The organism is Campylobacter showae (assembly GCF_004803815.1).
Lineage (GTDB): Bacteria > Campylobacterota > Campylobacteria > Campylobacterales > Campylobacteraceae > Campylobacter_A > Campylobacter_A showae.
In genome coordinates this window covers 57051-112734 of sequence record NZ_CP012544.1, presented here as the reverse complement: position 1 = coordinate 112734, position 55684 = coordinate 57051, and the positions used below count along the sequence as shown (strand labels likewise).

Annotated in this window: 61 protein-coding genes and 1 tRNA gene (1 of these 62 running past the window's edge); 31 read left to right on the top strand and 31 right to left on the bottom strand. The window is 46.9% G+C overall.

Annotation, left to right across the window (positions count from 1 at the left end):
• Positions 1-3: 3 nt before the first annotated feature.
• Positions 4-723 (bottom strand): class I SAM-dependent methyltransferase, encoded by a 720-nt coding sequence (locus CSHOW_RS00600; RefSeq protein ID WP_002949452.1) that lies wholly within the window; start codon positions 721-723, stop codon positions 4-6.
• Between the two features lie 51 nt (positions 724-774).
• Here CSHOW_RS00600 and CSHOW_RS00595 point away from each other — a divergent pair, with 51 nt between their 5' ends.
• Entirely contained in the window at positions 775-1170 is a 396-nt protein-coding gene (locus CSHOW_RS00595) for an acyl-CoA thioesterase (RefSeq protein ID WP_002949453.1), read from the top strand.
• Between the two features lie 156 nt (positions 1171-1326).
• Here CSHOW_RS00595 and CSHOW_RS00590 read toward each other — a convergent pair whose 3' ends face one another.
• On the bottom strand, positions 1327-1701 hold the full coding sequence (locus tag CSHOW_RS00590; protein WP_002949457.1) for a Fur family transcriptional regulator: 375 nt from the start codon (positions 1699-1701) through the stop codon (positions 1327-1329).
• A 112-nt stretch (positions 1702-1813) separates the two neighbouring features.
• Here CSHOW_RS00590 and CSHOW_RS00585 point away from each other — a divergent pair, with 112 nt between their 5' ends.
• From CSHOW_RS00585 to CSHOW_RS00570, 4 genes are all read left to right on the top strand, one after another.
• Positions 1814-2740 (top strand): metal ABC transporter solute-binding protein, Zn/Mn family, encoded by a 927-nt coding sequence (locus CSHOW_RS00585; protein WP_002949462.1) that lies wholly within the window; start codon positions 1814-1816, stop codon positions 2738-2740.
• Complete coding sequence (locus CSHOW_RS00580) at positions 2741-4306, top strand: nickel/cobalt transporter (protein WP_002949464.1); 1566 nt, start codon at positions 2741-2743, stop codon at positions 4304-4306.
• Complete coding sequence (locus tag CSHOW_RS00575) at positions 4303-5058, top strand: metal ABC transporter ATP-binding protein (protein WP_002949467.1); 756 nt, start codon at positions 4303-4305, stop codon at positions 5056-5058. Before CSHOW_RS00580 ends, CSHOW_RS00575 begins: the two co-directional genes overlap by 4 nt.
• A 523-nt stretch (positions 5059-5581) precedes the next feature.
• Positions 5582-6379, top strand: a complete 798-nt coding sequence (locus CSHOW_RS00570) for a metal ABC transporter permease (RefSeq protein ID WP_002949471.1) — start codon at positions 5582-5584, stop codon at positions 6377-6379.
• Positions 6380-6494: 115 nt separating this feature from the next.
• On the opposite strand, the gene CSHOW_RS00565 is transcribed toward CSHOW_RS00570, so the two are convergent.
• The 4 genes from CSHOW_RS00565 to CSHOW_RS00550 all read right to left on the bottom strand — a co-directional run bounded on the left by CSHOW_RS00565 (position 6495) and on the right by CSHOW_RS00550 (position 9941).
• On the bottom strand, positions 6495-7133 hold the full coding sequence (locus CSHOW_RS00565; protein ID WP_039895404.1) for a DUF6630 family protein: 639 nt from the start codon (positions 7131-7133) through the stop codon (positions 6495-6497).
• 39 nt (positions 7134-7172) lie between these two features.
• A complete protein-coding gene (locus CSHOW_RS00560; RefSeq protein ID WP_002949479.1) occupies positions 7173-8066 on the bottom strand; it encodes a DMT family transporter in 894 nt (297 codons plus the stop codon).
• A 226-nt stretch (positions 8067-8292) separates the two neighbouring features.
• The gene (locus CSHOW_RS00555) at positions 8293-9180 is read right to left on the bottom strand and encodes a DMT family transporter (RefSeq protein WP_002949482.1); all 888 of its coding nucleotides are present in this window, start codon (positions 9178-9180) and stop codon (positions 8293-8295) included.
• Between the two features lie 14 nt (positions 9181-9194).
• Positions 9195-9941, bottom strand: coding sequence for a DUF4197 domain-containing protein (locus CSHOW_RS00550; RefSeq protein ID WP_002949484.1), 747 nt, complete (start codon positions 9939-9941; stop codon positions 9195-9197).
• A 140-nt stretch (positions 9942-10081) separates the two neighbouring features.
• On the opposite strand from CSHOW_RS00550, the gene CSHOW_RS10500 reads away from it, so the two are divergent.
• Both CSHOW_RS10500 and CSHOW_RS00545 read left to right on the top strand, forming a co-directional pair.
• On the top strand, positions 10082-10204 hold the full coding sequence (locus CSHOW_RS10500; protein WP_002949487.1) for a hypothetical protein: 123 nt from the start codon (positions 10082-10084) through the stop codon (positions 10202-10204).
• A 36-nt stretch (positions 10205-10240) separates the two neighbouring features.
• Entirely contained in the window at positions 10241-10807 is a 567-nt protein-coding gene (locus CSHOW_RS00545) for a manganese efflux pump MntP (RefSeq protein WP_002949489.1), read from the top strand.
• 56 nt (positions 10808-10863) lie between these two features.
• On the opposite strand, the gene CSHOW_RS00540 is transcribed toward CSHOW_RS00545, so the two are convergent.
• Both CSHOW_RS00540 and CSHOW_RS00535 read right to left on the bottom strand, forming a co-directional pair.
• Positions 10864-11358, bottom strand: coding sequence for a hypothetical protein (locus tag CSHOW_RS00540; protein WP_002949491.1), 495 nt, complete (start codon positions 11356-11358; stop codon positions 10864-10866).
• A 249-nt stretch (positions 11359-11607) separates the two neighbouring features.
• Positions 11608-12378 carry an exodeoxyribonuclease III gene (locus tag CSHOW_RS00535; protein ID WP_002949493.1) on the bottom strand — a complete coding sequence of 257 codons (771 nt, stop codon included), beginning with the start codon at positions 12376-12378 and terminating at the stop codon, positions 11608-11610.
• 94 nt (positions 12379-12472) lie between these two features.
• Between CSHOW_RS00535 and CSHOW_RS00530 the strand changes: the two genes are divergently transcribed.
• From CSHOW_RS00530 to CSHOW_RS00520, 3 genes are read left to right on the top strand one after another with little or no spacing between them, the layout of a single operon-like run.
• Positions 12473-13141, top strand: coding sequence for a hypothetical protein (locus CSHOW_RS00530; protein WP_002949494.1), 669 nt, complete (start codon positions 12473-12475; stop codon positions 13139-13141).
• A gap of 10 nt (positions 13142-13151) precedes the next feature.
• Positions 13152-13406, top strand: a complete 255-nt coding sequence (locus CSHOW_RS00525) for a MarR family transcriptional regulator (RefSeq protein ID WP_002949495.1) — start codon at positions 13152-13154, stop codon at positions 13404-13406.
• The gene (locus tag CSHOW_RS00520; RefSeq protein ID WP_002949497.1) at positions 13403-13804 is read left to right on the top strand and encodes a tetratricopeptide repeat protein; all 402 of its coding nucleotides are present in this window, start codon (positions 13403-13405) and stop codon (positions 13802-13804) included. The genes CSHOW_RS00525 and CSHOW_RS00520 overlap by 4 nt, the downstream gene beginning before the upstream one ends.
• A 470-nt stretch (positions 13805-14274) precedes the next feature.
• On the opposite strand, the gene prfA is transcribed toward CSHOW_RS00520, so the two are convergent.
• A complete protein-coding gene (gene prfA, locus CSHOW_RS00515) occupies positions 14275-15342 on the bottom strand; it encodes a peptide chain release factor 1 (RefSeq protein ID WP_002949504.1) in 1068 nt (355 codons plus the stop codon).
• Between the two features lie 11 nt (positions 15343-15353).
• Positions 15354-15620 (bottom strand): 30S ribosomal protein S20, encoded by a 267-nt coding sequence (gene rpsT, locus CSHOW_RS00510; protein ID WP_002949506.1) that lies wholly within the window; start codon positions 15618-15620, stop codon positions 15354-15356.
• A gap of 369 nt (positions 15621-15989) precedes the next feature.
• Here rpsT and glmM point away from each other — a divergent pair, with 369 nt between their 5' ends.
• The 4 genes from glmM to hemJ all read left to right on the top strand — a co-directional run bounded on the left by glmM (position 15990) and on the right by hemJ (position 18982).
• The gene (gene glmM / locus CSHOW_RS00505) at positions 15990-17333 is read left to right on the top strand and encodes a phosphoglucosamine mutase (protein WP_002949509.1); all 1344 of its coding nucleotides are present in this window, start codon (positions 15990-15992) and stop codon (positions 17331-17333) included.
• Entirely contained in the window at positions 17326-17856 is a 531-nt protein-coding gene (locus tag CSHOW_RS00500; protein ID WP_002949510.1) for a signal peptidase II, read from the top strand. Before glmM ends, CSHOW_RS00500 begins: the two co-directional genes overlap by 8 nt.
• The gene (locus tag CSHOW_RS00495) at positions 17846-18208 is read left to right on the top strand and encodes an NINE protein (RefSeq protein ID WP_002949511.1); all 363 of its coding nucleotides are present in this window, start codon (positions 17846-17848) and stop codon (positions 18206-18208) included. The genes CSHOW_RS00500 and CSHOW_RS00495 overlap by 11 nt, the downstream gene beginning before the upstream one ends.
• A 339-nt stretch (positions 18209-18547) precedes the next feature.
• The gene (gene hemJ / locus CSHOW_RS00490) at positions 18548-18982 is read left to right on the top strand and encodes a protoporphyrinogen oxidase HemJ (protein WP_002949512.1); all 435 of its coding nucleotides are present in this window, start codon (positions 18548-18550) and stop codon (positions 18980-18982) included.
• Between the two features lie 189 nt (positions 18983-19171).
• Here hemJ and CSHOW_RS00485 read toward each other — a convergent pair whose 3' ends face one another.
• Positions 19172-19426 (bottom strand): helix-turn-helix domain-containing protein, encoded by a 255-nt coding sequence (locus CSHOW_RS00485; RefSeq protein WP_002949513.1) that lies wholly within the window; start codon positions 19424-19426, stop codon positions 19172-19174.
• 97 nt (positions 19427-19523) lie between these two features.
• Between CSHOW_RS00485 and CSHOW_RS00480 the strand changes: the two genes are divergently transcribed.
• From CSHOW_RS00480 to CSHOW_RS00470, 3 genes are read left to right on the top strand one after another with little or no spacing between them, the layout of a single operon-like run.
• The gene (locus CSHOW_RS00480) at positions 19524-20102 is read left to right on the top strand and encodes a TerD family protein (protein WP_002949514.1); all 579 of its coding nucleotides are present in this window, start codon (positions 19524-19526) and stop codon (positions 20100-20102) included.
• Positions 20103-20111: 9 nt separating this feature from the next.
• Positions 20112-20930, top strand: a complete 819-nt coding sequence (locus CSHOW_RS10325) for a TerD family protein (RefSeq protein WP_002949515.1) — start codon at positions 20112-20114, stop codon at positions 20928-20930.
• 9 nt (positions 20931-20939) lie between these two features.
• Positions 20940-21944 (top strand): TerC/Alx family metal homeostasis membrane protein, encoded by a 1005-nt coding sequence (locus CSHOW_RS00470; protein ID WP_002949516.1) that lies wholly within the window; start codon positions 20940-20942, stop codon positions 21942-21944.
• A gap of 154 nt (positions 21945-22098) precedes the next feature.
• Here CSHOW_RS00470 and CSHOW_RS00465 read toward each other — a convergent pair whose 3' ends face one another.
• From CSHOW_RS00465 to CSHOW_RS00430, 8 genes are all read right to left on the bottom strand, one after another.
• The gene (locus tag CSHOW_RS00465) at positions 22099-23235 is read right to left on the bottom strand and encodes a trans-sulfuration enzyme family protein (RefSeq protein WP_002949517.1); all 1137 of its coding nucleotides are present in this window, start codon (positions 23233-23235) and stop codon (positions 22099-22101) included.
• A 15-nt stretch (positions 23236-23250) separates the two neighbouring features.
• On the bottom strand, positions 23251-23985 hold the full coding sequence (locus tag CSHOW_RS00460) for an amino acid ABC transporter ATP-binding protein (RefSeq protein WP_002949518.1): 735 nt from the start codon (positions 23983-23985) through the stop codon (positions 23251-23253).
• Positions 23985-24653: an amino acid ABC transporter permease gene (locus tag CSHOW_RS00455; protein WP_171992799.1), complete on the bottom strand. Its 669-nt coding sequence runs from the start codon at positions 24651-24653 to the stop codon at positions 23985-23987. Before CSHOW_RS00455 ends, CSHOW_RS00460 begins: the two co-directional genes overlap by 1 nt.
• 6 nt (positions 24654-24659) lie before the next feature.
• Complete coding sequence (locus tag CSHOW_RS00450) at positions 24660-25412, bottom strand: amino acid ABC transporter substrate-binding protein (protein WP_002949520.1); 753 nt, start codon at positions 25410-25412, stop codon at positions 24660-24662.
• A 41-nt stretch (positions 25413-25453) separates the two neighbouring features.
• Positions 25454-26212 (bottom strand): amino acid ABC transporter substrate-binding protein, encoded by a 759-nt coding sequence (locus tag CSHOW_RS00445; RefSeq protein ID WP_002949521.1) that lies wholly within the window; start codon positions 26210-26212, stop codon positions 25454-25456.
• Positions 26213-26685: 473 nt separating this feature from the next.
• The gene (gene proC / locus CSHOW_RS00440; RefSeq protein ID WP_002949528.1) at positions 26686-27474 is read right to left on the bottom strand and encodes a pyrroline-5-carboxylate reductase; all 789 of its coding nucleotides are present in this window, start codon (positions 27472-27474) and stop codon (positions 26686-26688) included.
• Positions 27471-28100 carry a hypothetical protein gene (locus tag CSHOW_RS00435; RefSeq protein ID WP_002949529.1) on the bottom strand — a complete coding sequence of 210 codons (630 nt, stop codon included), beginning with the start codon at positions 28098-28100 and terminating at the stop codon, positions 27471-27473. Before CSHOW_RS00435 ends, proC begins: the two co-directional genes overlap by 4 nt.
• A gap of 307 nt (positions 28101-28407) precedes the next feature.
• Complete coding sequence (locus CSHOW_RS00430; protein ID WP_002949531.1) at positions 28408-29667, bottom strand: glutamate-5-semialdehyde dehydrogenase; 1260 nt, start codon at positions 29665-29667, stop codon at positions 28408-28410.
• Positions 29668-29854: 187 nt separating this feature from the next.
• On the opposite strand from CSHOW_RS00430, the gene nhaA reads away from it, so the two are divergent.
• Entirely contained in the window at positions 29855-31036 is a 1182-nt protein-coding gene (gene nhaA, locus CSHOW_RS00425) for a Na+/H+ antiporter NhaA (protein ID WP_002949532.1), read from the top strand.
• A 13-nt stretch (positions 31037-31049) separates the two neighbouring features.
• Here the strand turns inward: nhaA and CSHOW_RS00420 are convergent, their stop codons facing one another.
• The gene (locus CSHOW_RS00420) at positions 31050-31658 is read right to left on the bottom strand and encodes a hypothetical protein (protein ID WP_081451812.1); all 609 of its coding nucleotides are present in this window, start codon (positions 31656-31658) and stop codon (positions 31050-31052) included.
• A 220-nt stretch (positions 31659-31878) separates the two neighbouring features.
• Positions 31879-33006, bottom strand: coding sequence for a glutamate 5-kinase (gene proB, locus CSHOW_RS00415; RefSeq protein ID WP_002949538.1), 1128 nt, complete (start codon positions 33004-33006; stop codon positions 31879-31881).
• A gap of 176 nt (positions 33007-33182) precedes the next feature.
• Between proB and CSHOW_RS00410 the strand changes: the two genes are divergently transcribed.
• From CSHOW_RS00410 to CSHOW_RS00400, 3 genes are all read left to right on the top strand, one after another.
• Entirely contained in the window at positions 33183-34190 is a 1008-nt protein-coding gene (locus CSHOW_RS00410) for an ABC transporter substrate-binding protein (protein WP_002949540.1), read from the top strand.
• The gene (locus CSHOW_RS00405) at positions 34180-35211 is read left to right on the top strand and encodes a FecCD family ABC transporter permease (protein WP_002949542.1); all 1032 of its coding nucleotides are present in this window, start codon (positions 34180-34182) and stop codon (positions 35209-35211) included. Before CSHOW_RS00410 ends, CSHOW_RS00405 begins: the two co-directional genes overlap by 11 nt.
• 92 nt (positions 35212-35303) lie before the next feature.
• Positions 35304-35969: an ABC transporter ATP-binding protein gene (locus CSHOW_RS00400; protein WP_002949544.1), complete on the top strand. Its 666-nt coding sequence runs from the start codon at positions 35304-35306 to the stop codon at positions 35967-35969.
• Here CSHOW_RS00400 and CSHOW_RS00395 read toward each other — a convergent pair whose 3' ends face one another.
• From CSHOW_RS00395 to CSHOW_RS00380, 4 genes are all read right to left on the bottom strand, one after another.
• Positions 35970-36623 carry a response regulator transcription factor gene (locus CSHOW_RS00395; protein WP_002949545.1) on the bottom strand — a complete coding sequence of 218 codons (654 nt, stop codon included), beginning with the start codon at positions 36621-36623 and terminating at the stop codon, positions 35970-35972. It lies immediately after the preceding gene.
• Between the two features lie 6 nt (positions 36624-36629).
• Complete coding sequence (locus CSHOW_RS00390) at positions 36630-37292, bottom strand: cytochrome c3 family protein (RefSeq protein WP_171992825.1); 663 nt, start codon at positions 37290-37292, stop codon at positions 36630-36632.
• A complete protein-coding gene (locus CSHOW_RS00385; RefSeq protein ID WP_002947156.1) occupies positions 37289-37729 on the bottom strand; it encodes a cytochrome c3 family protein in 441 nt (146 codons plus the stop codon). The genes CSHOW_RS00390 and CSHOW_RS00385 overlap by 4 nt, the downstream gene beginning before the upstream one ends.
• Positions 37730-38292: 563 nt before the next feature.
• Positions 38293-39846 (bottom strand): flavocytochrome c, encoded by a 1554-nt coding sequence (locus CSHOW_RS00380; RefSeq protein WP_004321857.1) that lies wholly within the window; start codon positions 39844-39846, stop codon positions 38293-38295.
• Between the two features lie 335 nt (positions 39847-40181).
• On the opposite strand from CSHOW_RS00380, the gene CSHOW_RS00375 reads away from it, so the two are divergent.
• The 5 genes from CSHOW_RS00375 to CSHOW_RS00355 all read left to right on the top strand — a co-directional run bounded on the left by CSHOW_RS00375 (position 40182) and on the right by CSHOW_RS00355 (position 44148).
• Positions 40182-40257, top strand: a tRNA-Val gene (locus CSHOW_RS00375).
• A 479-nt stretch (positions 40258-40736) separates the two neighbouring features.
• Positions 40737-42557, top strand: coding sequence for a threonine--tRNA ligase (gene thrS / locus CSHOW_RS00370; RefSeq protein ID WP_004321856.1), 1821 nt, complete (start codon positions 40737-40739; stop codon positions 42555-42557).
• A gap of 172 nt (positions 42558-42729) precedes the next feature.
• A complete protein-coding gene (infC, locus tag CSHOW_RS00365) occupies positions 42730-43245 on the top strand; it encodes a translation initiation factor IF-3 (protein ID WP_002944238.1) in 516 nt (171 codons plus the stop codon).
• Entirely contained in the window at positions 43242-43601 is a 360-nt protein-coding gene (locus CSHOW_RS00360; RefSeq protein WP_004321852.1) for a hypothetical protein, read from the top strand. The genes infC and CSHOW_RS00360 overlap by 4 nt, the downstream gene beginning before the upstream one ends.
• 157 nt (positions 43602-43758) lie before the next feature.
• Positions 43759-44148 carry a hypothetical protein gene (locus CSHOW_RS00355; protein WP_004321851.1) on the top strand — a complete coding sequence of 130 codons (390 nt, stop codon included), beginning with the start codon at positions 43759-43761 and terminating at the stop codon, positions 44146-44148.
• A 220-nt stretch (positions 44149-44368) separates the two neighbouring features.
• Here the strand turns inward: CSHOW_RS00355 and CSHOW_RS00350 are convergent, their stop codons facing one another.
• From CSHOW_RS00350 to CSHOW_RS00330, 5 genes are all read right to left on the bottom strand, one after another.
• Positions 44369-44695, bottom strand: a complete 327-nt coding sequence (locus CSHOW_RS00350; protein ID WP_039895519.1) for a hypothetical protein — start codon at positions 44693-44695, stop codon at positions 44369-44371.
• A gap of 156 nt (positions 44696-44851) precedes the next feature.
• The gene (locus tag CSHOW_RS00345; protein WP_004321847.1) at positions 44852-45811 is read right to left on the bottom strand and encodes a DUF3137 domain-containing protein; all 960 of its coding nucleotides are present in this window, start codon (positions 45809-45811) and stop codon (positions 44852-44854) included.
• 460 nt (positions 45812-46271) lie between these two features.
• Positions 46272-47153 (bottom strand): methylenetetrahydrofolate reductase, encoded by an 882-nt coding sequence (locus CSHOW_RS00340; RefSeq protein WP_004321841.1) that lies wholly within the window; start codon positions 47151-47153, stop codon positions 46272-46274.
• A gap of 227 nt (positions 47154-47380) precedes the next feature.
• Complete coding sequence (gene metE / locus CSHOW_RS00335) at positions 47381-49654, bottom strand: 5-methyltetrahydropteroyltriglutamate--homocysteine S-methyltransferase (protein ID WP_004321839.1); 2274 nt, start codon at positions 49652-49654, stop codon at positions 47381-47383.
• A gap of 459 nt (positions 49655-50113) precedes the next feature.
• A complete protein-coding gene (locus tag CSHOW_RS00330; RefSeq protein ID WP_004321836.1) occupies positions 50114-51613 on the bottom strand; it encodes a C69 family dipeptidase in 1500 nt (499 codons plus the stop codon).
• 212 nt (positions 51614-51825) lie between these two features.
• Here CSHOW_RS00330 and rpmI point away from each other — a divergent pair, with 212 nt between their 5' ends.
• The 3 genes from rpmI (at position 51826) to CSHOW_RS00315 (ending at position 53112) form a co-directional block, all read left to right on the top strand.
• Positions 51826-52017, top strand: coding sequence for a 50S ribosomal protein L35 (gene rpmI, locus CSHOW_RS00325; protein ID WP_002944195.1), 192 nt, complete (start codon positions 51826-51828; stop codon positions 52015-52017).
• Between the two features lie 82 nt (positions 52018-52099).
• The gene (rplT, locus tag CSHOW_RS00320) at positions 52100-52453 is read left to right on the top strand and encodes a 50S ribosomal protein L20 (protein ID WP_002944116.1); all 354 of its coding nucleotides are present in this window, start codon (positions 52100-52102) and stop codon (positions 52451-52453) included.
• A 170-nt stretch (positions 52454-52623) separates the two neighbouring features.
• A complete protein-coding gene (locus CSHOW_RS00315) occupies positions 52624-53112 on the top strand; it encodes a hypothetical protein (RefSeq protein ID WP_004321829.1) in 489 nt (162 codons plus the stop codon).
• Positions 53113-53252: 140 nt separating this feature from the next.
• Here the strand turns inward: CSHOW_RS00315 and coaE are convergent, their stop codons facing one another.
• Positions 53253-53933 carry a dephospho-CoA kinase gene (coaE, locus tag CSHOW_RS00310; RefSeq protein WP_004321827.1) on the bottom strand — a complete coding sequence of 227 codons (681 nt, stop codon included), beginning with the start codon at positions 53931-53933 and terminating at the stop codon, positions 53253-53255.
• Between the two features lie 73 nt (positions 53934-54006).
• Here coaE and purM point away from each other — a divergent pair, with 73 nt between their 5' ends.
• Complete coding sequence (gene purM / locus CSHOW_RS00305; protein ID WP_004321826.1) at positions 54007-54990, top strand: phosphoribosylformylglycinamidine cyclo-ligase; 984 nt, start codon at positions 54007-54009, stop codon at positions 54988-54990.
• A gap of 391 nt (positions 54991-55381) precedes the next feature.
• Positions 55382-55684, top strand: partial view of a Zn-dependent hydrolase gene (locus CSHOW_RS00300; RefSeq protein ID WP_004321823.1) — the 5' portion only. It continues 942 nt past the right edge of the window; only the first 303 of its 1245 coding nucleotides appear in the window; its start codon is at positions 55382-55384; its stop codon lies beyond the right edge, outside the window.

The following is a 55684-nucleotide window of genomic DNA, read 5'->3' as shown; positions in this document are numbered from 1 at the left end:
ATCTTAAAAAACTAAAAGCTTCATTGAAGAGACGATTTTTTCCGTCACGTAGCCGTCCTGTGCGATGCTTTCTAGCCGCGATCTGACCGCGTTTTCCTCGTGCGCAAAATTTGCTATTTCTAAATGCCAAAGCGCGTTTTGCGTCATCTCTTCAAGCGTGCGTTTTTGTTCGCGAGACTCTTCAAGCACGCAGGAGTTAAAAATGATATTTTCTCGGCGCAAGTACTCTTCGAAAAAATTTGCCTTTTCTTTAAAGCACCCTCTCTGCGAGCCTTCGTAAAAAAGCTCCAAAACGCTTGAATTTCGCGGTTTGTTCCACCAAAGATAGACCCTTTTTTCGCCTAAATTTATAAATTTGACAAAATCCTCTTCGTCCGCGATCGCAGGACTCATCGTGCTAAAAGCCACGTCGTAGACGCGGTTTGGATTAAAGTTTTTAAAATCGCTTTGCACGGCGGTTAAATTTGAAATATTAAATTTAGCCGCGTCTTCGAGCATGACTTTTAGCATTTCGCCTGAGATATCCATGCCGGTTATCTCGCGGCAAATTTGCGCTAAAAGCAGCGTATGCACGCCCGTGCCGCAGCCGATATCCACGACGCTTTTGCCCTCAAATTTGACGCCAAACTCCTCGATTTTAGCGTAAAGCCCCCTCTGAAATTCGCTAGGCTCGCCCGTAAATCTCGTATAGCTCGCCGCCTTTTTGTCCCACATCTCTTTCATTTTGTTTGCCTTTAAATTTTTGCTACAATTTTAGCGTTTTTAGGAGTGAAAATGAAAATTTTTTATTACGAATTTATCGTGGGCGAGGACGCCATCGACGTGAATCATCACGCAAACAACGCTCACTACGTCATCTGGATGCAAGAAGCGGCAAACGCGCACTCAAACGCCGTGGGTGATCTCATCGAGACAAATCTCGCGCAAAACCGCACGTGGATGGTGCGCAGACACGAGATCGACTACCTCGGGCAGCTATTTTTGGGCGATAAGGTGCGCGTGAAAACCTGGACGCAGCCCGAAAAAAGAAGCTGCTCGAAGCGTTTTTACGAGTTTAGTAAAGACGGAGCGCCGGTTGCTAGCGCGGTGACGACTTACGTATTTTATGATCTCGCGCGCGGTCGTCCGATCGCTATACCGCCGGAGATCGCAAAGCTTTACGAGGATTAGTTTTAAATCACCCGCGTCAAATTTGATTTTTAAATTTGACGTAGCAATCGCTTTTTATAAATTTGCGGCGAAATTTTTTCGGAAGCCGTTTTTTAAATTTAATGCCGGTAAAGCAAATTTGAGTTCGGAATTTATCGCCAAATTTAAGAGTAAATTTTAAAAGCAGTCGTCGCAAACGCCCTTAACTACGACGCTTTTGACGTGATTTTGTTTTAGGCGCGGCATGTCGATATTAGTCATCTTATGGCAGACGTCGCAGACGAAATACGCCTTTGCCCCGCTTTCAAGTTCGTAGAAATTTTTGCGGTTATTTTCGCTTTTTAGCACGATGCCCTTAGCTTCAAAAAGGTCCATACAGCGGTAAAACGTGGTTTTGTTCGCGCCCATATGAGCCAAAATCTCATCATAGCTAAGCGGTGCGGCGGCGGCGCGTAAAATGTGCAAGATCTCAAGTCTAAGTGGAGTGATTTTGATATCATTTTTCGTTAAAAGCTCCTCAAAACCGGCTTTTTCTTCCAAATTTTCGCTCATATTTTTCCTCCGCGTTAAGAATTTTAGGGTATTATACCCTGAGCAAAATTAATTTGCAACTAAGTTGCTTTTGATATAATTTCGCCCAAATTTTAACACGGAAAGGATAAAAATGAGAAAAATTTTCGCGTTTTTATGTTTGGGCTTAGTCGCGCTATACGCCAAAGGACAAGTTAGCGTCAGTATTTTGCCGCAGGAGTATTTCGTCAAGCAAATCGCGGGCGACGCGGTCGAGGTAAACGTCATGGTAGGCAAGGGAGCCGATCCGCATACGTACGAACCAAAACCCAAACAAATGACCGCGCTTGAAAAAAGCGATCTTTATTTTGCTATCGGGATCGAGTTTGAGGAGGCTTGGTTGCCGAAATTTCAAAAATCATATCCAAACCTTAAAATCGTAAAAACCGATGCGGGCGTGGAAAAGATCAAATTTGAAGGTCACCACGAGCACGCGGACCACGATCATCACCATGACGCCAAGCACGAACACGCCCACCACGAGCATAAACACGAGCATGCCGGTCGCGATCACCACGATCACGAGCATCACCACGGCGAATTTGACCCACACATCTGGCTAGATCCCGTTTCCGTAAAAATCCAAGCTAAAAATATCGCCGCCGCGCTAAGCGAAAAATATCCTGAAAACAAGGCGCTTTTCGAAGCGAATTTGGCTAAATTTGAAGCCCAGCTGGGTGAGCTTGACGGCTTTATCAAAAGCACTCTAGCAAACGTCAAAAACCGCGAATTTATCGTATATCACCCGTCTTGGGCCTACTTTGCTAAGCGCTACGATCTGGAGCAAATCGCGATCGAAGTGGAGGGCAAGGAGCCAAAACCGGCCCAGCTAAAAGAGCTCATCGAGGAAGCCAAAGAGCACGGCGTGAAGGTTATTTTCGTCGCTCCGCAGTTTTCTAAAAAAGCCGCGCAAACCATCGCTAAAGAAAGCGGCGCTAGCGTCGTAGAGATCGATCAACTGCCGCTTGATTGGGACGCCGAGCTACGCAAAACGGCACAAATTTTTGCAAAGAGCCTGTAAATGAAATTTGGACGCATACTCGCTATTTTCGCGCTTTTTGCGTCCTTTTTTAGCTTTGCGCACGCCTGCGCTCTGTGCTCGCTTTACACTCCGACCGCGCACGCCTCGGTCAAATTTGACGTCCAGGGCGATATGATAAAAACAGCCGTCGTAACCTGGACGTTTTCTGAAAATTTCACCGAACTAACACTACAAAGCTACGACGAAAACGCCGATAAAGCGCTTAGCAAAAACGAAGCGTGGAAGGTGCAAAAATCCCTGCTCGACTACATCGTGCCGCGCGGGTATCTAACGAGCGTGGGCTACTACGACGGCGCGGGCGAGACGGTAAATTTGCACGCCAAAACGCTTTCGCAGCGGGTTTATCTGGATGGGGGCAGGCTAAATTTCGAGTATATTTTAGAGCTAAATTTGGCGGTCAAGGACGGCCGCGTCGTCACGGTCGAGGTTTTTGACCGCGAAGGATTTTTTAACTTTAAAATAAACTCGCCCCAGCCATACGCGCTCACGGATAAAATTTATCTCGTGCCAAACGTAAATTTAAGCACGGCATTTTTTGAGATGACCTCAAAAGCGCCTAAAATAGAGCCTGCAAAGCCTGAGCTTAGCTCGCTGGTTAAGGCGCAAAATAAGCAAAATTTAGAGCAAATCGACGCCGAGGATAGGGCGAAATTTGACTCGGTTTCCGGTATGAGCCTTCAGTTTTTAGAGCGCCTAAAAGAGCTCATCAAGATAAATAGCGCCGAGCTAAACGCGCTAAATTTCGCCCTGCTGGCTGCGGTTAGCTTTTTTTACGGATTTTTGCACGCCGCTGGCCCCGGTCATGCAAAGATGCTAACGGCTAGCTACTTCATCGCAAACGGCGGCAGCTACTCGCGCGCTCTAGTTTTTGCGATGAAGGTCGGATTCGCGCACGTGGCGGGAGCGTTTTTGCTCGTGCTTTTTAGCTACGTTTTTTTAAACGCGTTTTTGACGAACAAAGTCAGCGACATAGCGGGCGCGATGACGAAAATTTCGGCCGTAGCGATCGTTTGTGTGAGCCTTTATATGATCTACGCTAAGCTTAAAAAAACGGCGCTAAAGCCTAAATTTAGCTTTGCCACCGCACCTGTCTCGGACGAAAAAGGCGCAAACGAGGTGAGTAAAGTTTTTGGCTCAAATTTAAACTCCACGTCAAATTTGAGCGTAAATTCCGTCAAATTTAGCCCTATCGCCCACGAGAGCGAGTGCGGCTGCGCAGCCTGTAGGGCCTCTAGTGAGGCGCCAAAGACCGCTAGCGAGTGGCTGGTGGTGCTAGCAGGTTCGCTAGTGCCGTGTCCGGGCACACTGCTAGTTTTCGTGCTGGCTTTTAGCCTAAACAGCTACGCGGCCGGGCTTGCTAGCGGCGTGTTTATGGGCCTTGGCATGGGCGCAGTGATATTTCTCGCGGCCGTTTGCGGCTTTAAGCTAAAGGGCGCGATGAGATTTCGCGCGCTGCGGACTTGCTGCGAGTTTGCCGCGCTTTTGGTGATGCTGGGGCTTGGCGTTTTTATGTTTTATATTTCGGGTAAGGTGAGCGTTTTATGAGCGACATTTCGGTGCGAAATTTGAGCTTTGGCTACGATGAAAACCTCGTGTTTGAGGGTATAAATTTAGAATACGACTGCAAAGATTTTCTAGCTATCATCGGCCCAAACGGCGGGGGCAAAAGCACGCTTTTAAAGCTGATGCTGGGTCTAAATAAACCAAGCGGCGGGACGATCGAGGTGTTCGGTCAGGAGCCTGCTAGCGTGAGCAAGACCGTGGGCTACGTCCCGCAAAATATCCCGATAAATCAAAGCTTCCCGATGCGCGTGCTCGAGGTCGTGTTGATGGGGCGGATAGATAAAAAGCTGTTTGGATTTTACGGTAAGGACGACAAGATAGAGGCCGAAGCGGCGCTGGAGCGCGTCGGGATGGGCGAATTTACGCGGCGAAAGATCGGCGATCTAAGCGGCGGACAGCGCCAACGCGTCTATATCGCGCGCGCGCTTTGTGCAAAGGCTAAAATTTTGATGCTAGACGAACCAACCGCCAGTATCGATACGAAGGGTCAAGCCGATGTTTATAGGCTGCTAAAACAGATAAATGAGGACGGCACGGGCGTTGTGCTCATCAGCCACGACGTAAATTTGACGCTAAATTTCGCTACCAAGGTCGCCTACGTCAATCACGATCTTTTCATGCATGAGATCTCGCACGGCTCCAAGCAGGATTTTATCGAGCATTTGGCGAGGGAGCATAGGCATTTTTGCGATGTGGAGGTGGCGTTGAAAGAATGCGGCTGCGGACATCGTTAGGGGGATTTGCGGCTCGTCTCGCGAGCGCTTTTCCGAGATTTCGCAAAATTTTCGCTCCGTAGGCTATATACCTAGCGCACGCTCAATTTTGCTTCAAAACTCGAAAAATCATCTCGCGATACTTCGCCTTAACTTTTTATGTTCAAATTTGCAAATTTGAGTCGCCGAGGCCCACTCCACAAAAACGCAAATTTAAAAAACGTGCGGCGCGACAGCGCGGTCGCACCCTTTGAACGTGCAGTGGGGTTGGAGAGGGCTTGGGAGAGGAAGGGGCGACGCTTCGTAAGTAGTACCCCCTCCTCTCCCGAAGAAAATAGAAAGGTGGATACAAAAGGGAGCTCTTTTGCTTCAGCTACGCTTCGCAACTGCAAAGCAGAGCGCAATTCAAGCCCCTTCCCCCTTAACAAGAAAAATTAAATTTATGCGCGACGATAAATTTGACTAATTCAAATTTGACACCTTAAAGGTGCGGGTCTCGGCGAGTAACACCAAAAAGCGCCGAAAAAGGTAAAAAAGGAAACAAATGCTAGAAGCTCTTAGCTTAAATTTTATGCAAAACGCCCTGCTGGCAGGCATCCTCGTTAGCATCGCTTGCGGCGTGATCGGTACGCTCACGGTCATAAACCGCATGGTTTTCATCGCGGGCGGTATCGCTCACGGCGCATACGGCGGGCTTGGCATCGCGTTTTATTTTTCACTCGAGCCGCTGCTTGGAGCGAGCCTGTTTTCCGTATTTTTGGCGCTACTCATCGCCACGATCACGCTCAAAGACAAGAGCAAGATGGACTCCGTCATCGGCGCGCTGTGGGCATTTGGCATGGCGTTTGGCATCATCCTCACCGACCTAGCGCCGGGCTACAACGTCGATTTGATGAGCTATCTTTTTGGCTCGATTTTGGCCGTGCCGCAGGGCGATCTTATTTTCATGGCGGTCGCAAACTGCGTCATACTCGCGTCCGTCGCGCTATTTTACCGCCAGTTTGAGGCGCTTAGCTTTGACGCGGAATTTGCGCGTCTTCGCGGCGTGCGCACGACGCTGCTCTACTACGCGCTAACGTGCATGATGGCGCTAAGCGTCGTGATGACGATACGCGCGGTCGGACTCATACTCGTTATCGCGCTGCTCACGATCCCGCCCTACATCGCGGGCGCGATATCAAGCCGCCTAGGCATGATGATGCTAAACGCCGCGCTCATCTCGGCCGCGTTTTGCGTGAGCGGGCTGTGGCTGAGCTTTGAGGCGAATCTCACTAGCGGCGCTAGTATCATCCTCATCGCTTCGGTTTGCTTTTTTATATTTACGGCGGTTAAGAGGCGGTAGATTCGGCGTTTTGGATTAAATTTGATCAAATTTGACTCACGATCTGCGGCTTAAATTTGATGTCAAATTTGCAGTCGCTAGCATATACGGGCAAATTTGACCAAGCAAAGCCGAATCAGATAAATTCCTTCTCCAAAGGCTGCATCGCGTTGCCGTCTGCGTCGAAAAGCACCCGCCCGCACACCTCGCAAACCTCGTCTCTAGGAGAGGGCTCGTCCGCGTCCAGCTGCCACGCTGACATCTCGCCGCACTCGCAGTTTATGACGTAAAGGATCTGCCTTTTGCGGCGCTTGCCCCATGGCGCGATATCCCAAAACAGCTCTTCACGCTTGCCTAGCTTTTTAAAATCTTTCTCGGCGTCCTTATGCGCGACGAGCAGATAATAAGCGTCGCTATGAAGACCCAAAGTAAAGAGCCTAAAATCGCTCTTCTTTAGCGCCTTTTGAAACTCGTTCATCAAAAATAGGCTCGCATCGCCGCGCTCGAAATCCTCTTTTTTCGCTTCTTTTTCGAGCCTTGCGTAAATTTTATCGCACTCTAGTGACACGCCGCTTTGCAGCGCACCTAGCCTAGAGCTGATAAATTTGCCTACATCGCCCGTCTCGTCCTCGCCGGCCCAGTCAAGCATCCAAACAAGCCCTTTTCCGATAAGCGCATCCAAAAACTCGCCGTCGCCCAGCTCGCCCGCTTTTTCAAAGCCACCCGTTTCGCCCACCGTCAAATGCTTTAGGACGCAGCACTGATCTTTCGTCATTTTCGCTCCTTTGATTAGATTTGTCAAATTTAGCCGCCCTTACGAGCCAGCTACTCGCGATTTTTTGTTTTTATAGTAGCTGCCCACCTCGCTAACGACGATGCCAAAGAGTATGAGCCCGGCTCCTGCTATCTGCACGCCGCTTAGTATCTCACCGCCAAAAAAATACCCCACGATCCCAGCACTTACCGGCTCAAATGTAAAGATAAGCGAAGTTTTAACGGGCGTCGTGTAGCGCTGCGCCGCCGTCTGCACGAAAAACGCCAAAACCGTCGCAAACACCGACGTAACCGCAACCGCGACGAAAAATGCCTCGTCTAAAACGGGTACGACGCCGCGAGGCTCAAAAATCTGCGCCGCGACAAAACAAAGCGCCGCCACGACCGCAAACTGCGCGCTCACCATCCAATAAAGCTCGCACCTGCGCACCAAAACGCCCGTGAAAATGATATGCAGCGCAAAGCCCAGCGCGCAAACGACGCTAAGCACCTCCCCGACGCCAAAGCCCAGCTCGCTGCCCGTTAGCAAATAAAGCCCCACCGCCGATAAAAACGCGCCGACAAAGGCATAAACCACGACCTTTTGTCCGAAAAACGCGAGCGCGATAAATGGCGTAAAAACGGCGTTTAGCCCCGTGATAAAGGCGACGGTAGAGCTTGGGGCGTATTTTAGGGCAAAGGTCTGAAGCGTAAAGGCCGCGAACAAAAGCGCGCCTAAAAATGTGCCGAATCTTAACGAATTGCGGTCGATTTTTCGAGTAAATTTGAGGCTTATTAGCGCCATCAGCGCGGCCGCGATCAAAAACCTCCAAAACAAAAGCGTAAAAACGCCGTTTGTTTTTAGAGTCTGCGCCATCGGCAAAAACGTCACGCCCCAGACCACCGCGATCACGAACAGCGCGAGGTCGGCCTTAAATTCGGTTGATTTTTTCATCTGATTTCTTTAGCTAAATTTAAGGGGCAAATTTAACGCAATTTGACTAAATTCGGGCTTTATCGCGTCAAATTTGAGAGTCGTCGCCCTCTTGCTAGCTGGCAAACGACGATAAATTTAAATGGGATAAGATCGCCGCGAGAGTAAATTTGGCGGCGATTTGATAAATTTGATCTTACGGCGGGTCGGCGCTTTGAGCGAAACACCAAGCAAAACTCGCCGAAATTTAGGCTAAATTTTCCTTTTTAGCGCGCAGGTAGCTGCCTATCTCGCTGATCAAAACTCCGACCAAGATAAGTGCCGCGCCGTAAAGCCTATATGCGCTGATGTCCTCCGCGCCGACGAAATAGCCCATCGCTCCGGCGGTTACGGGCTCGAGAGTGAAAAATATCGCCGTTTTAACGGGCGTGGTAAATTTTTGCATCAAGGCCTGCGCAAAAAACGCAAACGCCGTACCCAGCACGCCCACGACTAGCATCGCTATGATAAACGCGCTGTCCACGACGGGAGCGATTTTAGCGTCCTCAAAAACCAAAATAGCCGCGAAACAAAGCGCGATTAGGGTCAAAATTTCAAAATAAACCATATTTACGAGGTTGCATTTTTGCACCAAGCGGTTGGTGAGCACGATGTGAAATGAGTAGGCGCACGCACAAACCAGAGCCAAAATCTCGCCCAGGCCAAAGCCAACTTTCGTATCGCCTATCATATAAAGCCCCGCCACCGCAAACGCCACGCCCACATACGCGTAGGAGTAAATTTTATGCCTAAAAAGCCCCGCCGCGATAAAAGGCACCAAAGCCACGTTTAGCCCGATGATAAAGGCTACGGACGAGGTGTCGGCGTACTTAAACGCAAAAGTCTGGCTAACAAATCCCGCAAACAAAAACAGACCCAAGATCACGCCCGATTTTATATCGGACGCGCTTACGTTTTTTAGCTTTTTATAAAATATCGCGCCAGCTATGATCGCCGCTAGCAAAAATCTCCAAAACAAAATACCAAAAACCCCGTTAGTCGCAAGCGCTAGCGAGGTAGGCAGATAGCCCAAACCAAAGACTATCGCAACAAAAATCATGCCTACGTCGGCGCGAAATTCCAAACTATTTTTCACTATTCTCCCTTATTTTACTTGAAAATGCCCTGCAGGATTTTCGTGCCCTGCTCCACGGCGCCGCCTCGTAGCGAACTTTCCTTTTCGCTCATCACGTTAAATAGCCCGTCTAGCGTCTTGCGCGTGATGTAGTCGTTTAGATCCTCGTTTTCTTGAGGGATGTATTCGCCAGCGCCCATGCTAGTTGCGATGCCTTTTAGCTGCTTTGCGGCGTCTGATTTTGCCAGCGCGCTACCGGCGACGAACGAATTTAGCCCGTTATATGCAGTGGCAAAGGTATTGTCGCTCATCATTTTGGTAATGATCGGCTTAAACACGGCTTGCAGCTTCTGGCTCGAGTTTTGTTGCAAAAACTTCGTAAAGCTATCCTTGCCGCCTTCTAGCACCTTTTTCACGTCCGCGTCGCTCATATTTTTTATCACGCCCGAAAATACATCCGCAGCCCCCGGCACAGCCGCGCTTGCAGCGTTATTTATCGAGGTTACCATCTCGTTAGCCCACTTTTCGCCGCCAACTTTTTTAGCCAAATTTGCCGCCGTTTCCAGGCTCTTTGGCAGCGGGATTTTAGCCGTAGCGTTTTTTAAAAATCCCCCGTTTGATAGCTCCTTAACGGCCGCGTTTAGAGCCGAGCCGACCGCGCTTTTGTAGTCGCCCGAGTTTGCCGCGCCCAGTATCTGCGCGCCTTGATTTAGCGTCTCTTGCCAATTAGCCTGAGCCGAAACGGCGAGCAAAACAGCGCATAAGATCAAACTTTTCTTCATCGTTTTTTCCTTAAAGTAAAATTCGGCGGTTATGATATTAAAACTCGGCTTTTAAACGGGTAAATTTTGTCCTTTTTAGGGCGAATTTACCCGCATCTTTACGGCACGGAGGGCAAAATTAGCAAATTTAAATCCCAAATTTGAACTGCGATTTAAGGGCTAAATTTAAGCGCAAATTTATAAGCTGCGATCATCTTTGCAGCGGGCGATTTAGAGCGTCAAATTTGGGCATAAATTTGAGCGAGATTATCCGCAAGAAGTAAATTTTAAGCTAAAATTAGCCTTTTTGAAAGGACGAAATGGAGCTTTTACTTCTCTCTATCGCGCTTGCTATGGACGCGGCGGCGCTTAGCATCGCAAACGGCGCAAAATACCGCAATCTCGCGCTATCAAAGATTTTATTTATCGCGTTTATTTTTGGATTTTTTCAGGCGGCGATGCCGCTTGCGGGCTACTTTTTGGGTGCGGCGTTTGCGAGATTTATCGCGCAGATCGATCATTTTATCGCGTTTGCGATTTTGGGCTTTTTGGGCGTAAAAATGATCCACGAGACCTGTAGAAACGAGCCCTGTGAGGCCGTGAGCCTTGATACGAAGATGCTGCTCTCAGGCGGGTTTGCCACCAGCATCGACGCGCTAGCCGTGGGCGTGACGCTCAGCTTTACGGCTACTGATATCTGGTTTAGCGGCGCTGTTATCGGGATAGTTTGCTTTGCGCTTAGCGTTGCGGCCTTTTACGTCGGTAAATTTGCAGGAGAGTTTTTGGAGCAAAAGGCGCTGATTTTAGGCGGCGCGATCCTCATCGCTCTTGGTTTTAAAATCCTAATCACGCACCTTTTGGATCACGGGTTTTTGAGTCAAATTTGACGGCGCCTCATAGCAAGCGCCGTTTTTCTTGCATAAATTTTCTATATTTATGTAAATTATATTTCTTTTACTTGTATTATGTTTTCTACCGGAATTACTTTTTCATATTCTGCCGCCTCTTTGTGCGTCATATATTTATCTTGCAATATTTTTTCTTTATACGGGTTTGATTCGATTCTGCATGTAGGTTCTTGCATTTCTAAATGAACGTTTGAAAATTTCGTTTGCGGAATAACTAAATGTTGAATTTGATAATTTGTTGTCGTTGTTCTTGCCGTAATTTTAAAATCTTGGCTATCTTGATCGTAAAAGAAAACCCATTTATCGGCTTTATCATTTACTTCAAGCATTTTTACTTTTAGATCGGCTACCAAAGCGTCGTATTTAGTATTTGGATTGTCGCAAACCTCTTTTAGGCTTTTTGCTATCTTTCCGCTAGGTTTATCTACTTTGGCGGCCTTGCTTCCGCTAGCTCCCGAATCAAAGCAACCGCTTAGGGTTAAAACGGTAGCTCCTGCTAAAATAGCCGATAAGATAGTTTTGTTTATCATGTTTTTTCCTTTAAATTTGATTACGTAAAAGCCTTTAGGCTCGCCTTTTTGTCGTTTTTTTCGTTAGATATTATAATTATATACGCATATATCGCGGCTTAAATTTAAGCGTTTGGTTTTTAAAAAGCGGGCCCAAAATTTGGACTTAAATTTGGCAAATCGCGCGACGAGTCAAATTTGACCCCAGTTTTGCTCGCAGTAAAAAGCGTAAATTTAGCTCAAATTTAACCTGCACCGCTAAAAATAAATTTAAATAAGCCCCTCCAAATCGATCTCGATACCGACGGGGCAGTGATCCGAGCCCGTGATATCGCTCAGGATAAACGCGTCTTTTAGGCGGTCTTTGAGGCTTGATGAAATGAAAAAATAATCGATCCTCCAGCCGACGTTTTTGGCGCGAGCGTTAAAGCGGTAGCTCCACCACGAATACGCGTCCGCCGCGTCGCCGCGCACGTGCCGAAAGGTGTCGATAAAGCCGCATGCGACGACCTCGTCCAGCCACGCGCGCTCGATAGGCAAAAAGCCCGAGGTTTTGGCGTTTGCTTTTGGGTTTTTTAGGTCGATCTCGCGGTGAGCGGTGTTTACGTCGCCGCAAAATATCACGTCCTTGCCCTGTTTTACAAGCTCCTGGATGTAGGCTAGAAATTTAGCGTAAAAATCCATCTTGTAGGCTAGGCGCGCGTCGTCTTTTTGGCCGTTTGGAAAGTAGATGTTAAAAAGTACGACGTTGCCGAATCTATGCTCCAAAACCCGCCCCTCGTCGTCGTCAAAAAACGCCGCCTTTTGCGTAGCGGAGCTAAATTTAGCCAGACTCATCACACCGGAATACCCCGCTCTTGCCGCCGAATTTACGCTGATCTCGTTAAATCCGAGTTTATAAATCTCCGCAGGCACGTCGCTCTCGCGCACCTTTATCTCCTGAAAACCCAAAAAATCGGGTTTTTGCTGCTCTAGCCAAGCAAAGCCATCTTTTGCCGCGACCGCGCGCAGTCCGTTTACGTTCCAGCTGATTAGTTTCAAATTTGATCCTTTGTTAAATTTGGCGTATTTTATCGCAAGAGCCGTAAAATAAGCTAAAATTTAGTAAAATTAGGATCATTTTAAGGAGTAAAAAATGAAAAAAGTCATCGTTTTGACGTTCGCGATTGCCGCGTTTTTAGGCGCCAAAGAGGTAGATAACGCCGAGATATTTTTGTCAGACGTAAAGTCTATGCACGCGCTAAAATCGTTTTTAAAAAAGAATAAAAACGATATCGTAAAGCTAAAACTCAGCTACTGCGTCAATGAAAACAGTATGCAATACTTAGAAGCCGAGGAAAGCAAGCGTAAAGAGGGCGAAAACTATAGTCATCTAAGCGAAGATTTCGTTATGGCAGACGGCAGCAAAATAACCTACGAAGGAAAAAATTACGACTTTGGCGAAGGGTATGACGGAGATGTAAACACCGGCATAGAATACGGCGAACTAATGCTGGACGAGCCTAACGGCAATCATCTCAAAAATATATTTTTAAAAGTCGGAAATTCAAATTTAGGTCAAACATACAAATGGGAATACGAATGGCCTAATGAAGAAAGCGAGAGCAAAAAATGTAAATTTGGACAAGTCGTCCTAGACGGCGCGTTTTACGTTTATCATGAAGACGAAAATGAAAATGGTCGAGAAATGTATAAATACAACATGAGACCGGAGCTTATGGGAAATGACCCGGGCGATAAATACGATGCCTTTTTTCTCGATCCCGTCGCGAAAAAATACTTTAAACTGCTAGAATACAAGTAAATTTAGCGCGATGACGGAGCTAGCAAGGGAAATTTTCGCTCAAATTTTGGGCGAGAAAAAGATGGAAATAATTTTATTTTTAGCGCAAAATGCCGACGAAAACGGCTTCATAACCGTTAAAATTTCAGATATCTGCGAGCGGACGGACGCCAGCAAGCCCACCGTCACGCAGACGATAAAACTGCTTGAAAATCGCAAAATTTTCGAGCGAGTGAAAAACGGGATTTATAGATTTAAAAACTTAAAGGAACTAGAGAAAAAATGAGGAAAATTTGGATACTCGTCGCTGCGGTTGCGCTCGCAAACGCCGCGATAGACGAGGTCAGGCTAAATGCCTGCATAAACAAAGGCGACGCCGCAAGCTGCGAAAAAACGCTCGCCGCGCTAGAAAAAAGCTGCTCGAGCGGCGACGCTCTGGCGTGTTACTTTTCCGCGGAGTTTTACGCCAAAGGGCTAACGGGCTACAAGGACGGCGCAAAAGCCTTTGCGATCTATAAAGACGCCTGCGCCGCTGGGAGTGCGGAGAGCTGCTACGAGGAGTCGGTGTTTTATCTAAAAGGTGACATCGCGCCGCAGAGCTTTGAGCTATCGGGCGAGCGACTCAAAAAGGCCTGCGAGCTAGGCTCAAAGCGCGCGTGCGATATACTTGAGCTAGCAAAGTGAAGCTGTTTTGCTTGCTAAAAAACGAGCTTTAATATGCGGCAAACATGTGAACGCGGAGTCAAATTTTAGCTTCGGCGTGAAATTTTAAATTATTTCTAGTTATTAAATTTGGATAATTTGCTGCAAAAACTTCACTCAAATTTTACAAAGCCGCTTGCAATAAATTAGACGCCTTGTTTATGGTTATAAATTTGAGAAATTTACGGGTTTTTGATTTTAACAAAACCAGATTTCAAGTCCCAAATTTGGCTTTATTTTGAAGTGCATTTTTTTGGCGTGTTGACGGCGTATTGGATTGAAAATTTGATAATTTTGGACTATTTACATAAATTTATCCAGCTTGGCGCTTAGTAAATTCGACTACTTTGCGCATTTTTTACTCGGCTTTTCGTGCGAGTTAAATTTTACATTCAAATTTAACGAAAACAGCGTGTCAAAAATGCCAAATTTTGAGTTAATTTTAGAGCTTTTTACAGATCGGCGTCCGAGATTGCTTCAGCTTGATAATGCGCAATCAGCGGCTCAATAATCTCGTCGAAAAGCCCTGCCGCCATTATCGCGTCAAGGCGGTAAAGCGTCAAATTTATGCGGTGGTCGCTGATGCGGTTTTGCGGGAAGTTGTAGGTGCGGATACGTCCCGAGCGGTCGCCCGTGCCGACTTGGCTTTTGCGCTCGCTGGTTTCTTTGGCTAGGCGCTCTTCTTCTTGTATCTCGTAAAGGCGCGCTTTTAACACTTTCATCGCGGCTTCTTTGTTTTTGTGCTGGCTTTTGCCGTCTTGGTTTGTGACGACTATACCCGTCGGGATGTGAGTGATGCGCACAGCCGAGTCCGTCGTATTTACCGACTGTCCGCCGTGACCGGAGCTGCGCATAACGTCGATACGAAGGTCGTTTGGATTTATCTCGATCTCGCTATCTTCGACCTCGGGCATGATAGCGACGGTGACTGCAGAGGTGTGTACGCGGCCTTGGCTTTCGGTCTCGGGTACGCGCTGGACGCGGTGAGTACCGCCCTCAAATTTGAGCCTCGAGTACGCCCCCTTGCCCTTTATCAGCAAAATAATCTCTTTAAAGCCGCCCGTGTTGCCCTCGCTTTGGCTAACGATCTCGAATTTATACCCGCGAAGCTCGGCGTATCTGGTGTAGGCATTAAACAAATCGCCCGCAAAAAGCGCAGCTTCGTCTCCGCCCGTTCCAGCGCGGATCTCTAAAAATACGTTTTTATCGTCGTTGGGATCTTTTGGAAGGAGTAAAATTTTAATCTCTTCTTCGAGATTTTCTTTTTGGGATTCGAGATTTTTGAGTTCGTCTTTGGCTAGCTCGCCAAGCTCGGCGTCATCGAGCAGAGCCTTGTTCTCCTCGATATCCGCGAGAGTTTGTAGATAGGACTTTGCAGCCGAGGCGATATCTTCTAAATTTGATTGCTCTTTTGAGAGCTTTGTCATATTTGCGATATCGTTTGTGATAGACGGATCGCTAAGTAGACGAGAGAGCTCGTCGTAGCGATCCAAAAAAGGCTGCAGTTTGTCGGCTAACATTAAAATTTAGATTAAGCAGATAGTTTGTTTACGAGTTTTGCGAGGCGTCCTACGCGGCGAGAAGCTGTTTGTTTTTTCAAAAAGCCCTTGCTAACGAAGCTGTGGAAATCTTTGTTTGCCACTTTAAACGCGTTTAACGCTGCTTCTTTATCGCCTGCCTCAACGGCTACGCGCACGGCTTTAGTGATATTTTTAAGCCTAGTGCGGTAAAATCTGTTTCTTTCAGTCCTTTTGATAGTCTGTCTGGCTCTTTTTTCAGAAGATTTATGGTTTGCCATAATGTCCCTTTTGTCATAATTTTAGTCCGTGATTATATAAAAATCAGTTTTAAAATCCGCTTAATTTAAGTAAAATTTAAAGCGAGGAAATTTACAACTTAAATTTGGATATTTTTTGATAAAATAGGTCGGAAATTTAATAAATTTATGGAATTTGCCAAGCAAAAAGCTGTCTGGCAAATTCTGCGGTGCAGTATTTTGAGATGGATTTGAATGTTGTACGGAAATTTTCGTCCCAAGGCTAGACAAGTAGTCTGCCGCAGGGCGAAAATTTTAAACTCATTCAAAACCAGCGTAGCGACGCCGCAGGCGGGGTTTCTATAAAGATGCTCAAAAGACAAGCCGATATAAGCCATAAAAGGAAAGATAATGAAACTATTCGGTACCGACGGCGTCCGCGGCAAAGCCGGCGAAAAACTATCCGCCGCAACATCCATGCGCCTTGCTATGGCTGCAGGGATATATTTTAGACAGTTTGCGTCGCATACGAACACTATTTTACTAGGCAAAGACACGCGCAGAAGCGGCTACATGATCGAGACCGCCATCGTCGCGGGGCTCACGGCCGTAGGCTACAACGTCCGTCAGATCGGCCCGATGCCTACTCCTGCGATCGCGTTTCTCACCGAAGATATGCGCTGCGACGCGGGCATCATGATCAGCGCCTCGCACAACCCGTACTACGATAATGGTATTAAATTTTTTGATAGCGAAGGCAATAAACTGGGCGAAGAGGCCGAAGCGCAGATAGAAAAGATTTATTTTGACGACGCGCTCATCGAGAGATCGCAAAAACAGATGCTAGAAATCGGCGCCGCAAAGCGCATCGACGACGTCATCGGCCGCTATATCGTGCAGATCAAAAACTCATTTCCTAAAAACCTAAGTCTGCACGGATTGCGCGTGGTTTTAGACGTCGCAAACGGCGCTGCTTATAAGGTCGCTCCGACTATCTTTAGCGAGCTGGGAGCTGAAACTATCGTCATAAACGACGAGCCAAACGGCAGCAACATAAACCTAAACTGCGGCGCGCTCTATCCGCAAAATTTAGCCTCCGAGGTCGTGCGATTAAGGGCCGATCTGGGCTTTGCGTTTGACGGCGACGCCGATAGACTCGTAGTCGTCGACGAGCGTGGCGAGGTGGCAAACGGCGATAGTTTGCTAGGCGTCATGGCCGCATTTTTACAAGAAAACAAAGCCCTAAAAGGCGGCGCGGTCGTGGCTACCGTGATGAGTAACGCCGCACTTGAAGACTACCTAAAATCCCACAAAATCAAGCTCCTGCGCGCAAACGTCGGCGACAAATACGTGCTTGAAAAGATGAAAGAAAACGGCACGAATTTCGGCGGCGAACAAAGCGGTCACATCATCTTTAGCGACTACGCCAAAACGGGCGACGGGCTTGTGGCGGCGCTACAGTTTGCGGCACTGGTGCTAAAAAAGGGCAAAAAAGCGAGCGAAATTTTAAGCGAGATAAAACCGTATCCGCAAATTTTACTAAATTTAAAGATAACCGAGAAAAAGCCGCTTGAAAGCATCGCCGGACTAAAAGAGCTTGAAGCAAGCCTCGCAAAGGAGGGCATCCGCTCGCTATTTCGTTACTCTGGCACCGAAAACCTCATTAGGCTTTTACTCGAAGGCAAGTGCGCCGACGCGCTAAAAACCCGCATGGACGAGGTCGAGAAATTTTTCGTAAAAGCGCTAAATGGCTAAAATTTTAGGCGTTTTTTTTGCGGCGTTTTTCGTCGTTTTTGCGCTAGATCAGGCGGTCAAGCAGATATTTTTGGGCGGTTTTTCGTGGCAGGGCGAGTACTTTTCGCTAGTGCTTGCATACAACCGCGGCGTGGCGTTTTCGATGTTTGCGTTTCTTGGGCAGTGGCTCAAATTTATCCAGCTAGCGCTGATCGCAGGCGTTTGCGGTTATCTGCTTTGGCGGCTTAAGCGCAAATTTGACGCGCGGACTGCGGCGAAAACGGAGCCAAATTTGACCCAAGATAGCGAAAAAAAGGAAATTTTAGAGGAGCACGCGCTAGGAGCGGGTATAATCCTGGGCGCGGGTAGTTCAAATTTGCTCGACCGCTTCGTTCACGGCGGCGTCGTGGACTACGTCTACTGGCACAAATGGTTTGAGTTTGCAATCTTTAACCTCGCAGACGTCATGATCGACGTCGGAGTCGTACTCATACTCTGGCAGAGCTTCGCCGCGGGACGAAAAGGGGCTAAAAATGGGCGATAACGTTTATATAGCCTACGCGCTTTGGCTGCTTACGGGCTGGTTTGGCGGGCATAGATTTTATCTGGGCAAATTCGTGAGCGGCTTTGCGATGATGGCGCTGTTTTTCATCGGATATAGCCTAGCTTGGGCGATCGTAGGTTACGTATTTTGGGCGCTTTGGGGCGCGTGGTGGCTCTTTGATCTGCGCTTAACCGGCGCGGCCGTCGAGAAAAATCAGAAAAAAGAAGCGCTAAAGGATAAGCTGCGCGCGCAAGACCTCGAGGAGCGGCTTAGACGCCTCTACGAGCTGTACGAGAGCGGCGCGATAAGCAAAGAGGAATTTGAAGCTAGAAAAGAAATTTTGCTAGGGTGAGGCTCGGTTAAATTTACGAGAATTTGATCGATTTTCTACTCACAAATGGTCAAATTTGGCATTTTCAAGATGCGGGTCTCGGTGAATCAAATTTGTAAATTTGACTTCAAATTTGAATAGAAAAAAGATAAGGCGTAGGATTTTTCTACTTCGCTGCGCTCGTAGCTTTTCAAGAAGTTCTAGACGAGGCGCTTTTAAATTTGGTGACGGGAGTTACCTGGTCGGTAATGACCGAGCCAAATTTTAAAGCCTCTGCTTGCAGTTGCGACCGCAAGGGAAGCAAAGCGAAGTATAGGGCAAAAAGACAAGCCGCTAAAATAAAAATCAAAAGGAGAAAAAATGGCAGAGTATTACAACCTCATCAAGTATTTCCACTACTTGTGCTTCATCTCGTGGATGGCGTTTTTGTTCTATCAGCCGCGCCTCTACGTCTACCACGCGGAGAATATGGACAAGCCGGACTTCGTGCGCGTCGTCGAGGTGCAGGAGTACAAGATGTACCACTACATCGGCTGGGTCGCGCTTATCGGCACGTTCTTGACGGGCATTTTGATCATCGTCGCGATGCCTGAGCTTTTGCGTAGCGGCTACATGCACGTCAAGCTCACAGTCGTCGTTATCCTCGCGGCGTTTCATCTGGATCTTGGCCGCTACATGGTGCAGCTACGCGAGAAACGCTGTAAAAAAAGCGGTATGTTCTTTCGCGCTTACAACGAAGTGCCGACTATCGCGATGGTCATCATCATCTGGATGATGGTGTATAAGCCGTTTTAACCGCGATAAATATGCGTTCCGAGGCGGAGCGAACCTGCTTTGTCTCGGGATCGAGAAGTTAAATTTATTCTTATATTTTTTGAATTATATCTTGCAAATTAGGCGTATAAAATTGGCGCCTAATTTTGATTTTATTCGATCAAATTTAGACCTTGGCCACATAAAAGACAATAATCCAAAATTAAATCGCTAAAATTTAAAAATCTCTCCGACCTCTACATTTAAAATTTTTGAAATTTTATAAATGTGCTCAAGGTTAAAATGCTTATCATATCGGCAACTCTCGCAGTTTGAATAAAATGCGACCGATTTTATATCCATGCTTAAAGCCATATCGAGCTGACTAATGCCTTTATTTTCACGCAACTTGCGGACGTTTGTAGAAATTTGCAGATAAAAATTTCGTATCTCGTCGGCGCCAAAAAAAGCTAAATTTTCGCCCATTATTTTTATCCTATAGGTAAAGTTAAACTTAAACTTTATTTAGATAAAATCTACAAATCTATATCCTATAGGATAAATAATTTTCAAGGAGGCCAAAATGGCGGTAAATTTATCAAAGGGCGGTAGAGTTAGTTTGAGCAAAGAGGCTCCAGGGCTAAGCAAAATTTTAGTAGGACTTGGTTGGGATACGAATACTAGCGATACGGGAGCGGAATTTGACCTGGATGCAAGCGCGTTTTTAGTAGGAGCTTCGGGAAAAGTAGAAAACGATAAGAATTTCGTCTTTTACAACAATCTAATTAGCGCGGACGGCTCGGTAGTTCACACCGGCGATAACCGCACGGGCGAAGGCGAAGGCGACGATGAATCCATAAAAATAGACCTAGCTAAAATTTCGCCGAGCGTCAAAGAGATCGACATAGTCGTCACCATCCATGAAGCAGTCGCTAGAAGGCAAAATTTCGGCATGGTAAGAAATTCGTTTATGCGAATCGTCGATGAAAGAAGCGGCAAGGAAATAGCCAGATACGATTTAGAAGAGGATTTTTCTACCGAAACCGCAGTATCGTTCGGTAAAATTTACTTTAAAGATAACGAGTGGCGCTTTGCAGCTAATGGAAGCGGCTTTAAAGACGGACTAGTCGGATTTTGCAGGCAGTTTGGACTGGACGTATAGGGGCAAGCCATGGCGATAAATTTGGTCAAAGGACAAAAAATATCGCTCGCCAAAGACGACGGCGGGCATCTGCACAGCTTTTGCGTAGGAGCGAACTGGGGCGCCATAACCGAAAAGGGATTTTTTAGAGATAAGATAAAGCCGGTGGATTTAGACTTAAGCGCTGCTATGTTTGACTCAAACAAACAGTTTTGCGATGTGGTTTATTTCGGTAAAAAATCAGCCCCGGGCGTATTTCATAGCGGCGATGACTTGGTCGGAGACGTAGGGGGCGACGACGGACTGGATAACGAAATAATCAGCGTCGATCTTAGCCGTTTAAACTCAAACGTAGAGCAGATATTTTTCGTGCTAAATTCTTATAATCAAATCGACTTTGATAAAATTCCGTTTGCTAGCATTAGACTTTACGAAGGTACGCCCACGCGCGTAAATAAAGTCTTTGCGTCGTATAATATCGTACGATATAGCGCATTTGCATATAAGGTTGCGATGATTTTAGGCGCATTTGAGATAGAGGGCGGTTACGAGATCCCGCCCTCGGCGCAAACTTACGGCAACGCACCTGTAATAAGCGATGAAATGATGCAAGAGTGCGTAAAAATTTACAACAAAGCGCTTGCGATAGAAAGAGCGTTAAATTCTACTTTCGTAAATCGGTATTCAAGCGAAGAGGTAAATTTATACAATCAAAACGTCCGTATGCATTCGCAGCTCATAGACTGGTTTAACGCAAATTGCGCCGGCAAGCAATCATACTCGGCATGCAAAGCGGCGCAAGAGCTAAACCGCCAAAGAGGGCTTCCCGAGCAAAGTTGCGGGTATTAAGGAGAATTTTTGGATAGTTTAGAATTTCAAACAATGATCGTTTTTATCATATTTGCCGTGGCGGCATTTGCGATAGACTTTTTTGCGCACAAAAAAGACGAAAAAATCTCGCTCAAACAAGCCACACTTTGGTCTATTTTTTGGATAGTCGTTTCCGTAGCCTTTGGCGGATATCTGTATTTTGCGCGCGGAAGCGAAACGATGAGCCTATATTTTGCAGGGTATATTTTAGAAAAATCGTTATCCGTAGATAATTTATTTGTTATGATGGCAATATTTTCTTGGTTCAAGATTCCTGAAATTTACCGTCATAGAGTGCTGTATTTCGGCATTATAGGCGCAGTTATATTTAGACTCGTCTTTGTAGCCGTCGGAACGAGTCTACTTGGGATTTCTCCGTGGATGGAGTTTGTTTTTGCTGCCATGGTAGCTTATAGCGCGGTAATGATGATGAAAAAGGATGATGATGAAGAGGAGATGGAGGATTATTCAAATCACCTAGCTTACAGGGCGGTTTATAGATTTTTCCCTGTTTTTCCGCGTCTTCTAGGGCATAGCTTTTTTGTAAAAAATAACGAGATTTCGACTCAAATTTCAGCAGACGAAAAGGCAAAACTGCAAAATCAAATTTCCAAACTAAACGCCAAATGGATAGCTACGCCGCTATTTTTGTGTCTTTGCGTTATAGAGCTTAGCGATGTTATGTTTGCTTTTGATAGCGTTCCGGCCGTCATCGCCGTTAGTAAAGATCCGCTTATCGTTTATTCGGCGATGATTTTTGCGATCTTGGGGCTTAGAACGCTTTACTTCGTACTAGAAGCGCTAAAAGACTACTTGGCGTATTTAGAAAAAGCCGTTATAGTACTTTTATTTTTTATCGCGGCAAAGCTCGCCCTAAACGCGTCGGCACATATCTTTCATAACGGATTCGAGATTTCGGCGCAGGCTAGCTTGTGGGTCATTTTGGCCGTTTTAGGCATCGGGATTTTTGCTAGTTTGTTTAAAGCAAAATAGCCACGGACTGATTTGCCGACAATTTATAAATTCGTCCGCCTTGGCGCCGGGTGCCGCTTTAGCAAACTAGGCGCACCCATTTTGCCCGCCTAGCCAAGGCTAAATTTGATAAATTTAGCCCGAGCGATAAAGGGCGCCAAGACGGCAAGCAAAGTTAAATTTTAGCCTTATTTATCGCCTGAGCTATATCCGCGATCAAATCATCCGAATTTTCGATACCGACGGCAAGGCGTAGCAAACCTTGCGTAATGCCGATTTGGGCTTGCAATTGCGGCGAATAGGACTCGTGCGTCATCGAGGCCGGGTGGCAGATCAGGCTCTCAACGCCGCCAAGGCTCACGGCTAGATCGAAAAGTTCCAAGCTTTTGGCAAAAATTTTATAGTCGTATTTTTCGTTTAGCTCTAGGGATATGAGTGCGCCGATACCGCTGGCTTGGGAGTTTTGTATACTTTTCTCCTCCGGCGAATACGAGCCTGCATAATGTACGGTTTTGACGGCTGAGTTTTTTTCTAGAAATTTTATGATTTTTAGAGTATTTTCGCTTTGCCTATCAAATCTCACGCTAAGAGTTTTAAGACCCCTTATTAGATTATAAGCATCGGCAGGGCTTAGCGTCGCGCCTAGAGTATTTTTCATGAAAGCTATACGCTCGGCTAGCGCATCGTTGTCGGTCGTTACGACTCCGGCGATTACGTCTGCATGCCCACCGATGTATTTCGTCGCGCTATAAACGACGATATCGGCACCAAATTTGAGGGCTTTTTGATAGTACGGCGTCAAAAAAGTATTATCGACGACGACAAGCGCGCTGTTTTTACGAGCCAGTTCGGCTAGTCGCGCGATATCCGTTACTCGCAGCAGCGGATTTGACGGCGTCTCGATAAATATCATCTTAACGTCCTCGTCCAAACGAGAGATTTTATTTAGATCGTCGACGAGTTCAAATTTGATCCCAAAATTTGCGAAAATACCGTTTGCGTAGCGGTAAGTGCCGCCGTAAACATTGCTGTTTAAAAGCACTTTGTCGCCGCTTTTTAGCAGATTAAAAACCGCCGAGGTCGCCGCCATGCCCGAAGCTAGAGCAAAGGCGTATTTGCTGTCTTCAAATTTAGCAAAAAGCTCTTCAAATGCATTTCGCGTCGGATTTGCGCTACGAGAATAAGCATACTTTTGAAAGTCGTCCAAGCCATCTTGCGCAAACGTCGTGGCTAGATAAATAGGCGGAACGACCGCGCCGTGAGGGTTGTTTTTAGCTTCGATACCTTTTACGATTAGCGTATCTATTTTCATTTTTTTCCTTTAAATTTAAAAATCCATCGCCGAGATAAATTTGACTATACGCGGCGAATCGCTGCTGAAAAATTCCTCCGCCGTACCGTCAAATTCGATATTGCCGCGCTCTAAAAATAAAATTCGATCCGCGACTTTGCGAGCGAAGTTCATATTATGCGTGACGATGATGAGCGAGTCGCGCTCCTTGCTAAGGCTGCCGATGACCTTCAAAACCTCGGCCTCAAGCTCCGGATCAAGCGCGCTCGTAGGCTCGTCCAAAAGCAAAAAATACGGCTTCATCGCAAGCGCTCGCGCTATCGCCACTCGCTGCGACTGGCCGCCCGAGAGCCTGCTTGGATACTCGTGCTCCTTGCCCTTTAGCCCGACCTTTTCAAGTAGAGCCAGGGCCTCAATTTCTGCCTGCTCTTTCGGGATTTTAAGCACCTGCACGGGGCCTTCGGTTACGTTTTGTAGAGCCGTTAGGTGTGGAAATAGATTAAAGCTCTGAAAGACCATCCCTGTGTGCTCGCGAAACGGCAACATATCTTTTTGCGAAATTTTACCGGCGAAATTTATCTTATCGCCTCCAAGCTCAAGCTCGCCGCCGTCCGGAATCTCGAGTAAATTTATGCAACGCAGCAGGGTTGATTTACCAGAGCCCGAGCTTCCTAAAATAACCGTCGTTTCGCCGTCTTTAAATTCTAAATTTAAGCCGTTTAAAACGACATTATCGCCGAATTTCTTAGTCAAATTTTTAAATTTTATCATCACACGTACCTTGAAAATCTCTTCTCGAGCTTAGCTTGCAAAAACGTCAAAAACGTGCATACTATCAAGTAAAAAAGCGCGGCGAGCACGTAAAGCGTGAGCGGATCGAAGGTGCGAGCGGCGATGCGCTGAGCGACCATAAACATATCGACCATCGTGATGGAAGCCGCGAGCGAGGTGTCTTTTAGCGTGCTGATAAAGATATTTGAAAGCGGAGGCAGCGAGATACGAGCGGCTTGCGGAGCGATTATACGGCGTAAAATTTGCGTATAACTCATCCCAAGCGCCGTAGCGGCTTCCCACTGACCTTTAGGTACCGAAAGTACGGCCGCTCTGACGGCCTCGGAAGCGTAGGCGCCGATATTTAGGCTAAAGGTGATAATAGCCGCGCTCCAGACATCGAGCGTAACGCCCACGATCGGCAGACCGAAATATACGATAAAAAGCTGCACCAAAAGCGGCGTGCCGCGAAATATCCAGATATAAAACTCGCTAAGTTGCTTTAAAATTTTGATATTTGCTATGCGCGCGATCGCCGTTAGTATCGCGATAAGAAGCCCGAGTGAAAAGGAGATCGCCGTAAGAGGCAGCGTCACCTTTATCATCGCTAGCGCCATAGGTTGTAGCGAGCTTAACAAAAGCTCGCTTATACGGTCAAATTCATTCATCGCCATCTACCGCGAGACATCTTTGCCGAAATACCTGATCGAAATTTCAGCCAGCTTGCCTTCGTTTTTTAGCTCCTCTATCGCTTTGCTGATCTGCTCCGCAAGCTCCGTATTGCCCTTTTGCACGATAGGCGCGGTATAGTCGGTATCGCTTCCCTCGGCGGCTATCTTAACCGGAGCGCCCGGGCGCTGTTTGATGAAGTCGTAAAATACGATATTATCGCGCACGACGGTATCTACGCGCTTGCTAACGAGAAGCTCCATGCTCTTGCTAAAGCTATCGACCGTGACGTTTTGCGCTCCGTAGCTAGCGGCCACCTTCGCCCAGTTGCTGGTAGCGGAGTCTGCATTTTTCTTGCCTTTTATATCATCAAAGCTTTTGATATCGTTGTTATCTTTATGCGTGATGATAGCGCCATGTACGACCGTATAGGGCTGTGCATAGTCGTATTTTTTCTTGCGTTCGTCAGTAACGCTTACTTGATTAAATACCGCATCGGCCTTGCCCGCATCAAATGCCGCAAGCATCGCATCCCACGGAGCGGTTAAAAACTCGATCTTTAAATTTAGCTTCTTAGCGACTTCGCGGGCGATATCGACGTCGTAGCCCTTTAGTTCGTTTTTATCGTCGTAGTATGAAAACGGCGCATAGGTGCCTTCCGTAGCGATCGTTAAAACGCCCTCTTTTATGGTTTTGGCGTTTAAATTTAGCGTCAAAAACGCACTCAGAGCCAAAATTTTTAGTAGTTTTGAAACCATCTTTTATCCTTTAAATTTAGTTGCTTTTATGCGAGTAAAATTTACTCCGAGATATCTTTACCGAAGTATTTGACCGAAATCTCTTTTAGCTTGCCTTCGCTTTTTAGCTCGCCAAGAGCCTTGTTTACGTCGTTTACGAGCTCTTCGTTACCCTTTTTTACTATGGCTGCGGAGTAGATCGGCTCGCTACCGCTAGCGGCTATTTTTAAAGGTGCGTTTGGACGCTGATTTATGTAATCATAGAAGGTCACGCTATCGTTTATCGTCGCATCCGCGCGGCGGCTAATAATGAGCTCTACGCCCTTGCTAAAGCCGTCTACAGTGACTATCTGCGCGCCGTATTTTTGCGCGATACCGGCCCAGTTGCTAGTCGCCGAATGCGCGCTTTTTTTGCCTTTTAGATCTTCGAAGCTTTTAATTTCATTATTGTCTTTATGCGTGACTAGCGCGGCGTAGGCGACGGTGTAGGGAACGGTGTAATCGTATTTTTTCTTACGCTCGTCCGTGATACTTACTTGATTGAATACGATATCGGCCTTACCCGCATCAAATGCCGCCAGCATCGCATCCCATGGAGCTTCGACGAATTCCGCTTTTAAATTTAACTTTTTAGCCACTTCGCGTGCCACTTCTACGTCGTAGCCGGTTAGCGCGTCGTTTTTATCGTGGTAGGAGTAGGGCGAATACGTGCCTTCGGTCGCGATTTTCAAAACGCCGTTTTCGAGAGTTTTTGCATTTGCGCCGGTTAAAAGAGCGAGGCTCGCCAAAGTAAGTAGAGAAGATTTTAGTAGTTTTTTCATTTTTTATCCTTTTTAAATTTATCGTTAGCTATTCATCTAAAAAGGTCCGCGAGTGCGGAGTTGAAAATATCTTTTTAAATGTTTAGCGACCTGCTAAGCACTTAAAGAGATATTCGTGCCTAGCGCCCTAGCTTTTCATTTCGCAACAACACATGTCGCACATATCGTTTTTCATAGCGTACCTTTCGAGTAAAATTTGGCGGTGATTTTATGCAAAAAAAGTTTAAGATAAAATAAATTTATATCAAAATTTCGGATTTTATTTTTTTAAATGATATAAATTTTAGATACAAAATCGGCTCAAATATCGACAGGGCCGAGCTATAAGTTAAATTTTAAATTTCATGGAAATTAAAATTTTGATTAATCTTTTTAAATTTAAGTCGCAATCCAGAATAGATCGCGTCTATAAGTAAAAATCCACGCCTTTAAACTCCAAAAATCATTTCTAAGCGTCGACTAAAGCAGTAAATTTACTTGCCTCTCGCTTTTTTCACGCATGCATCCACCGCATCCATCACCGCCGCGCGAAACCCGCCTTTTTCCAGCGCTTTGACCGCTTCTATCGTCGTACCGCCGGGTGAGCAAATTTCGTCTTTTAAGGCTGCAGGATGTTTGCCACTTTTTAGCATGAGCCGCGCAGAGCCCGCGACGCTAGCTGCGACGGCTTCATACGCCAGCGCTCTAGGCAGCCCCTCGAGCACTCCCGCGTCCGCCGTTGCCTCGATAAACATAAAAACATAGGCTGGCAAGCTACCCGCGATACCCGTAAATGCGGCAAATTTAGCCTCCTCCAGCTCATAAACGGCGCCGAAATTTTCTAATATCTCTCGCACCGCCGCCCGCTCGTCCGCGCTTAAATTTTCGTTAAAACACAGCGCGCTTACGCCCTCTGCGATTGCCGCGGGAGTGTTTGGCATCGCGCGCGCGACCTTAGCCTGCGTGCCCAAAATTTGCGCGCTTTGCTCCAGGCTAAAACTCGGCGCAAGCGTGACTACAACCTTGCCTCGCGCTGCGTCTTTTATCAAATTTAATATACCCTCATACGCCGCGGGCTTGGTCGCTAGCACCGTGATATCGGCCGCCGACGCGACCGCAGCCTCGCTCTCGCAGGCATTTACGCCGCACTTTTCGCGCAGAGCCGCCGTTTTGCTCCTGGCATAGACAAATACTCGCTCGCCGCCCAGCCTTTGCGCCAAATTTTCGATCATAGCGCCGCCCATATTTCCGCCGCCGATAAAGCCGATTTTAGGATTTTTCATTTTGCCGCCTTTCTTAGAGCTCCGATTTTGACCGCCTTGCCGGCAAGCGCCTCGCGTATCGCGATATTTTCCGCCCAGATGGCGCCCGTGACCTGCCCCGGCGCCAAGATATAAACGCCGCCCGTCTCGGCCTCGTCGCTAGCCTTAAAGTCGTTGCCCGAGATCATCTCGTACGTATCCTTCGTGTCGTTTTCAAATTTGATCGCCGCTTTTAGCGTCGGCGCTTCGCCCTGTTTTGCCGCGCCCGCATACTGCTCGAGTACGTTTTTACTAAGCCTGCCGTAGACGCCGCCGTCTGGGCTTAGATATATCCGCACGGCGCGCTTGTCCGAGTTTTTGCCGCCCTTTTCGCCCTTGCCGACGCTCACGCTCATCTCGTAGGCGGTTTCACCCGTCGGAAAATCCTTAAATTTAGCGTCCGGGACGAAAATGCGAACGTTGTCCGTTACCGTCTTCGTTTCGTGCGTCTGCGGCGTTATGCCAGTTAGCACGATCGTGGATTTCACGTCTGCGCCTTTATCCGAAACAAGCGTAGAGATCGGCACGCGCGTAAGTAGCGTCGTCTCGTAGCAGCCGCTAAAAATAAACGCCGCGGCAAAAGCAAAGATAAATTTTAGTTTTTTCATCGGTTTCCTTTAAATTTACGCCGATTTTAGCATAAATTTTGCCTTGCGTGCCTGTGCGCCGACTCGCGATGGGTCAAATTTCATCGCCGAAAAAGTCGCCGCCCGCGTCGCAAATCTAGGTATCTTGCCGCACCGAAAAAATACTAATTCGGTTTTAAATTTGACCCCAAATTTAAACGCAAAACGATAAGGCGAAGTATTTTTGTCATAGACGAGGCGGATAAGCAAGGGCAAAGGAGCGTATATGTAATACGCGACTACAGCCCGCAGCGAAATCGGGCGCTGTATATGACAAAAAGACAAGCCGCTAACGAATTTGCCCGCCTCCGCGGACGACGTATTTATAGGTCGTGAGCTCCCTCACTCCCATCGGCCCTCTGGCGTGTAGTTTTTGCGTGCTTATGCCGATCTCGCCGCCAAATCCAAACTCGCTGCCGTCGCTAAAGCGCGTCGAGGCGTTGGCATAGACGACCGCGCTGCCGACTTCGTTTAAAAACCGCTCGACGTTTGCGTAGTTCTCACTTAAAATTGCGTCCGAATGCCCGCTGGAATGCGCGTTTATAAAACTGATCGCCTCCTGCGTATCCCGCACGGCGCGCACGGCTAGCACGAGATCCAAAAACTCGGCGCCAAAGTCGCTCTCGCCTGCGAGCTTTACGTTTGTCGCGCCGCACAGTTCCGCTTCGCACTCGCCTAGTAGCTGCTCGCTCACGCGAAACTCGACCTCCGGCATTTCGTGCATAAGCCACGGTAAAATTTCGCCCGCTATGCGCTCGTGCAAAAGCACGCACTCTACGGCGTTGCAGACGCTTGGACGCTGGGTTTTGGCGTTTTTGACTATCCTTACAGCATCGCTTAAATTTGCGCTCTCATCGACGAAGATATGACACACCCCTGCACCGGTCATTATAATCGGCACGGTCGCGTTTTGCGCGATAAAATCTTTTAAGCTTTTGCCGCCGCGCGGTATCAAAACGTCGATATACTCGCTCATTTTCGCCATTTGCGCTACGACTTCGCGTTCGGCGCTCTCCACGAGCTGTACGGCGCCGCCCGGTAAGCCGAATTTCGCCCCCGCCTCGTTAAATAAATTTACTAAAAAAATATTTGAATTTAGCGCGCTGGCACTGCCTCGCAGGATCGCCGCGTTGCCGCTTTTTAGCGCCAGAGCCGCCGCGTCAATGCTGACGTTTGGGCGGCTCTCGTAGATGATACCAAGCACCCCCAGCGGCACGCGCACGCGGCTGATTTGCATGCCGTTTGGATGGCTCCATCCGCCTAAATTTTCGCCCACAACCTCTGCAAAGCCCGCCACCTCGCGCACGCCCTGCGCCATAGCCTCGATGCGAGCGTCCATTAGCCTTAGACGATCGAGCAATGCCGCACTAAGCCCCGATTTCTCGCCGTTTGCAAGGTCTTTGGCGTTTGCCGCTTTTATCGCGGCCTTTTGCGCGAGCAGCTCGTCCGCCACGGCATTTAAAATTTCAAATTTAGCCCTGCTATCAAGCCTCAAAAGCTCGCTACAAGCGGCCTTTGCGCGCTTACAAATATCTAAAATCTCGTTCATTTTCTCTCCTTAATTTATAAAGCGCCCTCTCTTAGGCGCAAAGAAGTAACAAGACAAAGCAAAATTTAGCGATGCGTCTACCAAATTTTAGCTTTAAATTTGACCTGATTATAGCTAAATTCGCCCAAATTTCATGCGGCCGTAAAAATACGCTATAATCTTTAAAATTTTATGAAAAGGAGGCAAAATGGGCGGGATAAAAGAGTTTTTAAAACACGAAGCTAGCGGCGGGATTTTGCTGATGATCGCTACGGTCGCGGCGCTGCTATGCCAAAACACGTTTTTGAGCGATTTTTACAACGAATTTTTAAAGACCAAATTTACCGTGAGCTTCGGCGAATACGGGCTAAGCAAGCCGCTAATCTTGTGGGTGAACGACGGGCTGATGGCGGTATTTTTCTTTCTCATCGGACTTGAGCTAAAGCGCGAGGTGCTGGAGGGCGAGCTAAAAAACCCGTCGCAGATCGCACTGCCCGCTATCGGCGCGGCCGGCGGCCTGATAGTGCCTGCGGTTATCTTTTATCTTTTTACTAAACACGACTCCTTCGCGCTTGGCGGCTGGGCGATACCGACTGCGACCGATATCGCATTTGCTCTGGGTATCTTGAGTCTGCTTGGGCCGCGCGTACCGACTAGTTTAAAAATTTTCCTCATGACGCTAGCCATCGTCGACGACCTCTGCGCGATCGTGATTATCGCGCTATTTTACACGAGCGAGCTTAGCGCCCAAATGCTTGCGGTCGCGAGCGTTTGTCTAGGCGCGCTTTTTGCGCTAAACAGACTCGGCGTAAAGAGCAAAGCGGCGTATCTAATCGTAGGCGCGGTGATGTGGGTAGCGGTGCTAAAATCGGGAATTCACGCCACGCTTGCGGGCGTCGTATCGGCCTTTTTCATACCGCTTAGCTTTAAAGATGAGCCCGGCAAATCGATGCTAAAAAGCATCGAGCACGACCTGCACGGCTGGGTGGCTTTTGGCGTGCTGCCGATATTTGCCTTCGTAAACGCAGGCATCTCGCTGCGAGGCGTCGGACTGGACGAGATTTTATCTCCAGTCGCGCTAGGCACGGCACTGGGGCTTTTCGTCGGCAAGCAGATCGGGGTATTTTCTTTTAGCTTTTTAGCGATCAAATTTAAGCTAGCCAAGCTACCGGAAGGCTCAAATTTCATCCAGCTTTACGGCATCGCGGTGCTTTGCGGCGTAGGATTTACCATGAGCCTTTTCGTTAACGGCTTAGCCTACAACGACACGGACGCCTTTGCCTACACGGACAAGCTCGCTATCTTGCTAGGTTCGGTAGTTTCGGGCGCGGTCGGATTTATATTGCTAAAATTTAGCACTGAAAATCCGGGCGCGATAGAAAAACGGTAGCGAGCAAAACGGCTCACTCCCGCCGGTCGCCTCGTAATCCATAAATCAAATCGCACGCTACGTGCGCAAAACTCGCAAATACAAAGCCGATACCCAGCCTGGCGGCCAGGTTGTAAAGCGCGCTGTCGTTTGCAAGGGCGTAGGCGTCAAACCGCACGTAAACGCCCCATCTGCCGCCCATCCCCTCCGGCGCAAAGAGCAGCCCGCTAAAGGCGAGAAAACAAAATCCGCCGAGCAGAACAAACGCCGCCGTAAGTTTGACTAAATTTACCCGCCTAAAATCCTCTTTGCCGTAGTTTAGGCAAAAAACGGCCGCGAAAAAACACAGCCAAAAACACGCGGCGCAGGCGTAAAAGGCTACGACTTCGATTTTTAATCCGTTTTTAGCCAAATCATCCAAAAACGGCGCAAAAACCCGCACGGCGCGGATAAAGCCCGGCCAAAAATTCGACCGAAAAATCTCTTCCGGGCTTAAATTTAGCGCCCAAACTCCAAGCGCGGCAAAAAATATGACTCCGAGCGAAAACGGCGCCCAGCCTGCTAAAATCACTCTCTCAAACAAGCTTTTACGCGCCGCAGGGTCGCGCCCGAATTTCGCTTTCGCCGCTTCTTTTTCATTCATCGTTTTCCTTAAATTTATCCATATTTTAAAGCGCGCTCAAAAATCAACCGTCAAATTTAGCGGCGACCGCGCGGTTGGTTTAGACAGTCAAATTTGATCAAATTTAGCCGCCACGTCCGCTTAAATTTCATCCACCATGCAGAAAAATTTGCTCTAAATCTAGCGTAAATTTGACACGCTCGAGGCTAAATTTAGCCGCCAGCAAACCATCAAATTTAACCTAAATCAGCGCGATGTTGTCGATATGCAGCGCCTCGTCCTCGTATTTGTATCCAAGAGCCGCCTCGATCTCCTCGCTCTTGCGCCCTTTTATGAGGGCTAGCTCGGCCGAGGAGTAGTTTGTTATGCCGCGAGCTAGCAATTGGCCGCTTGCGTCTTTGATAGCTAGCGTTTCGCCGCGCTCAAACTCGCCAGTCACCTCGCAGACGCCGACTGCTAGCAGGCTTTTGCCCTCTTTTAGCGCCTTTGCCGCGCCCGCGTCGATAGCGACGGAGCCTTTGTCCGCGGCGGAGTAGGCGAGCCAGTATTTACGCGAATTTATCCTATTTTTGCCCGCCAAAAAGAGCGTCCCGACCTCGCAGCCCTGTGCTGCTCGCACGATGTTTCGCGGGTCGGCGCCGTTTGCGATGATGAGGTGTGTGCCGTTTTTGGTCGTCATCTGGGCTGCGGTGATTTTGGTGCGCATGCCGCCGGTGCCAAATTTACTGCCCTCCGCGCCCGCAGCGGCTCTAATGCTATCATCTAAATTTTCGACCAAATTTATAAATTTAGCGTCCGCAAAAATGCTGGGATTTTTATCGTATAGCCCGTCGATATCGGTCAAAATCACGAGCAAATCAGCTTCGATTAGTCCCGCAACCAGCGCGCTTAGCGTGTCGTTGTCGCCCACTTTTACGCCCCTTATTCCCTCGCCCACGACGGGGTCGTTTTCGTTGATGACGGGGATGATTTTTTTGGCAAGCAGGGAGCGCAGGACGCTGCGCATATTTAGGTAGCGGCGGCGGTCGCTAAAATCGTCCTTGGTTAGCAGCAGTTGCGCAATCGTCTTGCCGTGCGCCCAAAATAAAATTTGATAAAGATGTATGAGTGAGACCTGCCCGATGGCCGCAAGCGCTTGCTTTTCGACGATAGATTTTGGCTTGTGCGCGAGCTTCATCTGACCCATGCCAGCCCCCACGGCGCCCGAGGTTACGAAAACCACTTCCGCGTTTTCGTTTAGTTCGCTTAAATTTGCTACGATTTGCTTGATTTTGTCCTCGTTTAGCGAACCGTCCGCGTTTGCCAGCGTCGAGGTGCCGACCTTTACGACGATGCGTTTTACGCCGCCTAGAAGCTCTTTTCTATCCATTTTACCGCTCCGAAATTTTTGAAAATTATACCCAAAACGGCTTATTTTAAATTTTAGCTTTATAGCGCGGCGATGGCGCGAAATCTAGGTAAATTTAATCAGGCGGCGCGGAGGTTAAGATCGCATCTCCGCTTGAGAGGGTCGCTACGATCGACGACGGGTTCGTCGAGAGCGTCATGACACATCTTGGCGTGATCGACAAGGTAAAGCTCATCGGCTCGTGGTCTATGAAGAGAGACTACAAATACGACTTCACCACCAAAGCGGGTGAAGCTTATACGCTTCGCGGATGGAACGTTATGAAGTACCTCCATCCGTGGCTAAATGACCTGCCGTGCGTAAATTCGCCGCAAGGAAACGTCATAAATTTCGAGGCCTTAGCAAATGAAAATCCGCAGCTAGTGATCCTTCGTATCGGAGACTGCACGCTACGCGGCTCAAATAAAGACGCCGTAGAAAAAACGATCGCCACTATCGAAGCGCTAGGTATCCCGCTTGCGGTGATCTATGCTCCGAGGGGTGCTGAAATCGCAACGATGCAAGAGGAGATGCGGGTGCTGGGGGAGATATTTAGACAAAAGGACAAGGCTCTAAAACTCTTTGAATACCTCGACAAAACCCAAAAACTCGTGCAGGAGCGCACGGCAAATTTAAAAGAGGATCAAAAAGTCAGCATGCTCTACATGGGGCTTAATCCAAACATCCGCAAAAACGGCGGCGTGGCGAGCGCTTACGGCGTAAATACCCCCGAATCCTTCATCATCGAAAATATCGCGGGCGCTAAAAACGCATTTAGAGGCGACGGCTCAAACGTGATCCTAAGCACCGAGCAGCTCTACGCGATAGATCCCGACGTCATAGTGCTGCCGACCTCAAACGGCTATCATCCGGCAAGCGAGCTTTTAAATTCGGCAGATTTTGAAAAACTAGAGGAGCTAAAAGCGATCAAAAACAAGCGCGTTTACGCTATGCCGTGGTCGCCGATGAACTGCGCGCGCCGCGTGGAGTATCCGATAGATATCCTCATAATCGCAAAAGCGGCCTATCCGCAGCTCTTTTCGGACATCAAGGTCCATAAATTCGTCCTTGATTTTTACAAAGACGTTTACGGCGTGAGCGAGGAGCAGGCAAAGGCGCTTAGAAGCGAGCAAATTTTAGACTGGACGGTAGAGAATGACTTTTAAGCCCGGCGCTTTTAAGTCAAATTTACTATTTTTATTCGTTCTTTTGGGCGCGCTTTTAGTTTGTATGATCGCGGCGCTCATGCTCGGGGATTATAAAATTTCGATCGCTAAAATTTTAGACGTTTTAAATTTGAAAATTTTTGATATCCCCGCCGTAGGCATCTCCAAGATGGATCAGACCGTCATATTTGAAATCAGAATGCCTAGAATTTTAACCGCCGTGATAGTGGGCTTCGCGCTTTCAAATGCGGGCGCGATATATCAGGCCTGCTTTAAAAACCCGCTCGTTGAGCCTTTTATACTGGGAGCTAGCTCGGGCGCGGCTTTGGGCGCGGCGCTAGCGATACTATTTTCCGGCATATTTTTTAATATCTCTTTAAGCGCGTTTGTTTTTTCGTTTTTCGCGGTGTTTTTATCCTACACGCTCGCAAAAAACGGCGGCATAGTGCCCGTGGTGGGACTTATCTTGTCGGGCGTCATCGTAAGCTCGATATTTTCGGTGTGCGTATCGATCGTAAAATACGTAAGCGAGGACGCGCAGCTAAGAGAGATTACATTTTGGATGATGGGCGGGCTGTACTACTCCAAATGGCAAAGCCTAGGTGAGATCGCCTCGGTCACGGGAGTTTGCTTTGTAGCACTTTGCACGCTTGCGTGGAAGCTAAATTTACTAAGCCTAGGCGACGATCAGGCAAGAAGCCTCGGCATAAATCCCGAAAAATACAAGCTTATCTTTATAACGATCGCTACTTTGATGACCGCCGTATGCGTGGCAAACGTGGGCATCATCGCGTGGATCGAGCTCATCATGCCTCACGTCGCGCGCCTCATAAGCGGACCTGATAACAGATGGGTGCTGCCGCTATCGGGGCTCATAGGCGCTCTGTATCTACTCGTATGCGACACGCTCGCGCGCACGGTAGCGATGGCCGAGATTCCCGTGGGCATCATAACCTCTTTGGTGGGCGCACCCTTTCTCATCGCACTTTTAAGAAGCAAGGCAAAGGAGCTACTAAAATGATACTGCAAACGAAAAATTTATCCTTTAGCTACGGAGGATTCGGGCTCTAAGACGTAAGCATCGAGATCAAAAGAGGCAGCATATGCGGGCTTTTGGGCACAAACGGCAGCGGCAAGAGCACGTTTTTTAACTGCTGTATGAAATTTTTGCATATCAAAGGCGGCGAAATTTATGTGGGTTCGCAAAACACGAAGCACAAAAGCCCAGCGTGGATGGCTAAAAAGATCGCCTACGTAGCGCAGCATACCGAGCTGCATTTTCCATTTTTCGTAAGAGACATCGTCCTGATGGGGCGTTCCACGCACGTAAAGAGCCTGTTTGGCTTTAGCAAAGACGACAAAAGGGTGATAAGCGAGGCGATGGAGTTCATCGGCATCTCGCATCTAGCCGATGAAAAGATGAACGAGCTTAGCGGCGGGCAGAGGCAGCTCGTTTTTATCGCTAGGGCGCTTGCGCAGGATACGCCGCTGATACTACTTGACGAGCCGACGTCCGCGCTTGATTTTAAAAACCAGATCACGCTTTGGAAAATTTTAAAAAAGATCGCTGCTGGCGGCAAGACGATCGTCATCTGCACGCACGAGCCAAACCACATCCTTTGGTTTTGCGACGAAGTGATAGTGTTTAAGGGCCGGCGGATCGTCTCAAAAGGCAGCGTCGCGCAGGTTTTAAACGACGAGCTGCTGGCTAAAATTTACGGCGATGTCTGCACTTTTGAGAGGCTCGCGCAAAAAGAGGTGATCCTGCCTAAGCTCTAGCTACTCCTCCAAACTGTACCCGATACTGCGCACGGTTTTTATTAGCTCAAAGGGCAGCTTCGCACGTAGCTGACGCACGAGCGAGCGCAGGCGATCGGACGAGACGTTTTCGTCTTTATAGATACTCCACTCAAGCTCCTGGATCGTTACTACGTGCGGGGCGTTTTTGGCTAAAATTTCTAAAAACAATCCCTCTTTTTTGCCCAGCATTATACTTGTGCCGTTTATGTGCAGAGTGAGGCTGTTTTTGTCGTATATAGCGCCGTTTTTTAGCTCAAATTTGCTCCCGAGTAAAATTCGGCAGTTTCTAAACACACGAAACAAAAACTCCTCCGGCAAAAAAGGCTTTACCATAAAGTCGTCGTACTTTGCGTAGTAAATTTTCTTGTAAAGCGCGGGAATGGCCTTATCTACGAGGATCATAACGGGAGTTAGGCTCCCGTTATCTCGCAGAAATTTGACCGACTCAAAATTTGCCAGATCCTTCGTCTTTACGTCGATGACGTAAAAGATGTAGCGGTTGCCGCTATAATAATCCTCTTTTAACTCGCTTAAATTTTCAAAGCGAACTATGCGGATATTAAAGCGGTAAAGCGCGGCGTTGAGGTTTAGTTGCATCTGAGCGTCGTCGCTAACGAGCAAAATTTTCTTCATTTTAGCCTACTTTTTGGTGACGTTATCCTCTTTGTTCTCTACCTTCGGCCCCACATAACCCTCCCCAAAATAAGCCTTTTTTATCTCTTCTTTTTTGATTGCGGCTTTCTTTTCGTAGATTTTGTATTCAGGCTTCCAGTAGTTTAGCATATTGTTTAGCCCGCTGTGGCCTACCTCGGCGTGACAGCTAGCGCAGGTTAGTTGCTTATCCGTATTTAGCAAGCTTTGATAGTGAGCGTGCATTTTTTGAGCTTGCGGGCTCGTTAGTTTATTATCCACCAAATTCGTATGGCAGCTAACGCAACCGTTGTCAAATACGAAGTGCTCTCTTTTCTCTCTGTTTTTATGCCAGTCTATAGCCTCCGGATCTTTAAAGAAATGAATATATCCCTCCATTAGTCCGTTTTTGGCTTTAACTAAGACGTATTTGGCTAGGTTGTCGTGAGGTATGTGGCAGTCTACGCATTTAGCCCTTACTCCGCTTTTACCCTTGCCGCTGTGAACGTCGTTACTATAAGCTATAACCATAGGATCCATCTCGTGGCATACTACGCAAAACTTCTCTCCGCTAGTTTCTTCTAGGGCGTAATGTACGGGCAGTACGACTAAAAACCCTATAATGCCGCTTACTAATATAATAAGCGCTAGTACTTTCTTTGAAATTTTCATGGCGTTACCCCCATCCATTGCGGAACTTCGTGTTCGTGGCACTCCGTGCACATATTGGTTGATTTTTTATGCTCGTTGTGGCACTCGTCGCAGTATAGCGTAGGGCCGTCGTGAACCGAGTTGTGGGGATTTGCTTTTAGCAGATCCATGTATTCTAGTCTTTTAGCTATCTTTTTCTTGTCGCCGTGACAGGACAAACAGCCTTTATCGCCGATAGATTTAAATTTACTAGCGTCGTTTCCTTGTCCTTCGTGACAATCAAGACAGGTGAAGCTTAGTTTTTCGTGATGAGGCTTTAAGGGGTGTTTGGCTCGCAGCTCGTCGGTGACGTTAAGATCTACTAAAGACGTTATCTTTGCGCTTGGTGCGCCTGCGCTAAATGCAAAAGAGCATAGTAGCATAGATGCGCACAAGGCGAGAAACGCTTTATGTTTCATGCGAATTCCTTTCTGTGAGGTGTCGGCTAAAGAGATGCAGTCTCTTTAGCTTTTTCTTTTTTAAATTTCTTCGTCGTTAAAACTCTTTTTAACTCAAATTCGGCGGTTAAATTTGAGGGGCAAATTTGGTATTTAATTTTCATAGCACGTTATACACGGCAACTTTAAATTTGTCTTTTCTTGTTAAGGGGTAAGGGGCTTGAATTGCATTTCAGCTTTACTTTGCAGCTTACTTTATTCTTTCTTTGGGAGAGGAAGGGGGTTCTACTTACGAAGCGTCGCCCCTTCCTCTCCCAAGCCCTCTCTAACCCCACTGCACGTGAGAGGTTGCTGCACTACGTGCAGGTTAAATTTGGCGCTACCACACATCAATTTTGCCATCAGATTTAACGAAATATCGCAAGCCGAATTTAGCCTGTGATACAAAATTAAAACGAATTATCGCGAGATGATTTTAAATGTTTTGAAGCAAATTTCGTCCCAAGACTAGACATATAGTCTGTCGCAGGGCGAAATTTACGAAATCATTTAAAAGCGCTCGCGAGAACTTCGTTTTACCAAATTTAGGCTAGATTTTCTCCGGCAATCATCCCAAACACTATACAATCGGTTATCGCAACCGTACCTAGCCTGCTCGCGCCGTGCGTACCACCCGTGATCTCGCCTGCGGCATATAGGCCTGGGATCGGTTTATTCGTCTTACTTGAGATGACCTCGGCTTTGGTGTTGATCTTTAGCCCACCCATAGTGTGGTGAGGCTTTGGCGATAGGCGGATGACGTAGAACGGTCCTGCCTCGTTGATCTCGCTAAGCGCGCTTTCTTGTTTGCCAAATTCGTCTTTTTTAGCCTTGACGCCTTCGTTATATTTCTTGACGGTTTCTTTTAGCGCATCGGCAGGTACGCCGTATTTTTTAGCGATGTCATCTAGCGTAGCGCACTCGCCAACTAGCTTTCCGCTTGCCATGCCTTTTTGGATGATCTCTTCGCTTAGATCTTTAAACGCCATTTTGGTGTCGGCGAAGGTTATCGGATACGCGCCCGATTTTTCGCGTAAAATTTTAAACTCGGCGTCCGCGCGGGTTTTGCGGTCGGCTAGCTCATTCATAAAGCGCTTGCCGGTGCGGATATCGACCGCGATGCCGTATTTAAAGGTACCTTGCTGAGTTAGGATCGGAGCGGTGCCAAAGCCCTTTTCGTCCGGGCTCGCCCACGGACCAAACTGGATCCAGTCTACCTGCACCGGATACGCGCCGATCTCAAATGCTTTTAGTAGCGCGCCAGCAGTCGCTCCAGGGTGGTTTGTGCTATCGACGTCGTCGGGAATGCGCGGATCTTGAAGCTTGCGGAAAATTTTATCGCGGCAAAAACCGCCGGCTGCCAAAACGACGCCTTTGTTTGCTTTTAGCGTCTTTTTCGTGCCGCTCGTATTTTCTAGATCGTCGCTGTAAAGCTTATCGTCGAATCTATACTCTTCTCTGATCGTTACGCCCACGACTCGGCCGCTCTCATCTAGCACGAAGTCATCAAATTTGGCGCGGCGGCGAAGCTCGCAGCCCTTGTCTTTTAGCGCTTCAAATTTCTCAAGCATCGGTTGGATGTAGCCTGAACCCGAGTCGTTTGTGGTTAGCAGCGAGCGGGCTACGGTGTGACCGCCGAAGTGCGCGCAGTGCTCTTTAAACTGAACGCCGTTTTCAACCAGGAAGTTATACGCGTCCATACCGCGATCGACCAAGGTCTCCAAAAGCTCGGTGTGGTTGATGCCAAGGCCGGCTTTTAGACAGTCGGCGATAAATAGCTCTTTGCTATCTTTGATGTTGGTTTTTGCTTGCACCGGGTTGTTTGCGACCGCCATACCGCCGCCGTTGATTACGGAGTTGCCGCCGATACGACCCATTTTTTCCAGGATTAGTACCTTGCTGCCTTTTTGCGTCGCTTTTAAGCCCGCCGCAAGCCCCGCAAAGCCCGAGCCGATGATGATCACGTCCCACTCTTCGTCAAATTTGACGTCTTTTGCATTTAACGCGCTTGCTTGCGCATTTACGGCACCAAGTGCTAGCGCACCCGCACCCGCCATACCTAGCTTCAACAAATCGCGTCTTGACATTTGCTCTTGCATACATTCTCCTTTGGATGAAATATCATAACGGCATTATAATTATAATATCGTGAGTTTGCTGTGAGTTTTATTAAAAATTTACTCTATTATAAATGTCCCTAAATTTAGGGGATTTAATGCAAATTTGACAAAAAAGATATGAATTTATGAGATTTTATTTTTAAGATTTATCAAGATTTTTCTACTAAGGTGTAATCTTTTATGTAATTTTATTTTCAGATTGTAGAGCGTGATCAAATTTGACAAAATCCGATCGCACTCAAATTTCGCTTTTTACGAAAAATCGCAAAATTTAAGCTAATTTCAATATTATTTTGGGTAAATTTTCATTTTTCGGTCCCGTAGCTCAGTTGGTAGAGCACTACCTTGACATGGTAGTGGTCGATGGTTCGAGTCCATTCGGGGCCACCATTTCGCTTCTTTTTATTCAAATTTCATCAAATTTTACTTATTTAGCATCGTAAATCCAAACGTCAAATTTGCAAACTAAAGCCAAAATGTATTTATTTGCTAAAATTTAACTCGTTAGCGTCAAATTTGTGCAGGTTTTGGGAGTAAATTTAAAGATTAAGGCGCAAAGGCAACCACTCCTTTGCGCAATTTGGGAGAAAAATGAATCAAAATAATGCAAAGACGAGATAAATGCATGATTCATTCAATGAAATATTAGCGATAGTTTTCTTAAAATATAATAAATTATATTGAGAATATTACCGATTTAACAATATTTAAAATTTAATCAATATATTCTATTATATTCAAAACTCAAATTTGACCGCCGTTTAAACCCAAATCAAATAAAACATTAAGTAAAGCTTAAAAACATTTTAGCTAAAATCAAGCCCAATTCTTTCAGCGTAAGAAAGATGTTTCGATAAAAAGGACGAAAAATGAGCGATATCATCGCATACAAACTGGACGGAAACATAGTCGATACTCAGAGTATCAACGGGCGAGAAAACGCCGCAGAGCCGATTTATTTTGACAACTCCCCCGACGCGCTAAACGTCATCAGGCACTCCTGTGCGCACCTCATGGCGCAAGCGATCAAAGAGCTTTATCCGCAGGCTAAATTTTTCGTCGGACCAAACGTCGAGGACGGATTTTATTATGATTTCAAGGTTGATGATGCCAATAGCAAGCTTAGCGACGAAGACCTAGCGGCGATAGAGGCCAAGATGAAAGAGCTAGCCGAAGCTAAGCTTGATATCGTCAAAGCAAGTTCCACAAAAGCCTTTATGAGCGATAAATTTAAAGACGACGAACTAAAACAAGAGGTGCTAAAACGTATCCCCGAGGGCGAAGTCAGCAGCTACAAGCAAGGAAATTTCGAGGATTTGTGCCGCGGACCACACTTACCAAATACCAAATTTTTAAAATTCTTTAAACTAACGCGAGTAGCCGGAGCGTATCTTGGCGGCGACGAGACGCGAGAGATGATAAACCGCATCTACGGCACGGCATTTGCCGACAAAGAGAGCCTAAAAGAGCACATCCGCATCATCGAAGAGGCCAAAAAACGCGACCACAGAAAGCTTGGCGTCGAGATGAAGTTATTTACATTTGATGATGAAGTGGGCGGCGGCCTACCGATCTGGCTGCCAAACGGCGGACGTTTACGCTCCAAACTCGAGCAAATTTTATATAAAGCTCACCGTGACCGCGGCTACGAGCCGGTGCGTGGACCGGAGCTGCTAAAAGCCGACGTGTGGAAAAAGAGCGGCCACTACGCAAACTACAAAGAAAATATGTATTTTACGACGATCGACGAGGCCGAATACGGCATAAAACCGATGAACTGTGTCGGCCACATCAAGGTCTATCAGTCAGATATCCGCTCGTACCGCGATTTGCCGCTTAAATTTTTCGAATATGGCGTCGTGCACCGCCACGAAAAAAGCGGCGTTTTGCACGGACTTTTTAGGGTGCGCGAATTTGCTCAGGACGACTCGCACATCTTTTGTATGCCGAGTCAAATCAAAGAAAATATCCTAGAAATTTTAAAATTTGCCGGCAAAATAATGGAAAATTTCGGCTTCCACTACGAGATGGAGATTTCGACCAAGCCAGCAAAAGCTATCGGCGGGGACGAAATTTGGGAAACGGCGACCAAAGCTCTAAAAGAGGCGCTTGACGAAAACGGCTTTAAATACGGCATCGACGAGGGCGGCGGCGCATTCTACGGTCCAAAAATCGATATCAAAATCACCGACGCGCTAAAACGCAAGTGGCAGTGCGGCACGATCCAGGTGGATTTTAACCTGCCTGAGCGCTTTGATCTGGGCTACATCGACGCAAATAACGAACGCCAGCAGCCCGTCATGCTACACCGCGCGCTACTAGGAAGCTTCGAGCGATTTATCGGCATCTTGATCGAGCACACGGGCGGCGAGCTGCCGTTTTTCGTCGCTCCGACGCAAGTAGTCATCGTGCCGATTAGCGACGCGCACCTAGACTACGCTAAAACCGTCGCCAAAGAGCTTCGCAAAATCGGCGTAGATAGCGAAATCGCAAGCAAAAACGAGAGCCTAAACAAACGCATCCGCACCGCAGAAAAGCAACGCGTGCCGATGATCGCGGTGCTGGGCGACAACGAAGTGGCAAATAGCGCCATTGCTCTGCGCGACCGCACGACTAGAGAACAAAAAGATATGAAGCTGGATGAATTCGTAGGGCTTCTAAAATCAAAACTCGCCGAGGTAACTTTTTGAAATACGGACTAAAATCCGCTAAATTTGAGCTAGGCGCGGCTTTATGCTAAGCCTGGCTTTTACCAAAATCTGCAAAAATTGTCACGGCGAAATAAATTTCTACGAAAAATACAATAAAAACACAATATTTTTGGATATAATCAACAAATTTCAACTTAAAGGAAAAAACTAATTGGCTAAAGAAAACGAAGTGTTGCTCAACGAAGATATCAGAGCGAGCGAAGTAAGATGCGTGGGAGACGACGGCACCGCATACGGCGTCATCCCAAGAGTAGAGGCCTTGAAAATCGCCGAGAAAATGGGGCTTGATTTGGTGCTAATCGCGCCTGATGCTAAACCTCCCGTTTGCAAGATAATGGACTACGGCAAATTCCGCTACCAGCAGGAAAAAAAGCAAAAAGAGGCCAAGAAAAAGCAAAAAACTATCGAAGTAAAAGAGATCAAACTCTCCGTCAAAATCGCTCAAAACGACATAAATTATAAAGTCAAGCATGCGCTTGAGTTTCTAGAAGAGGGCAAACACGTCAAATTTCGCGTATTTCTAAAAGGCCGCGAGATGAGCAACCCAGAAGCGGGCGTCGCGATGCTACAAAAAGTCTGGGAGATGGTAAAAGACGTCTCCGACCGCGATAAAGAGCCGCTGCTAGAAGGCCGCTACGTCAATATGCTGGTAACGCCAAAGAGATGAGAAAAGTTTGTCTCGTTTGCGCGCTGGCTCTAGCTCTAGCCGGAGCCGAGTGCAGTCCGTATCTAAGACTAGCCGTCATCGGCGGCAAATCAGCGTTAAATCAAATGGAAGATGAAAACATAAAGGCTACCGAAGTAAGCTGCAAAGACGAGATAATCGCCTATGAATACGTCTTTAAAAACTCGCAAAACGTAGACTGGGAAGCTATCTCGGACGAATATAAAAAAGAATTTACGTCTACCATGAAAGAGCTTTTGGTGGAGGATTTTTGCTCTGATCAAAATACCCTTATGGTGCTACAAAAAGCAAAAAGTATCGTAATGAACTACCGTATACCCAAACGGCGCGCTTTTTAGTAAAGTAGAGCTAACCGCAAAGGACTGCGAGAAATAAGCGGTATAAAAATTACACAAACCGACAAGATCATAAAAACAGACAAAACGCAAAGCAAAATTTGACGACAAATATCTACTTTTGGATCTCGGTTTTTAAATTTTAAGGCATTTTATAATCATGCAAAAAGAAAATTCAAGCAAGTCAAATCGTTACACAAACGATCAGATCAAAGAAATTTTAAAAATACGTATCGAGCTAGCAAAAGAACTGATCTCCTGCGAAATAGCGGAGCGAGAAACGCTAAAAATCATCCCGACCTACCCCATTCACAATCTAAACTATGACGCCAAGCGAATGCAAAAAACTCTTGCAGGCATAGGCGAATACGGCTTTGGTTACCCTGCTAACTGGGCACAAGCGTTGCTTGAAATAACGAGCGGCAAAGAGCGAGCGCAAATTTTTAAAGCCCTAAAAGAACAACAGCGACTATATCTCGAAAAAGACGGTAAAAATAACAAAAAGCTAGAAAAAGTCCTTCAGGCCGCCAAGCAAAATTTGACCGAATAAAATCCAAAACAAGCTCAGCAAATTTAGAAAATGTCGCTCGAACACAAATTTATAGCCTCATGAAAATAGACCTGCACTACAACACCAAAGAAGTAAAATTTGATAAATTTAAGCCAGAATCAATAAAACAATAATTTTTGTATGCGAACCGCTTGATAAGTCAAATTCGGCCTTTACAAGCGGCCGCATACTTAAAGCTAGAGTTCAGGACAAACCTCGATTACTTGCCGACCTTTTTGCAGCACTCTCTCATGAGGCCACCGCTCTTTTTGCAGCATTGCGCGTAAGCTTGCTTTGAGAGAGCGTCATTTTTTTTCACTCTCTGAGGACCCGCACCACCCTTGCCGTACTCGTATATCACGCCAAGCTCTTTGCAAGAGCCCGCTTCGTTATCATTATAGTTATAACAAGCTGCCGTGAAATACTGCACCGCGTTAGCCCACTCTCCTCTGGATACGGCTCTCAATCCATCGCCGTACTCTTGACCGCCTTGTGCCGAAGACAATGCCAAACAAGTCAAAAAGATCGAGAAAATCAACTTTTTCATGACGACTCCTTTGTGTGGATTTGTAAGGCGATTATACTACAAAAACGCTTTGATGTTTAGAAAATATTTACGCTATATCGTGATTAAATTTACGTAAAATTTTATCATTGCATTCAAATTTGAGCTGCGAGCCACAAAGCCGTCCAAATTTCAAAATTACCAAATTTTGCGGTTTAAATTTAACTCTTTTACTATCTGAGCAAAGCTTGCTATCTCGCTCTCGTAAAGCGCTATGGTTTCGTTGTTTATTAGCGATTTGCGGATATCTGGCTCAAAGTCGTCGCGCCAGGTCTCTACGGCGATAAAGATTTGGCTATCCCTTAAAACAGCGTTTACAGGTGCGTCTAGTCTTAGGCAAAGCTGAGTAAAATTTTCCATCAGCGCCGGGCTAAGCGCGTATCTAGCGCCGATCTGATCGGTCGTATAGACGTCAAATATCTCCTCAAATCTTGCGTCGTCCATATTTGCCTTCTGTCCGCAAACCGCTAAATTTCGCGAATTTACGTGCGCGATTTGCGTTATGGAGCTTAGCTTTTTATTAAAATCCGCCTTAAAAAGCACGCCTTGAAACTGCACGACCGTCTCGGTGCCGTTTTTCTTTTTCACCTTTTTGGCCGCGTAAAAGTCGCTAAATTTGACGCTAACGCCATCTATATCGCCCTCAACGAGATCCTCGCTATGCCACTCATCGACCCTGCAATCGTAAATCGTAAAAAAATCATCAAGCCCTAGCCCGCGATCTTTATCGTAGCTAAGCCCGTGCTTTTTTACGATATTTTCTACGATCTGACGCTTAAAATTCGTCCTAAATTCGCGCCTTTTTGATGCGGTAATGAGCATCGTCGTAAAAGTATAAGCAAGCGCGCCTATCGCCGCACCGAAAATCGCGTCTAAAAGATACGCTATCGCCGCGCCCACGCAAACGCCTAACGCAAGGGCGATAAGAGTTGCCTTTTTGACGGCGGCTACTAAATTTACACGCTCGTTTTCCAGCTCGCTTAACTCGGCGGTAAGCTCGCTTTGGGCTGAGCTTTGAGCGTTCTTGCTTAAATTTCGGGCGGGTTTTTCGCCTAAGGCCGCAAAAAGATTAGAAGCAGCAGGAAGCGCGAAAAGCACGGCTATGGCACCGACAAAAATAAAGGTAAATAAAGTCTCCGTTTTAACTCCTTTACGCGTTTGGCTGCTTATTTTACGGCTTGTTAGCTCGTAAACTAAAGCCGCCGGGTATGGTTAAATTTCGGTGCGGCAATTAAATCCAGGCCGCGCGGTCCGCATTTGCGCTCAAATTTACTCCGCTTTTTTATCTCGCATTTTTGCTTAAATTTAAGCCGTCCGCCGCTTTGTTTCGTTCCGATTGTCTGCAAATTTAAACGATCCGTGCTCCTTTTTCTCGAGATTGCCGTCCCTTTTCGTTTAAATTTCACTCTTTCAAATGTAGCGCCTTACGGAAATTTAGGATTTGGGCAAAAGCATCTAAAATTAAACAAACCTGCGCAAGGGCAAAATTTACTTTGCGGCGCAACCTTAACGCCTAAATTTCGCGCGCTTGTCGCTCGAATTTACCGCCGCGCTTGTCTTAAAGCGACCTAAACTCGCGAGCTAGCTCCAGGCTCGCCTCGATCTCGGCGCGCTTTGCCATCACGCTTTCGATGTTTGCGCTCAAATTTAGCCCGTTTTCGTCGCCGAATTGCTTTAACTCGCGCCAAATTTCTTTGATGATCTCGCAACTTTGCGCCAGATAGTCCTCACTGGCGTTTAGCCGATCTTCGACCGAGCTAGGCACGCTAACGCCCAGCCATTTGATAAACTCCAGCGTTTTTGGATTGCCTGCCGTAGAAAACGTGAGAAATATCGGCTCGGTTATCTTTGCGGCCGCGCAGTCTTCCAAAAACTTACGCGTCATCTGCGCGTCAAAAATCGCCTGCGAGATGAAAAACTTCGCTCCCGCCGCGATCTTTTCGCGCATTCTTTGCGGTTCGTCGCCCTTTTTAGCGTGACGTTCGGCGATACACACTCCGCCGACGGCTAAATTTTCAAATTCGCCCGCGATCTCGTACGCGCGAGCCAAATTTAGCCGCACTTTTTGCGAGCTAGACGTAGCTCCCACAAGCACGTTTAGATTTGAGCTTTGAGCCGCTAGAGCCGCGCGAAATGCGTCCTCGTTGTAGCCGCTAGCCACGCGGTAAAAGACGCTCGGAGTCGCGACGCTTAGGTAGTCTCGGTAGTAAATTTCGGGGCTTAACGTTCCGCTAAACTCGAATGTCCGCTCGCTATCGTTTCTCTCGCTCTCGTCTTGCACCTCGTAAAGCACGAGTCCGTCAGCATTTATACCCTCTATCCTACCCGTCCAGCGATCCGAGATGTCGCGCAGCTTGGACTCCTCAAATTCGGCCTTGGGCGGCGTTAGTCCGTAGAGTACGAGCCCCTTTTCTTTGTTTAAAATTTTTTCTTTTAGCATGAAATTTCCAAATTTAAAATGTAGAAAACCGCGCCGTTTGCGGTTAAATTTACACTGCGACGGCGCGTGCGCAGGATAAATTATTAGCCGCGACCGACAAATTTGCTCCGTGTCAAATTTGAGCGGGTTTTAAAAATCATCGCCCAAAATTTAGCGGACAAAAGCCGCTCTCACCGCAAATTTAAGCGGCAAAAGCGGCAAATTTAGCCGAGTCACAAGCGGCTAAATTATGAATTTCTTACGATTTTGACAGCTTCGACCATATTTTTTAGGCTCGGCTCGACCTCTTCCCATTTGCGCGTTTTTAGGCCGCAGTCCGGGTTGATCCAGAGCTGTTCTTTAGGCAGAACCTCGAGCAGCGCGCGGATCTGGCGCACGATCTCGTCGGTGCTAGGAACCCGCGGGCTGTGGATGTCGTATACGCCTGGGCCGACTTCTTGTTTGTAGCCGACGGATTTAAAGATCTTTAACAGTTCGTTGCCGCTGCGAGCAGTCTCGATGCTGATGACATCGGCGTCCATCGCCTCGATGGTCTTGATGATATCGTTGAACTCGGAGTAGCACATATGCGTGTGGATCTGCGTTTTAGGCTCGGCCGAGCTAACGGAGAGCTTAAAGCAATCGACCGCGAATTTCTCGTACGCGGGGATGTTTTCGGCGCGTAGCGGATAGCCCTCTTTAAATGCAGCTTCGTCCACTTGGATGATGCGGATGCCGGCATTTTGCAGGTCTGCGATCTCGTCAAATATGCAAAGCGCAAGCTGCTTAGCCACCTCGCTGCGAGGCAGGTCGTCGCGCACGAAGCTCCAGTTTAGCATGGTTACAGGCCCAGTTAGCATGCCCTTCATTATGCGATTAGTGCGGCTTTGCGCGTATTTCATCCACTCGACCGTCATCGCTTTTGGGCGGCTCACGTCGCCGAAAAGTAGAGGCGGTTTCACGCAGCGGCTGCCGTAGCTTTGCACCCAGCCGTTTTCGCTAAATGCATACCCTTCGATCTGCTCGCCGAAATACTCGACCATGTCGTTTCGCTCAGGCTCGCCGTGAACTAGTACGTCTAGGCCGATATCTTCTTGAAATTTGACGCAGTCGTCGATGTATTTTTTGATACCGGCTTCATAAGCGGCTGCGTCGATCTCGCCTTTTTTGAAGTTTTGGCGAAGCACTCTTAGCTCGACGGTTTGCGGGAAACTACCTATCGTCGTAGTCGGCAAGATGCCGTAGTTTAGGCTTTCGCGTTGGATTTTGATACGATCTTCAAATTTATCTTCGCGCTCAAATTTGACTAGATTTTTCACGCGGTTTTGCACACTTGACGAGTGGATCAAATTTGACGTTGCGCGCGTTTTAACCGCAGCTTTGTTTTCTTCGTAAATTTTGCTCTCCACCGCGTTTAGCGCTACGCCGTTAGCTAGTTTGGTTATGATTTTGATCTCGTCTAGTTTTTCTACGGCAAAGCTCAGCCAGCTTTTGACCTCGGAGTTTAGTTTTTCTTCGTATTTTAGGGCATAAGGCACGTGAAGCAGCGAGCAGCTAGGTCCGACGTAGAAATCTTTGCCGCCGATTTTTTCGCTGATTTCGCGGACTAAATTTACCTTTTCGTCGATGTTGCTTTTCCAGATATTTCGTCCGTCGATGACGCCAGCAAATAGCGTTAAGTGGCTGTTTTTGATAGTTTCAAGCGCTTCGAAATTTCTTTTTCCGTGAATGAAATCAAGTCCGATACCGTAAATTTTAGTTTTGGCTACCTCGGCGACCGCTTTTAGCGCGTGCTCGAAATACGTCATAAACACGACTTTTACGTTGCCGGCCGCTTCGACTAGCTCGTTATATACCTTGCCGATGACGCTAAGCAGGTTTTCTTCGTTTTTATCGGTCGCAAAAATCGGCTCGTCAAACTGCACTAAAACCTCATCGTCAAGCGTCGAAAGTAGCTCAAGAAGCTTTTTGTATTCGGCAACTAGAGCGTTTAGATTTTTAAACGGGCAGCTGCCGTCGGTGGTCTTTGAAAGCGCCAAAAATGTGATAGGTCCGATCAAATTTACCTTGCCTTTTACGCCAGCAGCCTTTGCTTCTTCGTATTCGGCAAGGATTTTTGACGCGTCTAGCTTAAAAGTCGTCTCGGCGCTAAGCTCAGGCACGATGTAGTGGTAGTTTGTGTTAAACCACTTCGTCATCTCCATCGCTACGCCGGTTTTGTTACCGCGCGCGCAGGCAAAATACTGCTCTCGTCCGCTCAAATTTGCAAATCTAGGCGGTACGGCGCCAAACGCGACGATGCTATCAAGCATCAAATCGTAAAACGAAAAATCATTTACGCTGATGGCCGAAATTTCGGCGTCTTTTTGGTATTGCCAGTGTCTGTTTTTTAGCGTTTTAGCGACGCTTAGCAAATTCTCCTCGCTAAAGCCCTCTTTGCCGGCCCAAAGGCCTTCAAGTGCGCGTTTTAGCTCTCTTTTTTCTCCGATTCGTGGGAAACCCGTAACATAACTTTTTATCATTTTGATTCCTTTAAATTTTGATTTTTTATTTTTAAATTTTAAGCTTATTCAAAGTCGCTCAAAAGAGCGAGCTTAGAAACGGCGGGTGGCAACCCGATTTTCTCAAACTAAAATAAAATTTATAAAAAACTCTACTAAACAAATTTCGTCCAAATTTCAGACGCTGCTTCGCTTTGTTTTTAAAAATACAATTACAATGCGCCCTGCGCGGCGATAGAAATAAATTTATATTAATGTTTAAAAACGTGAAATTATTTAAAAATTCGGCTGTTTTTTTAAAGTCGTTTGCAGTTTTTTTGCTAAGATTAAAGAGTCTCAGGCATGGGGCAAGGCATTAAGCTCATCCTTTTGGGGTCAAATTTGTGCCGTATTATAAAGATTTTTAAAAAATAAATCAAGAAGTTTTTATCAAATTCGGGCTAAATTTGAGGCAGGCCCCAGCCCGCCTCTTAAATTTGCCTAGTCTTTTTTGCCTTTGTTTAGCGATTTTAGCTTGGCGTCGGTGTCATCAGTTAGCATCGTAAAGATTTCGTTCGTCAAATTTTGCGTTAGAGCCTTGGCATCCTTCATCATATTTGTCGAAAATTCGTTTAGCAGCTTGTTTGCTTTGGCTTTGTCTTTTTTGTAGAGTTTGACGTATTCGTCTTCAAATTTGGCCTGTTTGACCGCGAGCGCGTCCTCAAACTCCTTGTATGCCTTTTTTACGACCGGCGAATACTTATCGTAATCCATCATCACGAGAGTTTGTAGCTTTCTATACGTCCAGTAGATCGACTCGTCGTCGGCCTTATACGAGCCTTTGTCGTAGCCGTCGATAAATTTGTCGAGCCCGTAGTAATACGGCAAATAAACGCCAAGATCAGACATGCCAAGCGCCACGTATGTCACTCTGCCGATCTCTTGCGGTAGCCACGGGCGCACCTGCATCACGTGCGACTCGTAGGTTCTAAAGACGCTCACGGCGCGGTAAATATTTTTTTGATTTTCGTCTTTGCTCGCGTAGTTATCGTACGCAGTGCCGTCGTAGTGGGATCTAAGAGCGGTTTTTAGATCCTGTACGCTTAGCTTTTTAGCCGGTTTTAAAAATACCGGATAGTTGCCGCCATCAAGGGTCTGCTTATCTTTTAGCTCGGGATTAAACATCTGCTGCACCCAGCAAACGCGCGGATAGTTGTAGGTCATATCTCTCTCATCGTCTCTGGTGTAGGCCTTGGTAAACTGAAATTCGCCGTCTTTTGCCGGATCGTAGGCGCCGTTATCTTGGGCAAATTTGATTAAATTTTTCGATCCCATGAAATTCGGATCGTTTTCTTTATAGTTTTGCAGTCTGCCCTGGTTTGCGGAGACGAAGTACTCGTCTTTTGGTAGCTTAACCGCCATCCAGTGATGACCGGTGCCCGTTTCAAAGTACCAAAGCTCGTTTTTATCCACAAACACTACGCCAAAACCCTCTCCCGCGCCCGTAGTTTCTACGATCTCGCCGAGTAGCTTCACGCCCTCGGCTGCGCTTTTCATCCTAGGCAGCAAGACGTCGGGGATATCATCCTCCGTGATGCCTGTCGCTTCGTTATACGGATCGATTTTTAGCAGTTCGTCTTTAGCGTAGATGGTCTCGGTGCCGCTGATGCCCACGCCAGCGTCATTGTAGCCGACCGCGCCGTGAAGCTTGGTGTGGGAGTTTGCTATCGTCGTGTATCTCATGCCCTCTTTTGGCAGCGGATAGGTAAAATCATTTGCCCCGTCATGCGCCTTTGAGCTGTGGACGCCTTTTTGATTGGTTTTTTTCGGATGTATCAAAAACACCTGCGCCTTTATCGCCTTGCTATCGGCACTCCTAGCTATCAGCATAGAGCCGTCGTCTGAGGCCCCCTCTCCAACCAAAATAGTCGTGCAAGCTAGCGCGTTTGCGCAAAACATCGCGCTTATTACCGCCGCAGAGGCGAGAAACTTTATCTTCATCGTTACTCCTTGATTTGAGATAATAAATCTAAATGAAATTATAGGACTAAAAATATTAATTAAATCTAAAATTTAAGCTATTTTCAAGATTGTATTGTAAATTTGTTTTGCGTTTTGACGCACGCCCCGTCAAATTTAAATTTCTTAAAGGAATTTTAGGTATAATCCCACTCTTACGCGTAAGGCGTAAAAGAAATTTTAAAAGGATTAGTATGCCTAAGATGAAGACAGTTCGCGGCGCTGCTAAACGTTTTAAAGTGGGCAAAAACAAGATCAAAAGAGGCTCTGCTTTTAGAAGCCACATTTTGACTAAAAAATCTCGCAACCGCAAGAGAGATTTGCGCTCGCCTCAATACGTAGACAGCACAAACGTCGCAAGCGTCAAAGCGATGCTCGGAATTTAAGTTTTTGACGAAAAGTCATTCCAAACTCCCCCAAATTTGGGGCAAGACTCACTCAGTGAGCGCCGATTTGTAAAGGATAAATATGGCAAGAGTAAAAACAGGCGTAGTTAGAAGAAGACGCCATAAAAAAGTTTTAAAACTAGCTAGAGGTTTTTTCAGCGCTAGACACAAACACTTTAGAAAAGCTAAAGAGCAATTAGAAAGAAGTTTGGTCTATGCTTACCGCGACAGACGCCGCAAGAAACGCGACTTCCGCCGCTTGTGGATAGTGCGCATCAACGCTGCGTGCCGCCTAAACGACATTAGCTATTCGCGCTTTATCGCGGGACTTAAAAAAGCAAATATCGAGCTTGATAGAAAAATCTTAGCCGATCTAGCTATGAATGACGCAAAAGCTTTCAGCGAGCTAGCTTCAAAAGCAAAGGCTGCTTTATAATACCCAGGGGCGGTTCCCGCTCCTTTTTCTTTGATTATTTATTTTAATTAAATTTGATCGTTCACCCCCCCCCCCAAAAAAAATCACAATAAAACAAATTCCGCTCCAAATTTTAATTTTTGTTTTTCGTTTTTTCCGATAAAATACCGCCTTAAATTTAAGGAATAAAAATGGACATACAAAAACTAAATCAAAACCTAAACAAACTCAACAAAATTTTATTTATTATCTTAGGCATCGCCGCCGCGGTCTGGATCGGCGTAGAAGTTTTTATAGGCAGTAAAGTAGAATACGCAAAAGAACAAATGAAAGAAAATCTATGCGAAGCGTCAAACGTAAAAGAGATGCTGGCGCGACTAAATTCAGGTCTCCCGAGAAAACTAGACGAGATAAATACGCTAGAAAAAATCGTCTGCGAAAACCGCCGTTTTGTTTATCGTTATGCGCTCGGTAAAGGGCTAGAAACAGATGAAAACGCGTTAAATGATAAAGATATCGCCGAGCTAAAAGAGGAGCAAACAAAGGAACTCAAAAAAGAATTTTGCGAAGATACGCGGTTAAAGGCCGTGCGCGATATAGCTGACGGCGTCGATTTTGTTTATTATATAAAAGACAAAGAGCTTATTCGGGTAAAACTTGAAAGCAAAGACTGCAAATAAACTAAAATAATCAACGTAGCTTGCGTCACAAATAGTAGCAGGGCTGGATATGACGACAAACTGCCGTTGCCAAGCGACTAAAGCAGTGTTCAAATAGCATAAAATGCCGTGTCATAACAGGTTAAGCTATTTTTAAAGTCTTATATATGCAAATTTAAGCTGATTTTTTCCAAAAAAGACCCGGTTTCATCTCTTAAATTTTGCAAATCACCGCTATTATCTATAACAAAATCCGCCATAGCGCACTTTTGCTCGATATCCGTTTGCAGCTCCACGCGGTGTTTTGCAGCGGCATGATCGAGCCCATTTCGCTTCATCACGCGTGCGATTAGCGTATCTTTAGGCGCATAAACGACCGCCACTTTGTCAAAAAACTCATATCTCTTGCCCTCAAAAAACAGCGGAATATCAACGAAATAAAGCCTTCCTTTCGCCTCCAAAGCCTGCGCCTGCGATAAAATTTCAGCCGTTATCTTTGGATGCAGCAACGCTTCGAGCTTTGCAAGCTCTGCGGGGCTTTTAAACACCAGCTCTCCTAGCTTTTTGCGATCTACCGAGGCGCACGAATTGGTCAAATTTTCCTCATCGCCGCTAGCGTCAAATTCCACATGTGAACTCAAATTTCTAGCCTGCGCGTCTTTTTGCACGACATATTGCGCGCCGAAAATTTCAGCCACCTGTGCGGCGCAGCGATCTAAAACGCGATGCGAAATTTGATCGGCATCGATGATCTCAAATCCGCGATCACGAAGCAGCTCGCAAACCGCGCTCTTACCGCTACCGATACTGCCTGTAATGACAACGGCGTGTTTAAATTTCAAGGTGAGCCTTTATAGCGTTTTTATTCGATTTTAGCTAAAATCTGCGAAATTATACCATCTTGGAGGATAAAATTTGATAAGCTACAAAGACGCGGGCGTCGATATAGACGCGGGAAATGAGTTCGTAAACGCGATAAAACCGTTCGTCAAAGCGACGCAAACTCCGCACGTTTTGGGCGGTATCGGCTCGTTTAGCGGCGCGGTGAGGCTACCCGCAGGGTACAAAAAACCCGCGATCCTAGGCGCCACCGACGGCGTAGGCACGAAGCTACGACTCGCGATCGACGCGCGTAAATTTGACGGCGTGGGGCAGGATCTCGTAGCGATGTGCGTGAATGATCTCATCTGTAACTTCGCCGAGCCGCTGTTTTTCCTCGACTACTACGCGACGGCAAAGCTTGAGATCGCAGATGCCAAAGAGGTCGTAAAAAGCATAGCCGAGGGCTGCAAACTAGCGCGCTGCGCGCTAATCGGTGGCGAGACGGCTGAAATGCCCTCGATGTATGAAAAGGGCGACTTCGACCTCGCAGGCTTTGCCGTGGGTATCGCGGAGGAGGATGAAATCGACCGCAGCAAGTTTGTCCGCGAGGGCGATGTGCTCATCGCGCTTCCTAGCAGCGGCTTGCACTCAAACGGCTTCTCGCTCGCTCGCAAAGTAGTCGCCGAACTGGGGCTAAAATTTGACGACAAAGTAGACGGTCGCGCGCTCATCGATGTGCTTTTGGAACCGACCAGGATCTACGTCGGCGACTTTTTAAATTTAAAAGACAAGATCCACGCGCTCGCGCATATCACGGGCGGCGGTATCGTGGAAAATCTGCCGCGAGTATTTCCGGAGGGTCTAGGTGCGAAGATTGATCGCGCCGCTATCCGCACGCCCGAAATCTTTAAAATCATCGCACAAAAGGTAGAGCCTGCCGAGATGATGAGAACGTTTAATATGGGCGTTGGCATGATCGTCGTAGCTCCGAAAGAAAATGCGGACTTTGTGCTAGCAAACACTGACGGCTACATTATCGGCGAGGTCGTAAAAGGACAAGGTGCACAGCTGGTTTAAACACTCAAATTTAACTTTGGCTCGTAAAACACATTGCGAGCCAAAGTTTTTTAATGCGGTAAATTTGTTCTGTTTGCCATATAATTCTACAGAAACTATCACTAAATTTATTTACCCTTTTGATTAGACTTTTTGTTAGTCGATTTTTATTTTTGTTTGCTTGCAAAATACGTTTTAAATCCCGAATATAGCGCCAAATTTAAATAAGACTAACGTTAGTATTTGTTGATGTTTACAAGCCAAATGTTAGCCTGCAAATCAAACCAACATAGAATATTTTCACTCAAATTTAATATAACTCTAAATCCTAAATATTAAGTAAAAATATTAAAGTATAAATTTAATGCTTCTTGGCTAAAATTTTGTAAATTTTAAACCTAAGGGAGAGGTAATGAGCATAAATTTAGACAGACTTAAGGCGCTTTTTAGCGAGATAAACGCCATAAACGACGAGAGCTTCGGAGCGGGAATGAGCCGCCTAGCCTACACGCGCGAGGATAAGGCCGCCAGAGAGCTATTTATCGCGCGCTGTAAAGAGGCGGGGCTAAAAGTACGCATAGACGCGATCGGAAATATCTTTGCTAGGCGCGAAGGCACCCAGCCCGAGCTGCCGGCGGTAGCGTTTGGCTCGCACCTAGACACGGTGATAAACGGCGGCGAATTTGACGGGATTCTGGGCGTTTTAGGCGGACTA

Coding starts and splice junctions, on each gene's coding strand:
- CSHOW_RS00435 (WP_002949529.1), bottom strand. CDS start 28,100: ATGAAAAAACTAAAATTTATCTTTGCTTTTGCCGCGGCGTTTATTTTT.
- CSHOW_RS00585 (WP_002949462.1), top strand. CDS start 1,814: ATGAGAAAAATTTTCGCGTTTTTATGTTTGGGCTTAGTCGCGCTATAC.
- CSHOW_RS00380 (WP_004321857.1), bottom strand. CDS start 39,846: ATGCAAGAGCAAATGTCAAGACGCGATTTGTTGAAGCTAGGTATGGCG.
- CSHOW_RS10325 (WP_002949515.1), top strand. CDS start 20,112: ATGGCGATAAATTTGGTCAAAGGACAAAAAATATCGCTCGCCAAAGAC.
- CSHOW_RS00500 (WP_002949510.1), top strand. CDS start 17,326: ATGGCTAAAATTTTAGGCGTTTTTTTTGCGGCGTTTTTCGTCGTTTTT.
- CSHOW_RS00590 (WP_002949457.1), bottom strand. CDS start 1,701: ATGAGCGAAAATTTGGAAGAAAAAGCCGGTTTTGAGGAGCTTTTAACG.
- CSHOW_RS00390 (WP_171992825.1), bottom strand. CDS start 37,292: ATGAAAATTTCAAAGAAAGTACTAGCGCTTATTATATTAGTAAGCGGC.
- CSHOW_RS00580 (WP_002949464.1), top strand. CDS start 2,741: ATGAAATTTGGACGCATACTCGCTATTTTCGCGCTTTTTGCGTCCTTT.
- CSHOW_RS00540 (WP_002949491.1), bottom strand. CDS start 11,358: ATGATAAACAAAACTATCTTATCGGCTATTTTAGCAGGAGCTACCGTT.
- glmM (WP_002949509.1), top strand. CDS start 15,990: ATGAAACTATTCGGTACCGACGGCGTCCGCGGCAAAGCCGGCGAAAAA.
- CSHOW_RS00460 (WP_002949518.1), bottom strand. CDS start 23,985: ATGATAAAATTTAAAAATTTGACTAAGAAATTCGGCGATAATGTCGTT.
- CSHOW_RS00445 (WP_002949521.1), bottom strand. CDS start 26,212: ATGAAAAAACTACTAAAATCTTCTCTACTTACTTTGGCGAGCCTCGCT.
- CSHOW_RS00560 (WP_002949479.1), bottom strand. CDS start 8,066: ATGAAAAAATCAACCGAATTTAAGGCCGACCTCGCGCTGTTCGTGATC.
- CSHOW_RS00340 (WP_004321841.1), bottom strand. CDS start 47,153: ATGCTAAAAGAAAAAATTTTAAACAAAGAAAAGGGGCTCGTACTCTAC.
- CSHOW_RS00455 (WP_171992799.1), bottom strand. CDS start 24,653: ATGAATGAATTTGACCGTATAAGCGAGCTTTTGTTAAGCTCGCTACAA.
- CSHOW_RS00385 (WP_002947156.1), bottom strand. CDS start 37,729: ATGAAACATAAAGCGTTTCTCGCCTTGTGCGCATCTATGCTACTATGC.
- thrS (WP_004321856.1), top strand. CDS start 40,737: ATGAGCGATATCATCGCATACAAACTGGACGGAAACATAGTCGATACT.
- CSHOW_RS00565 (WP_039895404.1), bottom strand. CDS start 7,133: ATGACGAAAGATCAGTGCTGCGTCCTAAAGCATTTGACGGTGGGCGAA.
- CSHOW_RS00495 (WP_002949511.1), top strand. CDS start 17,846: ATGGGCGATAACGTTTATATAGCCTACGCGCTTTGGCTGCTTACGGGC.
- prfA (WP_002949504.1), bottom strand. CDS start 15,342: ATGTTAGCCGACAAACTGCAGCCTTTTTTGGATCGCTACGACGAGCTC.
- CSHOW_RS00520 (WP_002949497.1), top strand. CDS start 13,403: ATGAGGAAAATTTGGATACTCGTCGCTGCGGTTGCGCTCGCAAACGCC.
- CSHOW_RS00355 (WP_004321851.1), top strand. CDS start 43,759: ATGCAAAAAGAAAATTCAAGCAAGTCAAATCGTTACACAAACGATCAG.
- metE (WP_004321839.1), bottom strand. CDS start 49,654: ATGATAAAAAGTTATGTTACGGGTTTCCCACGAATCGGAGAAAAAAGA.
- CSHOW_RS00405 (WP_002949542.1), top strand. CDS start 34,180: ATGACTTTTAAGCCCGGCGCTTTTAAGTCAAATTTACTATTTTTATTC.
- CSHOW_RS00350 (WP_039895519.1), bottom strand. CDS start 44,695: ATGAAAAAGTTGATTTTCTCGATCTTTTTGACTTGTTTGGCATTGTCT.
- CSHOW_RS00575 (WP_002949467.1), top strand. CDS start 4,303: ATGAGCGACATTTCGGTGCGAAATTTGAGCTTTGGCTACGATGAAAAC.
- CSHOW_RS00570 (WP_002949471.1), top strand. CDS start 5,582: ATGCTAGAAGCTCTTAGCTTAAATTTTATGCAAAACGCCCTGCTGGCA.
- CSHOW_RS00430 (WP_002949531.1), bottom strand. CDS start 29,667: ATGAACGAGATTTTAGATATTTGTAAGCGCGCAAAGGCCGCTTGTAGC.
- CSHOW_RS00480 (WP_002949514.1), top strand. CDS start 19,524: ATGGCGGTAAATTTATCAAAGGGCGGTAGAGTTAGTTTGAGCAAAGAG.
- CSHOW_RS00315 (WP_004321829.1), top strand. CDS start 52,624: ATGGACATACAAAAACTAAATCAAAACCTAAACAAACTCAACAAAATT.
- proB (WP_002949538.1), bottom strand. CDS start 33,006: ATGGATAGAAAAGAGCTTCTAGGCGGCGTAAAACGCATCGTCGTAAAG.
- CSHOW_RS00420 (WP_081451812.1), bottom strand. CDS start 31,658: ATGAATGAAAAAGAAGCGGCGAAAGCGAAATTCGGGCGCGACCCTGCG.
- nhaA (WP_002949532.1), top strand. CDS start 29,855: ATGGGCGGGATAAAAGAGTTTTTAAAACACGAAGCTAGCGGCGGGATT.
- CSHOW_RS00485 (WP_002949513.1), bottom strand. CDS start 19,426: ATGGGCGAAAATTTAGCTTTTTTTGGCGCCGACGAGATACGAAATTTT.
- CSHOW_RS00550 (WP_002949484.1), bottom strand. CDS start 9,941: ATGAAGAAAAGTTTGATCTTATGCGCTGTTTTGCTCGCCGTTTCGGCT.
- CSHOW_RS00525 (WP_002949495.1), top strand. CDS start 13,152: ATGACGGAGCTAGCAAGGGAAATTTTCGCTCAAATTTTGGGCGAGAAA.
- rpmI (WP_002944195.1), top strand. CDS start 51,826: ATGCCTAAGATGAAGACAGTTCGCGGCGCTGCTAAACGTTTTAAAGTG.
- CSHOW_RS00595 (WP_002949453.1), top strand. CDS start 775: ATGAAAATTTTTTATTACGAATTTATCGTGGGCGAGGACGCCATCGAC.
- hemJ (WP_002949512.1), top strand. CDS start 18,548: ATGGCAGAGTATTACAACCTCATCAAGTATTTCCACTACTTGTGCTTC.
- CSHOW_RS00450 (WP_002949520.1), bottom strand. CDS start 25,412: ATGGTTTCAAAACTACTAAAAATTTTGGCTCTGAGTGCGTTTTTGACG.
- CSHOW_RS00465 (WP_002949517.1), bottom strand. CDS start 23,235: ATGAAAATAGATACGCTAATCGTAAAAGGTATCGAAGCTAAAAACAAC.
- CSHOW_RS00530 (WP_002949494.1), top strand. CDS start 12,473: ATGAAAAAAGTCATCGTTTTGACGTTCGCGATTGCCGCGTTTTTAGGC.
- CSHOW_RS00395 (WP_002949545.1), bottom strand. CDS start 36,623: ATGAAGAAAATTTTGCTCGTTAGCGACGACGCTCAGATGCAACTAAAC.
- proC (WP_002949528.1), bottom strand. CDS start 27,474: ATGAAAAATCCTAAAATCGGCTTTATCGGCGGCGGAAATATGGGCGGC.
- CSHOW_RS00410 (WP_002949540.1), top strand. CDS start 33,183: ATGACACATCTTGGCGTGATCGACAAGGTAAAGCTCATCGGCTCGTGG.
- CSHOW_RS00545 (WP_002949489.1), top strand. CDS start 10,241: ATGGAGCTTTTACTTCTCTCTATCGCGCTTGCTATGGACGCGGCGGCG.
- rpsT (WP_002949506.1), bottom strand. CDS start 15,620: ATGGCAAACCATAAATCTTCTGAAAAAAGAGCCAGACAGACTATCAAA.
- CSHOW_RS00330 (WP_004321836.1), bottom strand. CDS start 51,613: ATGAAGATAAAGTTTCTCGCCTCTGCGGCGGTAATAAGCGCGATGTTT.
- CSHOW_RS00360 (WP_004321852.1), top strand. CDS start 43,242: ATGAGAAAAGTTTGTCTCGTTTGCGCGCTGGCTCTAGCTCTAGCCGGA.
- rplT (WP_002944116.1), top strand. CDS start 52,100: ATGGCAAGAGTAAAAACAGGCGTAGTTAGAAGAAGACGCCATAAAAAA.
- CSHOW_RS00600 (WP_002949452.1), bottom strand. CDS start 723: ATGAAAGAGATGTGGGACAAAAAGGCGGCGAGCTATACGAGATTTACG.